The organism is Sporosarcina sp. P1, assembly GCF_002743155.1.
GTDB classification, from domain to species: domain Bacteria; phylum Bacillota; class Bacilli; order Bacillales_A; family Planococcaceae; genus Sporosarcina; species Sporosarcina ureae_B.
This window is the reverse complement of record NZ_PDYS01000001.1, coordinates 115,220-172,890: the sequence shown is the minus strand read 5'-3', so window position 1 is coordinate 172,890 and position 57,671 is coordinate 115,220. Positions and strand designations below refer to the sequence as shown.

The 57,671-nt window shown below is 40.4% G+C and carries 64 protein-coding genes and 1 pseudogene (2 of these 65 running past the window's edge); all 65 read right to left on the bottom strand.

What is annotated here, in order from left to right:
* Window positions 1-15, bottom strand: the 5' portion of a protein-coding gene (gene rpsB, locus CSV73_RS00895) for a 30S ribosomal protein S2 (RefSeq protein WP_029053181.1). It extends 723 nt beyond the left edge of the window; the window shows 15 of its 738 coding nt (coding positions 1-15); its start codon is at window positions 13-15; the stop codon falls past the left edge of the window.
* 154 nt (window positions 16-169) lie between these two features.
* A complete protein-coding gene (locus CSV73_RS00890) occupies window positions 170-682 on the bottom strand; it encodes a helix-turn-helix domain-containing protein (protein ID WP_099626375.1) in 513 nt (170 codons plus the stop codon).
* A gap of 4 nt (window positions 683-686) precedes the next feature.
* Window positions 687-980 carry an RNA polymerase subunit sigma gene (locus CSV73_RS00885; protein WP_099626374.1) on the bottom strand — a complete coding sequence of 98 codons (294 nt, stop codon included), beginning with the start codon at window positions 978-980 and terminating at the stop codon, window positions 687-689.
* Window positions 977-1,753 (bottom strand): FliA/WhiG family RNA polymerase sigma factor, encoded by a 777-nt coding sequence (locus tag CSV73_RS00880; protein WP_085133256.1) that lies wholly within the window; start codon window positions 1,751-1,753, stop codon window positions 977-979. Before CSV73_RS00880 ends, CSV73_RS00885 begins: the two co-directional genes overlap by 4 nt.
* A gap of 115 nt (window positions 1,754-1,868) precedes the next feature.
* Complete coding sequence (locus CSV73_RS00875) at window positions 1,869-2,363, bottom strand: chemotaxis protein CheD (protein WP_085133255.1); 495 nt, start codon at window positions 2,361-2,363, stop codon at window positions 1,869-1,871.
* The gene (locus CSV73_RS00870; protein WP_085133254.1) at window positions 2,364-2,996 is read right to left on the bottom strand and encodes a chemotaxis protein CheC; all 633 of its coding nucleotides are present in this window, start codon (window positions 2,994-2,996) and stop codon (window positions 2,364-2,366) included. It abuts the gene before it with no gap.
* On the bottom strand, window positions 2,986-3,453 hold the full coding sequence (locus CSV73_RS00865; protein WP_099626373.1) for a chemotaxis protein CheW: 468 nt from the start codon (window positions 3,451-3,453) through the stop codon (window positions 2,986-2,988). Before CSV73_RS00865 ends, CSV73_RS00870 begins: the two co-directional genes overlap by 11 nt.
* Before the next feature lie 13 nt (window positions 3,454-3,466).
* Window positions 3,467-5,534, bottom strand: a pseudogene (locus CSV73_RS00860) (chemotaxis protein CheW).
* A gap of 15 nt (window positions 5,535-5,549) precedes the next feature.
* Window positions 5,550-6,629 (bottom strand): protein-glutamate methylesterase/protein-glutamine glutaminase, encoded by a 1,080-nt coding sequence (locus tag CSV73_RS00855; protein ID WP_369802564.1) that lies wholly within the window; start codon window positions 6,627-6,629, stop codon window positions 5,550-5,552.
* Window positions 6,630-6,681: 52 nt separating this feature from the next.
* On the bottom strand, window positions 6,682-7,548 hold the full coding sequence (locus CSV73_RS00850; RefSeq protein ID WP_099626371.1) for a MinD/ParA family protein: 867 nt from the start codon (window positions 7,546-7,548) through the stop codon (window positions 6,682-6,684).
* Complete coding sequence (gene flhF / locus CSV73_RS00845) at window positions 7,541-8,653, bottom strand: flagellar biosynthesis GTPase FlhF (protein ID WP_099626370.1); 1,113 nt, start codon at window positions 8,651-8,653, stop codon at window positions 7,541-7,543. Before flhF ends, CSV73_RS00850 begins: the two co-directional genes overlap by 8 nt.
* Window positions 8,653-10,683: a flagellar biosynthesis protein FlhA gene (gene flhA, locus CSV73_RS00840; RefSeq protein ID WP_099626369.1), complete on the bottom strand. Its 2,031-nt coding sequence runs from the start codon at window positions 10,681-10,683 to the stop codon at window positions 8,653-8,655. Before flhA ends, flhF begins: the two co-directional genes overlap by 1 nt.
* Before the next feature lie 24 nt (window positions 10,684-10,707).
* Window positions 10,708-11,799 (bottom strand): flagellar biosynthesis protein FlhB, encoded by a 1,092-nt coding sequence (gene flhB / locus CSV73_RS00835; protein ID WP_099626575.1) that lies wholly within the window; start codon window positions 11,797-11,799, stop codon window positions 10,708-10,710.
* Window positions 11,792-12,568, bottom strand: a complete 777-nt coding sequence (gene fliR, locus CSV73_RS00830; protein ID WP_099626368.1) for a flagellar biosynthetic protein FliR — start codon at window positions 12,566-12,568, stop codon at window positions 11,792-11,794. Before fliR ends, flhB begins: the two co-directional genes overlap by 8 nt.
* Window positions 12,569-12,572: 4 nt before the next feature.
* Entirely contained in the window at window positions 12,573-12,842 is a 270-nt protein-coding gene (fliQ, locus tag CSV73_RS00825; RefSeq protein ID WP_085133246.1) for a flagellar biosynthesis protein FliQ, read from the bottom strand.
* A gap of 12 nt (window positions 12,843-12,854) precedes the next feature.
* Entirely contained in the window at window positions 12,855-13,520 is a 666-nt protein-coding gene (gene fliP, locus CSV73_RS00820; RefSeq protein WP_083035438.1) for a flagellar type III secretion system pore protein FliP, read from the bottom strand.
* Complete coding sequence (locus CSV73_RS00815) at window positions 13,513-14,178, bottom strand: flagellar biosynthetic protein FliO (RefSeq protein ID WP_099626367.1); 666 nt, start codon at window positions 14,176-14,178, stop codon at window positions 13,513-13,515. Before CSV73_RS00815 ends, fliP begins: the two co-directional genes overlap by 8 nt.
* 9 nt (window positions 14,179-14,187) lie before the next feature.
* Window positions 14,188-14,550, bottom strand: a complete 363-nt coding sequence (locus CSV73_RS00810) for a response regulator (RefSeq protein ID WP_085133244.1) — start codon at window positions 14,548-14,550, stop codon at window positions 14,188-14,190.
* Between the two features lie 22 nt (window positions 14,551-14,572).
* Window positions 14,573-15,751, bottom strand: coding sequence for a flagellar motor switch phosphatase FliY (fliY, locus tag CSV73_RS00805; RefSeq protein WP_085133684.1), 1,179 nt, complete (start codon window positions 15,749-15,751; stop codon window positions 14,573-14,575).
* The gene (fliM, locus tag CSV73_RS00800) at window positions 15,744-16,745 is read right to left on the bottom strand and encodes a flagellar motor switch protein FliM (RefSeq protein ID WP_085133243.1); all 1,002 of its coding nucleotides are present in this window, start codon (window positions 16,743-16,745) and stop codon (window positions 15,744-15,746) included. The genes fliY and fliM overlap by 8 nt, the downstream gene beginning before the upstream one ends.
* Window positions 16,746-16,793: 48 nt before the next feature.
* Entirely contained in the window at window positions 16,794-17,225 is a 432-nt protein-coding gene (gene fliL, locus CSV73_RS00795) for a flagellar basal body-associated protein FliL (RefSeq protein ID WP_085133242.1), read from the bottom strand.
* Window positions 17,215-17,439 carry a flagellar FlbD family protein gene (locus CSV73_RS00790; RefSeq protein ID WP_085133241.1) on the bottom strand — a complete coding sequence of 75 codons (225 nt, stop codon included), beginning with the start codon at window positions 17,437-17,439 and terminating at the stop codon, window positions 17,215-17,217. The genes fliL and CSV73_RS00790 overlap by 11 nt, the downstream gene beginning before the upstream one ends.
* 54 nt (window positions 17,440-17,493) lie before the next feature.
* On the bottom strand, window positions 17,494-18,276 hold the full coding sequence (gene flgG, locus CSV73_RS00785; RefSeq protein ID WP_099626366.1) for a flagellar basal body rod protein FlgG: 783 nt from the start codon (window positions 18,274-18,276) through the stop codon (window positions 17,494-17,496).
* 84 nt (window positions 18,277-18,360) lie between these two features.
* Window positions 18,361-18,732 (bottom strand): TIGR02530 family flagellar biosynthesis protein, encoded by a 372-nt coding sequence (locus tag CSV73_RS00780; protein WP_085133239.1) that lies wholly within the window; start codon window positions 18,730-18,732, stop codon window positions 18,361-18,363.
* Window positions 18,733-18,749: 17 nt separating this feature from the next.
* Window positions 18,750-19,439: a flagellar hook assembly protein FlgD gene (gene flgD / locus CSV73_RS00775; protein ID WP_233191755.1), complete on the bottom strand. Its 690-nt coding sequence runs from the start codon at window positions 19,437-19,439 to the stop codon at window positions 18,750-18,752.
* 3 nt (window positions 19,440-19,442) lie between these two features.
* Window positions 19,443-20,849, bottom strand: coding sequence for a flagellar hook-length control protein FliK (locus CSV73_RS00770; RefSeq protein ID WP_158232260.1), 1,407 nt, complete (start codon window positions 20,847-20,849; stop codon window positions 19,443-19,445).
* 28 nt (window positions 20,850-20,877) lie between these two features.
* Window positions 20,878-21,489: a MotE family protein gene (locus tag CSV73_RS00765; protein WP_099626364.1), complete on the bottom strand. Its 612-nt coding sequence runs from the start codon at window positions 21,487-21,489 to the stop codon at window positions 20,878-20,880.
* Window position 21,490: 1 nt separating this feature from the next.
* Window positions 21,491-21,943 carry a flagellar export protein FliJ gene (gene fliJ / locus CSV73_RS00760; protein ID WP_085133236.1) on the bottom strand — a complete coding sequence of 151 codons (453 nt, stop codon included), beginning with the start codon at window positions 21,941-21,943 and terminating at the stop codon, window positions 21,491-21,493.
* Window positions 21,940-23,274: a flagellar protein export ATPase FliI gene (fliI, locus tag CSV73_RS00755; protein ID WP_199092917.1), complete on the bottom strand. Its 1,335-nt coding sequence runs from the start codon at window positions 23,272-23,274 to the stop codon at window positions 21,940-21,942. Before fliI ends, fliJ begins: the two co-directional genes overlap by 4 nt.
* Before the next feature lie 2 nt (window positions 23,275-23,276).
* Window positions 23,277-24,050: a FliH/SctL family protein gene (locus tag CSV73_RS00750; protein ID WP_099628091.1), complete on the bottom strand. Its 774-nt coding sequence runs from the start codon at window positions 24,048-24,050 to the stop codon at window positions 23,277-23,279.
* Window positions 24,043-25,056: a flagellar motor switch protein FliG gene (gene fliG / locus CSV73_RS00745; RefSeq protein WP_085133234.1), complete on the bottom strand. Its 1,014-nt coding sequence runs from the start codon at window positions 25,054-25,056 to the stop codon at window positions 24,043-24,045. Before fliG ends, CSV73_RS00750 begins: the two co-directional genes overlap by 8 nt.
* 13 nt (window positions 25,057-25,069) lie before the next feature.
* Window positions 25,070-26,671, bottom strand: a complete 1,602-nt coding sequence (gene fliF / locus CSV73_RS00740) for a flagellar basal-body MS-ring/collar protein FliF (protein WP_085133233.1) — start codon at window positions 26,669-26,671, stop codon at window positions 25,070-25,072.
* A gap of 61 nt (window positions 26,672-26,732) precedes the next feature.
* Window positions 26,733-27,041 carry a flagellar hook-basal body complex protein FliE gene (gene fliE, locus CSV73_RS00735; RefSeq protein ID WP_085133232.1) on the bottom strand — a complete coding sequence of 103 codons (309 nt, stop codon included), beginning with the start codon at window positions 27,039-27,041 and terminating at the stop codon, window positions 26,733-26,735.
* Between the two features lie 30 nt (window positions 27,042-27,071).
* Window positions 27,072-27,533: a flagellar basal body rod protein FlgC gene (gene flgC, locus CSV73_RS00730; RefSeq protein WP_085133231.1), complete on the bottom strand. Its 462-nt coding sequence runs from the start codon at window positions 27,531-27,533 to the stop codon at window positions 27,072-27,074.
* A 2-nt stretch (window positions 27,534-27,535) separates the two neighbouring features.
* Complete coding sequence (flgB, locus tag CSV73_RS00725; RefSeq protein ID WP_085133230.1) at window positions 27,536-27,925, bottom strand: flagellar basal body rod protein FlgB; 390 nt, start codon at window positions 27,923-27,925, stop codon at window positions 27,536-27,538.
* Between the two features lie 534 nt (window positions 27,926-28,459).
* Window positions 28,460-29,236, bottom strand: coding sequence for a GTP-sensing pleiotropic transcriptional regulator CodY (gene codY / locus CSV73_RS00720; protein ID WP_085133229.1), 777 nt, complete (start codon window positions 29,234-29,236; stop codon window positions 28,460-28,462).
* 86 nt (window positions 29,237-29,322) lie between these two features.
* Complete coding sequence (hslU, locus tag CSV73_RS00715) at window positions 29,323-30,711, bottom strand: ATP-dependent protease ATPase subunit HslU (RefSeq protein WP_099626573.1); 1,389 nt, start codon at window positions 30,709-30,711, stop codon at window positions 29,323-29,325.
* Between the two features lie 3 nt (window positions 30,712-30,714).
* The gene (gene hslV / locus CSV73_RS00710) at window positions 30,715-31,254 is read right to left on the bottom strand and encodes an ATP-dependent protease subunit HslV (protein WP_099626362.1); all 540 of its coding nucleotides are present in this window, start codon (window positions 31,252-31,254) and stop codon (window positions 30,715-30,717) included.
* An 8-nt stretch (window positions 31,255-31,262) separates the two neighbouring features.
* The gene (gene xerC, locus CSV73_RS00705) at window positions 31,263-32,162 is read right to left on the bottom strand and encodes a tyrosine recombinase XerC (protein ID WP_085133676.1); all 900 of its coding nucleotides are present in this window, start codon (window positions 32,160-32,162) and stop codon (window positions 31,263-31,265) included.
* 387 nt (window positions 32,163-32,549) lie between these two features.
* Entirely contained in the window at window positions 32,550-33,860 is a 1,311-nt protein-coding gene (gene trmFO, locus CSV73_RS00700; RefSeq protein ID WP_085133227.1) for an FADH(2)-oxidizing methylenetetrahydrofolate--tRNA-(uracil(54)-C(5))-methyltransferase TrmFO, read from the bottom strand.
* A 43-nt stretch (window positions 33,861-33,903) separates the two neighbouring features.
* Window positions 33,904-35,979, bottom strand: a complete 2,076-nt coding sequence (gene topA / locus CSV73_RS00695) for a type I DNA topoisomerase (RefSeq protein ID WP_099626361.1) — start codon at window positions 35,977-35,979, stop codon at window positions 33,904-33,906.
* 125 nt (window positions 35,980-36,104) lie between these two features.
* Entirely contained in the window at window positions 36,105-36,983 is an 879-nt protein-coding gene (gene dprA / locus CSV73_RS00690) for a DNA-processing protein DprA (RefSeq protein ID WP_085133225.1), read from the bottom strand.
* Between the two features lie 73 nt (window positions 36,984-37,056).
* Window positions 37,057-37,959 (bottom strand): succinate--CoA ligase subunit alpha, encoded by a 903-nt coding sequence (gene sucD, locus CSV73_RS00685; protein ID WP_085133224.1) that lies wholly within the window; start codon window positions 37,957-37,959, stop codon window positions 37,057-37,059.
* Between the two features lie 18 nt (window positions 37,960-37,977).
* The gene (gene sucC, locus CSV73_RS00680) at window positions 37,978-39,138 is read right to left on the bottom strand and encodes an ADP-forming succinate--CoA ligase subunit beta (RefSeq protein ID WP_085133223.1); all 1,161 of its coding nucleotides are present in this window, start codon (window positions 39,136-39,138) and stop codon (window positions 37,978-37,980) included.
* A 133-nt stretch (window positions 39,139-39,271) separates the two neighbouring features.
* On the bottom strand, window positions 39,272-39,559 hold the full coding sequence (locus CSV73_RS00675) for an EscU/YscU/HrcU family type III secretion system export apparatus switch protein (protein WP_085133222.1): 288 nt from the start codon (window positions 39,557-39,559) through the stop codon (window positions 39,272-39,274).
* Window positions 39,556-41,724: a hypothetical protein gene (locus tag CSV73_RS00670; RefSeq protein WP_099626360.1), complete on the bottom strand. Its 2,169-nt coding sequence runs from the start codon at window positions 41,722-41,724 to the stop codon at window positions 39,556-39,558. Before CSV73_RS00670 ends, CSV73_RS00675 begins: the two co-directional genes overlap by 4 nt.
* Window positions 41,721-42,494, bottom strand: coding sequence for a ribonuclease HII (locus CSV73_RS00665; protein ID WP_099626359.1), 774 nt, complete (start codon window positions 42,492-42,494; stop codon window positions 41,721-41,723). Before CSV73_RS00665 ends, CSV73_RS00670 begins: the two co-directional genes overlap by 4 nt.
* Before the next feature lie 116 nt (window positions 42,495-42,610).
* A complete protein-coding gene (gene ylqF / locus CSV73_RS00660; protein ID WP_085133219.1) occupies window positions 42,611-43,465 on the bottom strand; it encodes a ribosome biogenesis GTPase YlqF in 855 nt (284 codons plus the stop codon).
* 18 nt (window positions 43,466-43,483) lie between these two features.
* Window positions 43,484-44,047 (bottom strand): signal peptidase I, encoded by a 564-nt coding sequence (lepB, locus tag CSV73_RS00655; RefSeq protein WP_099626358.1) that lies wholly within the window; start codon window positions 44,045-44,047, stop codon window positions 43,484-43,486.
* 106 nt (window positions 44,048-44,153) lie between these two features.
* On the bottom strand, window positions 44,154-44,498 hold the full coding sequence (gene rplS / locus CSV73_RS00650) for a 50S ribosomal protein L19 (protein ID WP_085133217.1): 345 nt from the start codon (window positions 44,496-44,498) through the stop codon (window positions 44,154-44,156).
* Between the two features lie 127 nt (window positions 44,499-44,625).
* A complete protein-coding gene (gene trmD / locus CSV73_RS00645) occupies window positions 44,626-45,363 on the bottom strand; it encodes a tRNA (guanosine(37)-N1)-methyltransferase TrmD (RefSeq protein ID WP_099626572.1) in 738 nt (245 codons plus the stop codon).
* The gene (rimM, locus tag CSV73_RS00640; RefSeq protein WP_085133216.1) at window positions 45,363-45,878 is read right to left on the bottom strand and encodes a ribosome maturation factor RimM; all 516 of its coding nucleotides are present in this window, start codon (window positions 45,876-45,878) and stop codon (window positions 45,363-45,365) included. Before rimM ends, trmD begins: the two co-directional genes overlap by 1 nt.
* A gap of 76 nt (window positions 45,879-45,954) precedes the next feature.
* The gene (locus CSV73_RS00635; protein WP_085133215.1) at window positions 45,955-46,188 is read right to left on the bottom strand and encodes a KH domain-containing protein; all 234 of its coding nucleotides are present in this window, start codon (window positions 46,186-46,188) and stop codon (window positions 45,955-45,957) included.
* 15 nt (window positions 46,189-46,203) lie between these two features.
* Window positions 46,204-46,476 (bottom strand): 30S ribosomal protein S16, encoded by a 273-nt coding sequence (gene rpsP, locus CSV73_RS00630; RefSeq protein WP_029052320.1) that lies wholly within the window; start codon window positions 46,474-46,476, stop codon window positions 46,204-46,206.
* 92 nt (window positions 46,477-46,568) lie between these two features.
* A complete protein-coding gene (gene ffh / locus CSV73_RS00625; RefSeq protein WP_085133214.1) occupies window positions 46,569-47,924 on the bottom strand; it encodes a signal recognition particle protein in 1,356 nt (451 codons plus the stop codon).
* A gap of 12 nt (window positions 47,925-47,936) precedes the next feature.
* Window positions 47,937-48,263 (bottom strand): putative DNA-binding protein, encoded by a 327-nt coding sequence (locus tag CSV73_RS00620; RefSeq protein WP_085133213.1) that lies wholly within the window; start codon window positions 48,261-48,263, stop codon window positions 47,937-47,939.
* Between the two features lie 63 nt (window positions 48,264-48,326).
* Entirely contained in the window at window positions 48,327-49,349 is a 1,023-nt protein-coding gene (gene ftsY, locus CSV73_RS00615) for a signal recognition particle-docking protein FtsY (RefSeq protein ID WP_085133212.1), read from the bottom strand.
* Between the two features lie 12 nt (window positions 49,350-49,361).
* The gene (gene smc / locus CSV73_RS00610) at window positions 49,362-52,919 is read right to left on the bottom strand and encodes a chromosome segregation protein SMC (protein ID WP_158232259.1); all 3,558 of its coding nucleotides are present in this window, start codon (window positions 52,917-52,919) and stop codon (window positions 49,362-49,364) included.
* A gap of 2 nt (window positions 52,920-52,921) precedes the next feature.
* On the bottom strand, window positions 52,922-53,689 hold the full coding sequence (gene rnc / locus CSV73_RS00605; protein ID WP_085133210.1) for a ribonuclease III: 768 nt from the start codon (window positions 53,687-53,689) through the stop codon (window positions 52,922-52,924).
* A 106-nt stretch (window positions 53,690-53,795) separates the two neighbouring features.
* Window positions 53,796-54,035, bottom strand: a complete 240-nt coding sequence (locus tag CSV73_RS00600) for an acyl carrier protein (protein WP_085133672.1) — start codon at window positions 54,033-54,035, stop codon at window positions 53,796-53,798.
* A gap of 111 nt (window positions 54,036-54,146) precedes the next feature.
* Entirely contained in the window at window positions 54,147-54,893 is a 747-nt protein-coding gene (gene fabG, locus CSV73_RS00595; RefSeq protein ID WP_085133670.1) for a 3-oxoacyl-[acyl-carrier-protein] reductase, read from the bottom strand.
* Window positions 54,893-55,837 carry an ACP S-malonyltransferase gene (fabD, locus tag CSV73_RS00590; protein WP_099626356.1) on the bottom strand — a complete coding sequence of 315 codons (945 nt, stop codon included), beginning with the start codon at window positions 55,835-55,837 and terminating at the stop codon, window positions 54,893-54,895. Before fabD ends, fabG begins: the two co-directional genes overlap by 1 nt.
* A complete protein-coding gene (gene plsX / locus CSV73_RS00585; RefSeq protein ID WP_099626355.1) occupies window positions 55,834-56,826 on the bottom strand; it encodes a phosphate acyltransferase PlsX in 993 nt (330 codons plus the stop codon). Before plsX ends, fabD begins: the two co-directional genes overlap by 4 nt.
* A 6-nt stretch (window positions 56,827-56,832) precedes the next feature.
* The gene (gene fapR / locus CSV73_RS00580) at window positions 56,833-57,405 is read right to left on the bottom strand and encodes a transcription factor FapR (RefSeq protein ID WP_085133207.1); all 573 of its coding nucleotides are present in this window, start codon (window positions 57,403-57,405) and stop codon (window positions 56,833-56,835) included.
* A gap of 100 nt (window positions 57,406-57,505) precedes the next feature.
* Window positions 57,506-57,671 carry the 3' end of an ATP-dependent DNA helicase RecG gene (recG, locus tag CSV73_RS00575; protein WP_099626354.1) on the bottom strand. The gene runs 1,874 nt beyond the window's last position, so only the last 166 of its 2,040 coding nucleotides appear in the window; its start codon lies beyond the right edge, outside the window — the gene reads right to left on this strand; it ends in the stop codon at window positions 57,506-57,508.

Sequence of the window (57,671 nt, the reverse complement as noted above, 5' to 3'; positions counted from 1 at the left end):
TGAGATTACTGACATGTTTAATTCCTCCTATTGGTTTTTTTATCCTCCGCGTACTTCCAGCGAATAAGTGACCATAATGGCACCCACTCATTCATCCGCACGCGTGTGTAGTAATACCATCTATTAAATTAACATAATTCTACGTTGTTTGCAACTACTGTGTGTAACTTCAGTCGAATTTTATTATCAATTCAATTTCCGTCTTCCCTTTTTTCAACTCTCTAGCGATATCCTCTATTGATTTACCTTCAGCATAAAGCTGTTTTGCTTTTTCTCTGTCGTCAAGGTCGTCAAATGATTCGGGTTGTGATTGTGGTTTTTTTTCTATCTCGTTCTTTTCGGTGTCCACCGTCTTCTGATAGGAACGTAAAGCAAAATGTAAGGGAACTGAGTGTTGCTTCGATCTTGGAACAGGCACTTCTGTAATTGACTGTTCTCTTGGCACTGAGTTTGTAGTAGGTTTCATTTGAGTATCCGTTCGTTGATTCAGTTGTTGAATCAAACGATCGTTTTCCTCTTTGATTTCACCTAGAAAAGCTAATACGGATTGGTCCATTTCTTTCATAAGTCGTTGTTGCTTTTTCTCCAGATTATTAAATTTTGATATTTTTAAGTACAGCAATATCATGACCATAAATCCAATGATTTGTAAGATGAATAAAAGAGCTAGTAGAATTCCCATGATATTATCCACTGTAATCAACGAACGAACCTTTAAACGGATGCTTGGCTTGCTGTTGTTCTTTCTCTGTTTTTTCTTGTTGCTGTGACTCTTCACTCGGCTGCTGATCATCTCCATCCAGTTTTGCATATGGAGAGGACTTCAAAACGGTTTCCTTGCTTTTTAACGCTTGTTTTTCTGTTTGCATATTGGCACTGTCTTGAGCAAGTTGAGCCTGTTGCTGCTTTTGCTCCGCTATTTTACCTGCCTCAAATGTTTTCGGGATAGCAATTTGAAGTTCAATAGCTTTCAAACTCATAAAATCCCTCCGTCGGTAATTTCTGCCGCCAACAGCGACCGTAACTTAAATAATGCTTTTGAATGTATTTGTGAGATTCTAGATGTAGATAAGCTTAAAATTTCTCCGATTTCTGTTAGCGTCATGTCTTCTTGATAGAACAAACTAAGTACCAATTGTTCATTTTCATTTAGTTCTTTGATTTTCGTTATCAAGTCTTCAATCAATTCGCCTTTGACTGCTTGTTGTTCAGGCGTTTTCGTTTGATCATCTTGCAATATGAAGGTTTGATCGTGATCCTCTTCATCGTTCATTTTTTCATCGATGGACAAAACATTAGCAAAATATTGTTCATGCACGGTTTGATAGACTTGATCTGTTGTAATGCCTAAATGATCCGCTACTTCTTCGGGAGTCACCGTTCGCAAGTAAGACTGTTCGAGCTTACTAATTTCTTCATCCATTTTCTTAGTTTTTTCTCTTGAAGAACGTGACAACCAATCTTCTTTTCTTAAACCGTCTATGATTGTACCCCGAATCCGGAATGAGGCGTATGTGTCAAATTTAAAATCACGCGAAGGGTCAAATTTTGTTAACGCGTCGAAAAGCCCTTGGTAACCAAGAGATTTGATATCATCACGTGAAACATTTTTCGGCAGTCCAGCACTGATTCGTTGAACGTGATAATTCACAAGAGGTGTATACATTCGTACTAGCGTATCACCTGCATCAGGATCACGGTTTTCGATCCATAACTTCCACTGATGCCGTTCAGTTACATCTTGATTTGTCATCGAATTCACGCCTTTCCCGTCAGGTTCCTTTTACCGATTTTATTTCTTATGTATAAGTATAACAAATCACAATAGATAAAGGCGACTAATGCATTAGCCGCCTTCGTTTGTACTGTTAAATTTCCTGCGTTCCAGCATTGACGGTACGAACGTAGAGGATACTCGTATCAGGATCAAATTCAATTGTACGTCCGCTCGATCCTCCTGTATCTTCTGCAACAATCGGAATCGAATATCTTTTCAATTCTTTTTTTACAGCCTCTACATTTCGAGGACCGATACGAATGGTATCATTTGAACCAAATTGAAACATTTGTGCTCCACCGGCAATTTTCGCTTTGATACTAAAAGGTCTGACTCCTTCTGATTTCAAAAGTTCCAACATAGCATAAATGCCCGTATCCGCGAATTTCGCCACATTTAGTTTTGTCGATTTACCCAACTCGCTATCAGGTAACATTACATGCACCATACCCGCTATTTTTTTCGAAGAATCATACAGTACTACACCAACACACGAACCCAGTCCTGATGTCCGAATCGTATGGGGGGATTTTGCGATATTCATATCTGCAATCCCTACACGCACTACTGTTTGAACGCTTGCCATCTATAAGACACCCAACGAACTGAATATCGTTCGATAAGACGGTGGATCGGGTAACAAAAAGAAATGCCCCGCCAAACTTGACACACCTTGTTCCCCTTCTTGTAATATTTCCGTCTCGATGACGATTACTTCATCACTGTACTGAGATACTTCGATCAGGCCGAAGCTAACAATTGCACCTACCATATCAATACTTAATGAAGGTACAGTTGGATAGATATTTAATGAAGTAAAATCAGAAAGCGCAGACAAATAGGAACCTGACAATATATTCCCCAATTCCTGAAGCGCAGAAGCACCCATTCCCAAACCTTCTACATCAGTAAAAGTGAATGCTATGTCCCCTGTCAATTTGCGAATAAATTGTGTAGCAGATTCAATAGTCAGTACGAAAAACATTGTGCCAGTCAAATCACCTTCTATACGTAAAAAAATACCCGCCACCACTTTTTCAGTACCACCTGCTAAATCAAACATTTCATCAAATGTAACGAGTTCAACTTTGGGTACCCGCATGTCAATTTTCTGACCTAACAGCTGAGATAATGAAGTTGCCGCATGTGCTGCCCCAATATTCCCTATTTCCTTTAGGACATCTAGATGCATCTCGGTGATGTCATTTTTAGAATTCATCCGTATTCCCCTTCTTTATCGGTTGCAATACTTTTTCCAAATTCAACATGACTAATAATCGTTTACCTACCTTTGCCACTCCCGAAATGAATTCGGATTCTACAGATCCCACTACTTCTGGTTGAGGGCCTATTGAGCTTGTCGGAACATCCATTACGTCATTCGCATCGTCTACAATTAATCCAACTTCTGCACCTGCATGCGAAACGATAATAATACAGCTTGTCTCATCGAACTCTTTATACTCCATATCAAAACGTTCACGCAAGTCCACTACTGGTGTCACAACACCACGTAAATTTAACACTCCTTTAACATAAGAAGGCATACGAGGAACACGTGTAATCGATAGCGATTTTTCAATAGATTCTACTACGTCTAGACCAATCGCATATTCCTTGTTCATTAATTGGAAGACAATCACTTTCATTTCGCTTACTTCCGTTACTTTTGTCATATCATCACCCCGATTATTTAATCAATGCATTACAGTCAACAATTAATGCCACTTGACCATTTCCTAGAATCGTAGCACCCGATATCGCAAAGACACTCTGCAAGTATTCACCAAGTGATTTCAAAACAATTTCTTGTTGGCCAATAAATGAATCTACGACTAATCCAGCTAAACTATCACCTTTACGAACGATCACGATAGATTGGAACTCCTCTTCTTCATTACTTCTATTCTTCATTTCAAATATATCTTTTAGGTCCACCAACGGTACAATAGTTCCACGGAAATCGATGACAGGCTGGTTATGAGCATTTAAAATATCTGACTTTTGAATAATGGCAGTTTCAATTATGGAAGACAACGGGATCGCATAAATTTCTTCATCCAACTCTACTAACATTACAGAAATGATAGAAAGAGTAAGAGGCAACTGCACCTGGAATAACGATCCTTTTCCTTCAGTGGAATCAATCGAAATATGTCCGCCAAGAGATTCAATAGTGTTTTTTACAACGTCCAACCCAACGCCGCGACCTGATACATCCGTAATGGAAGCTGCAGTGGAAAACCCTGAAGCTAATATCAATTCTGCTACTTGTTTATTTGTCAATGAATCGGCGCCTTCCGGACTGACAATTCCTCGTTCAATTGCTTTACCGACAACGCGTTGACGGTTTACACCCGCTCCATCATCTTCAAGCTCGATAAATACATGGTTGCCCGAATGATAGGCACGCAATGTTACCGTGCCAATTTCTGGCTTGCCATTCGCGATTCGCTCTTCAGGCATTTCAATACCGTGATCTAAAGCATTTCTAATCAAATGAACGAGAGGATCTCCTATTTCGTCGATTACAGTACGATCCAGCTCTGTTTCAGCGCCGACAATTTCCAAATCGACTTTCTTATTAAGGTCTCGAGCCAATTGTCGAACCATTTTGGGGAATCTATTGAAGACTGTTTCTACAGGTACCATTCGCATATTCAAAATGATGTTTTGCAAGTCACCTGATACCCGAGTCATTCTTTCTACGGATTCATTCAATTCGGGATTATGCAATTCACTGGCAATCGATTGAAGGCGTCCACGATCAATAACCAGTTCTTCAAATAAATTCATTAATATATCAAGTCGATCAATATTAACTCGAATGGTTTTATTGGAATTGGAAGAGGTAGCCTTTTTGGTTTTTATAGTTTCCTTAGGCGCTTCTGTGGTTGTCGTAGCTATAGCAACGGGCACGATTGTTGTTTCAATCACTTTCGAGTCTGCGTCACAATTATAATGAAGCTTGCTTATATTTCTGCACGTATTCATCAGTAATGTGTGTAATATGTACGTCTTCTATTTCAGAAACTTTCAGTACTTTTGCCTTTAAATCTTCAGCACCTTCTTGAGTCAATAGAACAATCGTAAATTTCTGATCAAAATCTTCATTTTCTAATTGTTCTACTGTAGGAACTGTTTTTATGACTTCTCCTGACTTTTCCAAAATTTCAAAAGTCATGAATACGCGAGCCACTTTCAACAAGCAATCATCACGTAATGTAACAGTGATCTCTAGTGCATTAAAGCCTTGCTCAGCAGATTGAGAAATTACCGTCAACTCAAACTCATCGTAAGGAATTCCTGTCGAAGTGACGACTTCAATAGAAGCTTCCTCTGTTGTCGCAACAGACTCAGTTGTTAAATCTACTGGTTGTCCCGCTTCAATGCGATTGAGAGTGTCTACTAACTTACTGACATCTTTTTTTCCATCCCCACCTGATTCGATGTCTTGTACCATTAGTTCAAGATCGTCCACTGCTTCAAATACCACATCTAGAATCTCTGTTGAAACGCTGATTTTTGAGTTTCGAATTGCATCAAGAACGTTCTCCATCTTATGTGTTAAATCTGCAATATCCTCATACCCCATTGTCGCTGACATTCCTTTAAGCGTATGTGCAGCTCTAAAGACTTCATTGACAATTGCTAGATCATCCGGATTATTCTCTAACGCTAGCAACTGTTCACTGCAAGCTTGCAAGTGTTCTTTACTTTCTTCTATGAACATATCCAAATACTGACTTACATCCATTGTAAAGCCCCCTAGTTACTTCAAATTTCCTATTATCGCATCGGCGATCTGTTGCACATCTTTAATCTCATCACTGAGACCCGCATCAATTATAGCTTTGGGCATGCCATATACAACGGACGTTTTTTTAGATTCCGCTATAGTAATCGTTTTACATGAAGCACGTAATAGTTCCATACCTTCTTTACCGTCATAACCCATTCCTGTCATAATAGCCGTTATATATTCCAGTTCTTTATGTGTCGCTGCTGATTCTAATAACACATTTACTGCCGGACGATGACCAGAACGCGGTGCTTCATCTCCGTCCAATACGATCTTGTAGCCTGTTTTTGATTTCACAAACTTCAGATGAAAGCCGCCTGGTGCAATATAGGCTGTCCCATTTTCGATCGGTTCATCATGTTTAGCTTCTTTAACAGCGATCTCACTCAGACCATTCAATCGTTCGGCCAATGATTTAGTGAAGCCAGGTGGCATATGCTGGACAATTAGAATTGGGTGTGGGAAGTCCGCTGGAAACCTTGTAATCACTTCCTGCAAGGCCCTTGGTCCTCCTGTCGATGTACCTATTATAACAAACTGTTTAGCAATAAGTGTATTTTTTTTAGGCTTGCTTACTGTTTTTATTGGAAATGTAGAAGTGCTACTATTTTCATTCGCAGTATTTTGTCTGCTTGTCGTGGGTGTATGAAGTTTTTTTGTGGATGTTATTTGACGCGTCAATGTTTGAATTACTACGTTTGAAGCAGCAAATACTTTCTCCACAATTTCTTTTTCGATTTCATGAAGATTTAACGAAATAGCACCACCAGGTTTAGCAATCACGTCAACAGCACCGTATTCTATCGCTAAAACTGCATTTTCTGTATTATGTTTTGTTGTACTTGATAATATCACTACAGGGATTGGCATTTGACCCATAATGAACTTTAAAGCTTCCAGTCCATTCATCACAGGCATTTCAATATCCATTGTAAGGACGTCTGGTCGAAGATCGCGAACTTTTTCCACTGCATCTTTGCCATTTCTAGCGATGCCGATGACTTCCATCATGGGGTGTTTATTCAACATATCAGAAATTAACTTGCGCATAAAAGCTGAGTCATCTACAACAAGAATGCGTTTTTTCTTTGCTGTAATCAAATTACACACGCCCCTTTAGAAAAACACCTTTGATTTTATCTATGAATCCAGAGGTTTCAATAGAAATGCTTGGTTTGTTGCTATGTAAAAATGTATCAGTTATCGCCAGCATGCGCTTGCTCACTTTTGCATTGGGATATAATTTGACGAAAGGGACCTGAGCGATTACTGCATTACGTACATGAATATCATCCGGCAAGAATCCTAAAATACTAGTTTCTATGAATAAAAACTTTCGCATAGCCAACTGAAGACGTGCGACCGAATCACGCCCGTCTTGCTCTTTCAGAACACGGTTACTCACTATATGAATAGATTTGTTCGCATCTTGTCGACTTATGAACTTAATCATCGAATACGCATCCGTAATAGAAGTAGGCTCCGGTGTCGCAATTAAAATAATTTCATCCATCGCCAAAATTAAATCAATTGAACTCTTCGTCGCTCCCGCACCCATATCGAATAAAATGACATCATATTCCATCTGTAAAATAGAGAATGCTTCAATCAATCGGTCAAACATTTCTCCTGACCACTCAACTACATTTTCCAGTCCAGAACCACCTGCTATAAATGAAAGATTGTCTTCAATCGGGGTCACAATGTCCTTTAATTGTTGCTTATCGGATAGATAATCTTTTAGATGAAATGTTGGTGTGGCTCCAAATAATATATGAATATTCCCCATCCCAATATCCATGTCCACAATTAATACTTTTTGTCCTTTAGCTACGAGTCCGCAAGAGAAATTAGCAGTGAAGTTCGACTTGCCTACCCCGCCTTTTCCACTAACGACGGCAATTGAGCGAGCTACTTGTCTTTGACTTTTCATCATTTTTAATCTTAGTGCTTCCGCCTGGTCATGCACGTAAATCACCTGCTAATAGAAGGTCCACCATCTTTTCCAAACTGGCTTCTGTCAAATCCTCAGGAACTTCTTGTCCATCTGTATAATAGGATACACCTATATCATATTTCAGTATTAAATTAATAATAGATCCAACAGAATCGGTTTCATCTGTCTTAGTAAATATGAATTTCTCAATTGGGAAATTAGTAAATTGTCTAATGATGGTATCCATATCTTGTTCCTTTGATGTGGTAGATAATACAAGAAATGTTTCCATATCTAATGAAAAGTCAATGAGTTTCGATAAATCATTGACAAATTTTGCTTCTTTATAATTTCGGCCCGCTGTATCAATAAATATGAGATCAAGATCTTTTAACTTTTCAATTGCGGTACGGAAGTCTTCTTCATTATAGGCAATCTCAACTGGCGCCTGAAGTAAATTAGCGTATGTGCGCAATTGTTCAATTGCCGCAATTCGATACGTATCGGTCGTTATGAAACCAACTTTCTTTTTTTCTTCCAACAAGGCACGTGCGGCAATTTTTGCAATGGTCGTGGTTTTACCCACACCGGTCGGCCCTAGAACATTAATAAACTTTTTCTGATAAGAGATGCCGCCAAAAGGTATGTCGTAAAGACGATCGCTAAACCATGTTCTAATCAATTCCATTTGCTGTTCTTTAGTAAAATCGATTTTGTCTTGCTTCATTCGATTGAAAACTAGATTGCCAATTTCCGTTATATATTTACCTTCCAGACCTTGCAGCTGTAACATATTCAGTATTGGTAATAGTTCATCAGGGAATTTTTCAAATGAATGATCTACTTGCTGTATATCTTTTAGCAGTTGCTTGATTTCTCGCATTTCTCGTTGCATATGTTCAACTGACTCTGGTTCCACCACCGGTTGTACAGAACGAACTTGTGATTCATATGGACGTTCTATATTCGTTTTATCATAGCTTGCAACTACTTCTACCGAACGTTTGCGAAATAGACCAAGAAAGCCATTTGTTTTCGTGACGTTTGAACTAAGGATGACCGCGTCGTCTCCAAAATCTTCACGGACTTTCGCCATAGCTTCAACCATAGTAGATGCTGTATACTTTTTCATTTTCATTAAATATCCACCACCCCTACACTTTGAACTTCCACTGATGCTTCCAATTCATTATAAGACAGTATAGGTATCTGTGGGAAATACCGTTCCGTAATTTGACGTAAATACATGCGAATGGCAGGTGAACATAAAATGACAGGAGATTGGTCCAGCATAGCTACCCGTTCGACTTCTTGCGCAATCCGCTCCAAAATCATTTGAGATTGTGATGGGTCAATTGAAAGAAAGTTCCCTTGTTCAGTCTGTTGAATACTATCGGCAATGAGTTTCTCTACTTTTCCAGAGACTGTTAATACTTTTAACGCTCCATTACCTACAACAAATTGCCCAGTGATCTGACGTGCCAGTGATTGTCTCGCGTATTCTGTTAGTACATCCACATCAGACGTGTACTTTGAATAATCTGCCAGTGTCTCAAAAATGATCGGTAAATTACGAACGGAAACTTGTTCGTTCAATAATTTAGCAAGTACTTTTTGAATCTCACCAATTGATAACGGAGTCGGTGTTAGTTCATCAACCAAAATCGGATATGTCTCATGTACATGATCTACTAGTTGCTTGGTTTCCTGACGTCCAAGTAAGTCGGATGCATTGGCACGAATAACTTCAGTCAAATGCGTAGATACCACACTTGGCGGATCCACGACTGTGTAACCCATGATTTCTGCTTCTTCTTTCGCTTCTTCAGTAACCCATTTCGCTGGCAATCCAAACGAAGGCTCTACGGTATCAATTCCCTCTATTAAATCTTCGCCGCCAGGACTCATAGCTAGATAATGATCTAACAATAGTTCTCCCCTAGCCATTTCATTCCCTTTTATTTTAATTCGGTATTCGTTTGGTTGTAATTGTATATTATCTCGGATACGAACAACTGGAATAACAAGTCCAAGTTCTATGGCTAACTGACGACGTATCATAACGACTCGATCCAGCAAATCGCCACCTTGAGTGGCATCTACAAGTGGAATGAGACCATAACCGAATTCAAATTCAATCGGATCGACATTCAAAAGGTCAACGACATTTTCAGGACGTTTTAACCCTTCAGTCTCTACATTTTCTTCCATCTCTAATAATTCGTCTGGATCTTCATCTTCTTTACGTGACATCATAAATGCACTCATTGCCAGTGCACCTGCAATTGGAATAGTTAAGACGTCATTAATCGGTGTAGCAAGACCCAGTAAAAAAATTGTAATGGCTGCTACGTAAAGCAATTTGGGTTGTCCTAATAATTGATTCGTAATGTCCGTCCCTAAGTTTCCTTCTGATGCAGCACGTGTGACTACAATGCCTGTTGCCGTAGAAATCAACAGCGCTGGTATTTGTGAAACAATACCATCCCCGACAGTAAGTGTAGAGAATTGAACTGCTGCTTCCGCAAACGGCAATCCCATTTGCACAACACCAATAATCATACCGACCATTAAGTTGATCATAACGATGATGATTCCGGCAATGGCATCCCCTTTTACAAATTTTGTTGCACCGTCCATCGCACCATAGAAATCCGCTTCGTTACTCACTTTTTCACGACGGGTGCGGGCTTCTATATCTGAAATCATTCCTGCGTTTAAATCGGCATCAATACTCATTTGCTTACCCGGCATGGCATCAAGAGTAAAACGTGCAGCAACTTCGGATACACGCTCCGAACCTTTCGTTATAACAATAAACTGAATGATGATTAAAATAACAAAAACTACGAGTCCCACAATAATATTTCCACCCGTAACGAATGTACCAAATGTATCAACTACTCCACCTGCATTACCTTCCGAAAGAATCGCACGTGTTGTAGAAACGTTAAGACCTAAACGGAATAATGTGAGTAATAATAATAACGATGGAAAGATAGAGAATTGTAGTGCTTCCTGCATATTCATCGCAGTTAGTAAAACCATCAACCCAAGGGTAATATTGATAATAATCAAGAAACTTAATAACCAAGGTGGTAATGGGATGACAAGCATCGCAATGATCATAATAACCGCTGCGAGTACTCCTATATCTTTAAACTGCATGCCATCCCTACTTTCTTCTTTAACTTATATTTTCTTTTGAATACGATATACATAGGCTAGAATTTCTGCGATCGCCTTAAAGAATTGCTCAGGTATTCGATCTCCAATCTCTACCTCGTCATACATAGCACGTGCAAGAGGTCGATTTTCTACCATCACAATATCGTGCTCCGCCGCAATCATTTTAATTTTTTGTGCGACAAAATCCGCACCTTTTCCAATGACGATTGGTGAATCCATCTGATCTTCATCATACTTCAGCGCGATGGCAAAGTGAGTAGGATTGGTGATCACTACGTCAGCTTCAGGGATTTCCTGCATCATACGACGCATGGCCATTTCACGCTGACGCTGTCTAATACGGGATTTGATGAGCGGGTCTCCGTCCATATTTTTACTTTCATCTTTAATATCTTGTTTAGACATTTTAAGATTTTTTTCATAGTCGAATTTTTGGTAAAGAAAATCCAATATGGAAATGAGTAACAATACTAATGAGGCAATAATCCCCATCATTCCGACTAATTTTGCTACAGTGACTAGAGTTATTTGCGGTGTCTTAAATGCCAAGTCGAGTACTTGTCCCAAATTACTCCATACAATAAGGGTGGTGACTGTTCCAATAAAAGAAATTTTTAATATAGATTTCAATAACTCTACAATTGCACGAATCGAAAAAATCCGCTTTAATCCTTTAATTGGATCTATTTTCTTTAAATCAAACTTCAATGTCTCTGCAGTAAATAAAAGACCAAATTGCAACATGTTCGCTGCAATACTTGCAATAACTGCAATTAACATAATCGGCAATAAAATGATTGCCATTTGTTTTATAACGCTTATGTATACTAACATGACTTGTTCTTCATCTAGCAATTTAATCGGGATAAAGTGTGTAAAAGATTCTCGGAAAAACACAAAGAAATTATCACGCATAAAACCTGCGGAAAAGTACATGAATGTAAAAATAGAGAAAAGTACAATCGCAGCCGTCACGTCTTGACTTTTTAATACTTGTCCTTTCTTCCTGGAGTCTTCCCGCTTTTTCGGGGTAGCCTTTTCCGTCTTCTCACCGGCAAAAAATTGTAAATCTAGCCTTAGTAACAAGTTAGCCACCTCCAAGCAGTATCATCAGATTCCTCATCGTCACAATCATAATTTCAAACATTTTCTTCATTACGATTATGAAGACACTAGACATCGTCACGATCACTAAGAAACTGACACCAATTTTAATTGGGAACCCAACTACAAAAATATTCAGCTGTGGCACAGCACGTGCGGTTATACCGAGTGCCAAATCTACAAGGAATAATGTAGCTACGACTGGAATTGCCATTTGAAACGCAATCGCAAAGGATTTTGCAAATGTTAACACAATAAATTCTGCCATGTTAGGACTACCAAAAGGTGGCCACATAGCTGTGATGGGGACAAACTCATAACTGTAAAATATCCCATCTAAAAGCAAATGATGACCATTCACTACTAGTAGCAATAGCATCGCAAGTGAATTAAGAAATTGTCCAAGCAATGGGGACTGTGCGCCCGTTTGCGGATCAATGACATTCGCAATGGCAAATCCCATCTGAAAGTCAATAAATCCACCAGCTACTTGAATAGCCGACATAATAATAAAAGCGGCAATGCCGATTGATAAGCCGACTACCGCTTCTTTCAGTACAAGTAATATGTATTGTCCATCGATCTCCAGTTCAGGCATTGTGATAGAGTAAGACATCATCCAGGCTAATAGTACCCCAAATAGTAACCGTTGTGTAGCTGGAATGGTCTTGTAAGAAAACAATGGTAGTGTTACAAAGAAAGAAGTAACACGAGTTAGGATAAGTAAAAATGCGGGTAACGACGGAATAAGTTCATTCATTTAATCACCCAACATACCTGGAGAGATTGGAAAATATTTCGCTAGCATAGCCGGTGACATATGATAACATCCAAGGTCCAAAAAATATGATAGCAACCAAAACCGCTACGATTTTCGGTACGAATGCCAATGTTTGTTCTTGAATTTGTGTAGTTGCCTGAAAAATACTCACGGCAAGCCCCGTCATTAACGCTACGATTAAGAGAGGTCCTGAAGCAAGAAGAATAACCCAAACGGACCGTTCTGCGATGGATATTACAAATTCACTCGTCATTCAAATTCCTCCCTAAAAGCTCTGTAGCAATGACTGGATAATGAGATACCAACCGTCAACTAAAACAAATAATAATATCTTGAATGGTAATGAAATCATTACGGGTGGAAGCATCATCATACCCATAGACATAAGCACACTGGCTACGATCATATCGATAACGAGAAAGGGAATGAAAATCATAAAGCCCATTTGAAATGCTGTCTTAATTTCACTGAGGGCAAAGGCTGGTACCATCATAGTTAGCGGAATATCTTCAATAGTATCCGGTCGCTCCATCTGGTTATAGCGCATGAATAATTCTAAATCTTTCTGCCTTGTATGTTGACTCATGAATTCTTTGAATGGCACACTGGCCCGTTCGTATGCTTCGTCCAAACTGATTTCCTCATCAAACAAAGGTGTTAATGCTTCTTCATTCACTTGAGATAACACAGGTGACATGATGAAGAACGTTAGAAATAATGCTAATCCAACTAACACTTGGTTAGGAGGCATTTGCTGTGTAGCAAGCGCCGTCCGAACAAATGACAGGACTATAATAATCCTAGCAAACGAAGTCATCAAGATTAAAATGGCTGGTGCAAGTGACAATACCGTGAGTAATAGCAACATCTTAATGGAAGTAGAGACATTGGTGGGATCACTATCTGAAAATGTGCCCAGAAAATCAACCATCGCGGTCGCTCTCCTTCCGATTTAAACGTCTTAATTGCTCTTTTCGATCAGATTTGATTTCGTTCATTTTAGTTGAAAATAATTGACTAAATGTAGCTTCTTCAGAAGGAGTTTGTTCTGTTTTCGAGTAAAACCGAGTATAGAGTTTTGAAAATAGTCCCTTCTGGACTTCATCGCTTTGGTCATAACGTGCAAGTAATTCAGTAATTTCATCTGGATCTTCTATTTCCTTTAGCAACTGTACATTTTCTCCAACACCGACCACAAAATAATGATTACCCATTTTTACTAGTTGAATAGATTTATTTTGACCTAACGGAACGCCGCCCATATTCGTCATAAGTCGATTCGAGTCGAAATTTCTATTGCGTTTATTCATGAAGCGCAGTAACCACACGAGCAAACCAATTACAAATACAAAAGCAAAAAGAGTGCGAATGTAATCTTTTGCTGTGGGCCCTTTAGGCTCGTCCAATTCATCATTTATCACTAATTTTTTATCATTTTCTACAACTGGGACTTTCTCTTCGCAATCTTTATCTTTTCCAATACAGTCTGATACGCTGACGTTAGGATCGGTTTCTGCATGTGCAAATGGTGGAATAGTAAAGCACAAAATGAATAGTATTAAACAATGGATGACTGATTTCACATTCATATGTTTCTCTTAGCTCAACGCTTTGTCAATCGCTTCAATCACACGGTCCGCCTGAAATGGTTTAACGATAAAGTCTTTTGCTCCAGCTTGGATTGCATCGATTACCATTGCTTGTTGCCCCATTGCAGAACACATGATGATTGTTGCAGATGGATGCGTACTTTTAATTGCTTTTAATGCCGCAATACCATCCATTTCAGGCATCGTGATATCCATTGTAACCAAGTCTGGCTTCAATTCATTATATTTTTCGATAGCTTGAGCACCGTCTGCTGCCTCACCTACTACTTCATAATTATTCTTCGTTAAAATATCCTTGATCATCATACGCATAAATGCCGCGTCGTCTACTACCAAAATTCGTTTTCCCATTCATATTCCCTCCAAGTATCTTCTATCGTAAATTATTTAATCGATCCATTTGACTTAAAATGTCCGTAATGCGAACTCCGAAGTTTTCGTCAATGACTACTACTTCTCCTTTTGCAATATAGCGATTATTGACTAATATATCGACTGGCTCCCCTGCCAATTTATCCAGTTCAATAATTGAACCACCTGACATTTCTAGAATTTCTTTAACAGAACGCTTCGTACGTCCTAATTCTACTGTTACTTGAAGCGGTATATCAAGTAGCAAATTTAAATTATTTGATTCTTCCTTATTTAAAGAAGGTGCTTGGAAACTTGCAAATTCTGCTTGCTGGACATGCACTGGAGCTTGAGTCTGACGTGGTGCTGCTGTTTGTTGAATTGGTGGTGCTTGGGATGCAGGTTGCTGTTGTTGCATTGACGTAGGCTCTGGTTTATATGCCGGTTCTGGTTCCGAATATTGGGATGCTTGCGGACTAGGTGGTGCTTCCATCACGGTAGCCGCTTCCTCTTCCCCCATTAGTGATGAAACTAGTTTTTTACCGAACTCCAGTGGGAACAATTGCATAATATCAGAATCGATCAACTCACCAACTTTCAAATTGAAGGACACACGAATCAATAAATTATGCGCAGGAATATTTTCGGTTCCCTGATCTATTTGAATATTCATCAAATCAATAGTGGGTGGTGAAATATCTACTTTTTTATTAAAAATGGTAGACATTGAAGTTGCGGAAGATCCCATCATTTGATTCATCGCTTCTTGTACTGCACTCAAATGAATTTCACTTAATTCTTGATTTGGAGTCATGCCGTCTCCTCCAAGCATTAAATCCGCAATGATCGCCGCATCACTTTGTTTGATCACCAATAGGTTGACACCGCTTAACCCTTCTGTATATTCGACCTTAATCGCTACATACGGATGAACGAAATCGTCTTCCAAATTATCACGTTGGATTAGCGCCAGCTGTGGTGTTGTGATTTCTACCTTTTGTCCCAGTAAAGCTGAAAGTGCTGTAGCGGAACTACCAAATGAGATATTACCAATTTCACCTAATGCATCTTGCTCCATTTCGGTCAAGTAATCCTTAATATCGATAGTTTCCGATTCACGTTCGTCCGCTTGGGCAGGTTCTAACGTTTCACCCCGTAACAACGCTTCAATCTCTTCCTGTGAGAGAATATTATCACTCATCATCGTCATCCTCTCCCGTATTCAATATTTCCAGTATTTGAACAGCCATTCGATTACGTAATTTTCCTGGCTGTGCTGTGAATTTAGGCTTTTCCCCTATTCGTATTGTTAAAGGTTCTTCAATGCTTGTATCCAATGAAATCACATCACCAAGCTGCAGGTGCAGGAAATCCTCGATAGATATCTGTCCCTTTCCGAGATCAGCAACTATAGGGAGCGTTGCATTTTTAATACGTCTTTCCAATTCCACACTTTGCTCAGCAGTGGGTTCTTTTTTATTCGTCTGCATCCAGTACTGCACAGAGAGATTTGGAATAATTGGTTCCAATACTATATGCGGGATGCACATGTTGATCATACCGCTAGATTCACCAATCATAATATTAAATGAAATAACGACCACGGTTTCGTTCGGTGAAATCATTTGAAGAAATTGGGGATTGACTTCCATCTCTGTTAGATAAGGATCAATATCAATTAACCCAGACCAAGCTTCACGTAAGCTATCAAACGAACGTTCAAATAAATTCGTCAAGATCTTCGTTTCAATTTCTGTCATATTGTCCGTTTTTCCTGAACTCGCCCCAAAACCACCCATCAATCGTTCCAACATTGAATAGGCAACATTTGGATTGACCTCCATTAAAATATTCCCTTCAAGCGGAGATACATCGAATATATTAATCAATGTCATATTGGGTATCGAGCTGATAAATTCTTCAAACGGAATCTGATCTACCGACATCACATTAATTTGCACATACGTACGGAGTTGCGCAGAGAAATACGTAGTCAATAGTCTAGCGAAGTTTTCATGGATCCTAGTCAAACTCCGAATCTGGTCTTTGGAGAAACGAAGTGCACGCTTAAAGTCATAGACACGTACTTTTCTTGTTTCTTCTTCTTTCTTCATTTCTTCTGCTGACATTTCACCCGTCGATAAAGCAGACAGCAGCGCATCTATTTCATTTTGGGACAGTACATCTCCCGACATAGACCCACCTCCCATTGCGCATATATCTCTTGTAGATCATTCCTGCCGTCACTGGATGATATATGAGACAATATACACCTTCTGTATTTCACCATCTTGCATCAGCTCGTTTAACTTTGCTTTTATATTATCTTCAAATTGCTGTTTTCCCGCTTTTCCTTCAAGGTCTTTCGCGGTCATTTCAGACAGTTCTTGAATAGCTAGGTTCTTTACTTGGAAATCCCGTTTCGTTAATTCTTCTGCTGCCTTTTTACTGTCTGTCTGGATTTTCAGCGATATACGGACGAAATTACGTCCAGACAAGTTTGTCGTAATTTCTTCCATATCCACAGACGATTCAATAATTTCATCAATTGACGGTGCTTTTTCTTCTCCGTCGCTATCTTTATTGAAATTCAATATCAATACGACCGCCACGACACCAATCAACGTAATACTCACTAAAATAATCAATGAAATCGTCAATAATTTATTCTTCATCTTCTTCATCCCCCCGGATATGCGGATTGGATAGCAGCTGGACCGCTTGATAAAATTCAATGATTCGGTTATTTACTTCGTCAGCTGAATCAAGAACGACATATTTTGACCCAGTCGTCAACGTGATTGTCGTATCTGGAAACGACTCGACTCTCTCTATGTACAATGCGTTTAACGTAAAAGTCGTTCGATTCAATCTCGTCACTTTAATCATATGTAAGGGGCCAGGCCAAGGCCGGCCCGACCCTCCTTCTCAAACTATACTATGTTATCGTTTCAAGTTTACTAGTTCTTGTAAGATTTCGTCTGAAGTTGTGATAATCCGTGTGTTGGCTTGGAAACCACGTTGTGCAACAATCATATCTGTGAATTCTTCGGAAAGGTCTACGTTGGACATTTCAAGAGAGCCCGATTTGATAACACCGTGGCCATCTGCTCCTCCAGGTTCACCAGCAAGAGGAACACCTGAGTTCGGAGATTCTCTAAATAAGTTCCCACCAACTTTTTCTAATCCGCCTGGGTTATTGAATTTAAATAACTCAATAACAGGACCCTCTGTTAAAGATCCAGCTACAACATATGACACTTGTCCATTCTGACCAATTGATAAACTTGTAGCATCTTCAGGTATGTTAATGGCTGTTCCGCTTAAGAATCGACCATCTCCATCAACAATCGCTCCGTCTTGATCTAAGTAAAAATTTCCTGCCCTCGTATAGAATTTCTCAGTATCATTTCCTACTAAGAAAAATCCATCACCTTCAATTGCTAAATCTAAAGTATTACCGGTAAATTGAGTTGACCCTGGACTATGGATGGTATCAATAGCAGCTAGTTGTGAACCTAACCCCACTTGTTTTGGATTCACACCACCTCTATTACCTCCAGGTCCAGTTGCCCCCGCCACAGTCTGAGAATACAAATCTTTAAAAACCGTACGTCCCTTCTTAAAGCCATACGTATTCACGTTGGCAATATTGTTACCAATTACATCCAACTTAGTTTGGAAATTTTTTAGTCCAGAAATTCCTGAGTACATTGAGCGAATCATAAATAGTTTCCCCTCTCGGTTTTAGAGTGCACCGCGTCATTCAGTCGGCGGTGCGGTTGGCATCCTGTTAAGGTCCTGCCGTATTTAGCTGAGTAGTATCGTGCCATCAATATTTGTAAATAGTTGGTCCTTCGCTTCCATGCGGTTCATCGCGGTGATGACGGTTGAATTCTTTGCACTGACAATGAGTGCGACTTGATCAGTCAACACGAGTGATTCTCGAATGCCCTTCCTCTTCGCCTCGTCTACTTTCTCTGAGATGTGCGCCCATTCTGCATCGGTCATTTGAATGCCTCGTTCTTGCAGCCGATCATTAGCATGTTTACTAATTTTTAGTTTTTCAGGCCGTGTCGCTTGCTGTAAATGTTCGAGAAATGACTGCTTTGACTGTGCTTGTATTTGTCCTTGACGTATGGGTGGTGGTGATGGAATGCGATGGATATCGATCTTGTTCATAACATCGCCCCATTCAATTATTCACTAATAGTAGTAAATTGACTTCCTTCAATTTTCGTGCCGTCTTGCAACACATAATGCAGGCTACCTTCTTTATTCGTAACCGATACGACTTTCCCTGTACGTTCTTCTTCGCCTTCCATATAGCCTACTGTCTTACCAATTAACATACTGGCTTGTACTAGGCTGTTCGGTTGACCGACTGCTCCAGAGCTTGAACCCGATCCATTTCCCATTACTTCCGAGATATTTCCAGGTGAAAGTTCCTTGCCATCCGCCATCGTAAAGATTACTGAACCATTTATATACTTGATAGACTGTATGACGCCAGTACCTTCATTAATAATCGGCTTGCCCGTTTCATCATTTTTATCAGAAACTTCATGCCAGCGTATTTCTTTGCCTACAAAACTATTGTATTGGATTAACTGACTTTGATTTTGTGAAGCAGCGAACTTCTCAAATGCGTTAGCTAAATTCATCGTTTGTTCCAATGAAGAAAATTGAGCCATCTGTGCGATGAATTCTGTATCTTTCATAGGATTGGTTGGATCTTGGTTAGCCATTTGTGCAATCAAAATTTTCATGAATGCGTCTTTCCCCATTGTGTCGGGTCCAGTTTTCCGCTGATCACGCTGCTTATTGACTAAATACATCGAATCTGTAATCTCATTTTGTATCGTTGATGAATTTATGCCTTCTGGCAATTTTTACGCCTCCAGTTCAATCATGAATTCTTGGAATGTTTGTTCTTGTTCATCCGGATTATTATTTTGTTCGGTAGTCTGTTCTTTTTGTTGTTGATTCTGCTTATTGAACGCCTGTTCTCGATCACTTTTCGCTGGATCTTGCAAGGTTTGTGATAGGTCAATTCGGTCTACTTGCAAATTTTGTTGATTGAAAGCTTGACGCAACTGATGCATCTGGCTATCGAGCATTTCACGTGCCATCGCAGTAGATGCCAAGATTCTCGCAGTCATTACACCGTTTACTTCCAATAATTCAATACGAATTTGTCCAAGATGTTCCGGGTACAGTTTGATTGAAATACGATTCATTCCATTTGTCTGGCCAAAGTTTGCACGGTTTAAAACGGCTTGGAATTCTCTCATCAATGCCTCGCTTCGGCTTTCCGGTACTTTCTCTGTAGCGTTCACTTGGAATACTGGCCTAGATTCAGTAGGAGTGACAGCAGATAATGGCGCCACTATTTCACTTGGCTTGGACTGTTGATGTTGTTGCTCCGTGTCTGCGCTAGTTTGTTCTGTCGAAATTCGAATGACATGCTGCAAAGGCAGTGGAATTTGCACAGTAGGTTTCACTTCAGGCTGTATGGCCTTCGATTCTAACTGATTTGCGAATTGCGATAAAATCGGCTGAATCGTTTTCACGAGATCCACTTGCTTTGTAAACAAATCCAGCTTAGGTGCGGCCAGTTCAATTGCTTTAAGCAATGCTATCCATTCTACAGCTGCCTTTGGCGATAATTGCCCCATCGCCGCTTGCACCTTTTCAGTAGGTAATTGCTGTAATACATCGAGCATGAACCATATGTCTCCTGTTGCTGCCATCTGATCTAGTTGTACCTTGCTCATACCCGCATCTTCTAGTACGTTTGTAATAGTTTCTATTAGTTTATCAGGATTTCCACTAATAAGAGTGGCTAATTGTTGCAGATCCAGAAACGTATGAAGATTCGGTAGATCTGACAAACTCCATTCTGTATTTCCAGTAAACTTTAGGGTGGCATTCTGAAGCTGATCTTCTCCCCTTATTTCAGATAGATCATTTTTAACATCTGCTTCATTTATAGAATTTTTTTGACGCAATCCTGTCTCTTTCAATAACTGTGCTACAACGGGCGACTTATCAGACTGCTTCAACTCATCAAGAATTCCTTCTAGCATTTTCAATGATTCGACGTTGAGAACATCACCTAATAATTTAGTTAACTTTTGATCACCATTTATTATCTGTTGTTTAGTAGATATAGATGTAGTGGACATGAGACTCTGAAACACACTACCGAATCTCTCGCCTTCAATATTTGCTGTAGAAGCAGATAAATTAAAAGGAGTGCCTGAAGAACCTAACTTCATAACTAGTCCTAAACTCACTTTTTCACCTCCCTTAAATACTATTATACTACTTTGTAAGCATAGAAGTATATTTAGCCGCATCTTCAGGAGACATTTTCTCTAGAATAGCTGCTAAAGTAGCAGGCTTTAGGCTAGACAATATTTGGACAGCTTCCGCATCTCCCATTTTTGTAATGACAGGAGCTGAGGATTTGGCCGACATTTGCTCATAAGTCGTTACTATTTCTTTGAAATCACGCTTAGATTCACTTTGCGCAAGTTTTAATTTCTCGATTTCTTCATTCAACTTTTCTTTCTCTATTTCTAGCGTTTCATTCGAATCTTTTACTTGCGTAAGTTCATCTTGGACTTCAAATAATTGCGCTTCTTTTTCTTGAATCTCTGCTTGAAGAGAAATGACCCGTTCTTCCAATATTAGATCTCCCTCGACCTTTTCATCAGGTGCTTTTTGTTCAAGGAATGGAACTTTTGATGTCCACTCTTTCGCCTGATCGAAGACGTTTACATCAGCTACTTTAGCTATGATTAAAACGACAGCCATTGTGAACATAAGAGGTATGATGATCCATGCAAGCAATATTTGGAAAAAACCAATCGACTTTTTGCTTTGCCTATCAGCTGATTCTCCCGCCCCTTTTTTCTTTTTCAAATTAGCCACTTTACCACCCGTCTTCTCTTGAACGAAACTTCATCGTTGATAGTTCGTCTATTCGATTTGTCTCTACGTGTTCCATTTCAGCATTATATTGTTCTTTCCCAATCTCTTTCATTTTCTCAAACTTCTTCACTTCGATATTTTTCTCCAGCAATTGGGATTCATACCAATTCATTTTCGATCGGGATTTCATCACTTCTTGCTGAATATGATCAATGGTTAAGTCAAGTGTGTTAATGAATCGAGAATAACTGTGTAAATCATCAATGGAAAAACCTGTAGTCATTCGTTGTTGCTGTTCTTCCAAGACATTTTCTTTCTTTTTCATCTGGTCATACAGTTGGGTTGCGATTTTTTCAAACTCTTCAATCGCCTCTTTATATGCCATTTCTGTTTCATCACGTTCTTGTTCACGTAAATTCAGTACTTTATCAAAACGATAACGGAAAGAAGTCATCTACGTTCTCCTCCTCCAGAAGCTAACGCAATCATTTCATTTACCGTATCTTCCAATTGAATATTCTCATTAAATTTCTGTTTCAGAAAGTCGGTAATGATTGGCTCATACTCAATCGCTTCATCGATTTCTCGTGACGTCCCTTTTTTATATGCACCAATATTAATTAAGTCCTCAGATTTATCGTAGGCATAATACAGTTCGCGTAATTTCGCAGCTGCTGTCAAATGGTCAGGATCTGCAATATGGTTCATTAGACGACTGACACTTTTCAAAATATTGATCGCAGGATACTGACCTTTATTGGCAAGCGTACGGTCTAAGACTATATGACCGTCAAGAATGCCTCGTACGGCATCCGCTATCGGCTCATTCATATCATCGCCGTCAACCAGCACTGTATAGAATGCGGTGATAGCCCCCTTTTCATTCGTTCCACTACGTTCCAAAAGTTTAGGTAAAATAGCGAAAACGGAGGGAGTATATCCCCGTGTTGCAGGCGGTTCACCTACCGCAAGACCAATCTCACGCTGTGCCATGGCTACACGTGTGACGGAGTCCATCATCAACATGACGTTCAAGCCTTTATCTCGAAAGTACTCTGCAATAGCTGTTGCTGTCATGGCACCTTTAATTCGCATAAGAGCGGGCTGATCAGAAGTCGCCGCGACTACAATTGTTTTCTTTAAACCCTCCGGCCCGAGGTCTCTGTCGATAAACTCACGGACTTCACGACCACGTTCGCCTATGAGAGCGATCACGTTAATATCCGCTTCCGTATTGCGTGCAATCATACCTAGCAAAGTACTTTTGCCGACACCGGAACCTGCGAAAATCCCTACACGTTGACCACTACCTACAGTCAGCATACCGTCAATGGCTTTCACTCCTACAGCTAACTTGTCATTAATAGTAGGACGTGTCAAAACGTTTGGTGGACTGTTTTCTGTACGAACAGTTGCCAAGCCTTTAGGTAACGGGCTTGAATCAATAGGCTTCCCTAAAGAATCGAGGACTTTCCCTAGTAGATTCATCCCTACCTTTACTTCAAGAGGCTTACCTAGCGTTTCGACTAGACAGCCACTTGAAATATTGCGTATATCCGTGTAAGGCATCAGCATGACGATTTCTGCCCTAAATCCTACAACTTCTGCTTGTATTAGAGAACGTCCCCCTTCAGGAACGTTCAAATGAATGAAACATACGTCTCCGATTGACGATTCTGGACCTTTAGATTCTATTAGTAATCCCACAACTCGTATTACCCGACCATATTTTTTCAAGGTGTTGATATTTGGAATGATCGGAATCAAATCTTCGGCTCTTTTCAAATTCACACACCATCTTCCATGATTTTCACCAATTGCTCTTTCAGTTCATTCAGTTGCTCATCTACACTCACTACGATTCGACCATGGTTCGTTTCGATAAAACAATCTGTTGCATTGAAATCTTCATTGACAAAAATAAGGAATGGTGTTTCGGGTGGAAAGATTGAAGCAAGTTCAGTGCGATGTGTCGTTACCATATTAAACTGTTCAGTCGGTACGAATAATTTTATCTCTTCGCTTTCTTGTGCTTCTTTAATCCCTTTACGCACGATTGATAAATAGGTCTCATCGTCCTCTTCTATCACTTTATCAATGATTCGTTCCGCCGAATGCATCCCGATATTCAAAATTACTCGTTCTTGATTGAGTAAATATTGCGTTGCATTCTCGTATGCTAATGTAGTAGTTTCGTTCGCTGCCTCTACCATTTCACGCATCTCCGCTATTGCTTTATTGCGTCCATCATCGAATCCGACTTGAAACCCTTCGTCATATGCTCGTTGTTGCAGTTCTTCTTTTTCATTTGCCCAAGCGGCATACATCGATTCGATATCCGCTGCCGCTTGTTCCAATCGCTGTTTGATTTCGGTATCCACAATGCTTTTCCGTTGTTCCATTTCCTGTAATAAGCGGTTGCGTTCCATGAACATCATGCCTGTACTTACTGGCTCTTCCACTACTTCGGCAGGTTCCATCGATTGCAAATTGCGTATTGATATTGCTTTCGTAGGACTTTGATTCATAACAGTTCGCTCAGAACGAAACAGATTAGACAATGATGTCATCTCCTCCACCACGCGCTATGATGATTTCTCCTGCATCTTCGAGTCTGCGGATGATTCCTACGATTCGAGACTGCGCCTCTTCCACGTCACGAAGTCGCACGGGACCCATTACATCCATTTCTTCTTTGAAAGATTCTGCCATACGTTGTGACATGTTCTTGAATAGTATATCTTTCACTTCTTCACTAGATACTTTCATCGCTAATATTAAATCTTCATTTTCACAGTCACGGATAACACGTTGAATTGAACGGTTATCCAACGTAATAATATCTTCGAAAACAAACATTCTCTTGCGTATTTCTTCGGCCAGCTCAGGATCTTGTATTTCAAGAGCATCGAGAATCGTTTTCTCCGTTGAACGATCTACGCCGTTTAACACTTCAACGACTGCGTCTACTCCACCTGTTTCGGTGAAGTCTTGAGTTACAGTAGATGATAATTTTCGTTCAAGAACTGCTTCTATCTCACTGATTACTTCAGGAGAAGTTGATTCCATTGTAGCTATACGTTTGGCTATATCCGCTTGCATTTCTTGCGGAAGCTGCGACAAGATTAATCCTGCCTGCTCGGCTTCCAAATAAGATAAAATCAATGCAATTGTCTGCGGATGTTCATTTTGGATAAAGTTTAGTATTTGTGATGGTTCCGCGCGTCTCGCAAAATCAAACGGTCGCACTTGGAGTGAAGATGTCAGACGGTTAATGATTGCTTGGGCATGTTCTTTTCCGAGTGCTTTTTCAAGTACTGTCTTGGCATAGCCAATCCCCCCCTGAGAAATATAATCCTGTGCAAGAGCGATGTTATGAAATTCTTCAATAATCTCTTCTTTTACAGAGGATTCTACTTTTTTCACACCCGAAATCTCCAACGTCAGTTGCTCAATCTCTTCTTCATTCAAATGCTTATAAACTGAAGCCGAAACCTCAGGCCCCAATGAGATAAGCAAAAGAGCAGCTTTTTGTTTTCCAGACATGTCTTTATCTTTCTTAACCAACTAAACCCCTCCGTTACTCCTTGGCAATCCACGTTCGCAATAATTTCGCAAACTCTTCTGGTTTATCTTTAGCCATTTTTTCTAGTTGTTTTCTTCGTGCTGTCGCTTCTGTTTCTTGTTCCATGTTGATATCATTGACTTGCACCGAATCAAATTGAGCCTGCGCTTGTTCTATAGCCAACTCTTCTTCCATTTCCGCTTCATTGCGTCTCTTGCGCAAGAACAACACAACTAGAACAATAACTGCTAGTAGTAATACTCCGCCAATCAAATATACCCACCAAGGGATGACCGTCTTCGTATCTTCAAACGCGATATTTTTCCCTTTAAGTGGTTGAACCGAAACTGCTATTTTCTCAGCTAGTATTTCTTCCGTCAATTCTCCAGCTACTTCTGTATCCAATGAAGTACGTACTATTGTCTCTAAAATCCGTTCAACATCTTGTCTAACTTCAGGTGCCAATGAGGTTGGATCATCAGCAGTAGGAGGTTCAATCATAACTTGAATACCGATATTACTTATCTTATATGGACTCTCTACTATATCTTTTCTGATTCTATTTACTTCATTATTAATCGTTTCTTCTAGACGTTCGTAATCTCCGTCTCCACCTTCACCTTCAACATAGGTAGTACGATTATCTGTCGGATCTTCCGCTTCTGGTGTACCACCTACTGCCGGATTCGTACCCGAGAATGATTCAGTTATCCGTTGCACACTTAATGCAATACCTTCCATGTTTTCTGGATCTACAGGTGTCACAAGATTCTCTTCACGTTGTTCTTTCTTAAAGTCGATATCTGTCGTAACGGACACCACTACTTTATCTTGTCCCATCAACGTACCAAGCATCATTTGAACCTGTCGTTGTAAGTCGCGCTCGATCGTTTTTTTCACGCCCATTTGATCCGTCACACTAGCTCCGTAAGAATCTCCTGAATCTTTCAGATCAAAGTACTCAAAATATTGGTTCTGGATGACGATATTCTCATTAGATAGATTTGGCAAGCTCTTTGAGACTAAATTATATAGTGATGTAATTTGTTGTTCTGAAAAATTTTGTCCGGGATTCGTCTTCAACATAATCGCTGCACTAGCCTCTGACGTCGTGTCATTTACGAAGATTCCCTCTGTCGGTAAAGTAAGCATTACTTTCGCATCCTTAATACCTTCTATACCCTTTATTAGATTAGCTAATTCTGTTTGCATCGCAGCAAGCTTAATCATATTAAATTCATTATCCGTAGTACCGAAACCAGCATTATCCGAGAAAAACGAATAATCGATTAGACCGGAATCTGGGAATCCTTCTGCCGCTAGTGATACACGTAGATTATCTAGTTGTTTTTCAGGTACTGAGATTGCGGTCCCACCCGGTTCTACTAGATAAGGTACTCCCTGTCCATCTAGGACTTCTTTTATACGTCCAATTTCAGATGGCGACACTTCTGAATAAAGCGTTACATATGTAGTACGGGACATAATGATTGTTAAAAAAATTGCCAGCGCAATAATGCCGGCGGCTATCGTTATATATATAATTTTTTGGTTTTTCGTTCGACTTTCCCAGAAGGTCTTGAGATCCATTCTGAGCTTTGTCAATCTTTCATTCATTCTAATCCCCCGGTCAGCCTCACTAGGCCTGATTCCATTTATGCCTAGTGCTTTCTATCAATTAGACAGGCATTCTAATGATTTCTTGGTATGCTTCTACCACTTTATTACGCATTTCCATTGTTGCATTTAAGGCAATACTGGCTTTTTGTGCCGAGATCATCACATTATGTAAGTCAACATCTTCACCTTTAACAAGTTTTGTCGTCATAGCATCTGAGACTTGTTGTGTTTGGTTTACTTGGTGAATCGCGTCGTTTAACATTGCAGAGAAATTCTGTTGAGCTTCGAAAGGTGTTTTTTGTGCTTTCACTTCCGGTTGCTGGATTGACATCGCAGGCATAGCACCTGTAATTGATTGTATCGCCATCTAGTTCACTCCTAATATAATACTAGTCTATTATTTTCCGATCTCCAGTGCTTTCATTAGCATTGATTTATTTGCATTCAACGCTGTTACATTCGCTTCATATGATCTCGTTGCAGACATTAAATCAATCATTTCGCGCAAAGGGTCGATATTTGGCATTTCCACATAACCTTCTTCATTCGCATCTGGATGAGAAGGATCGAATACTAATTTGAATGGAGTCTCCCGATCTTCTTTCACACGTGTTACGGCCACACCATTCCCTGCATTCCCATGTGAGTGAACACCCTTCGCTGCTTGCAAAAATGAAGAGAACTGTCCTTCCTTCGGTTGTAATGTGACTGTTTTCCTTCTATACGGCTGCCATTCGCCATTTACTTGCTTGGCCCGAGTTGAATCGACATTCGCCATATTGGAAGATATGACATCCATACGTAAACGTTGAGCAGTTAATGCAGAAGTCGACGTGTTCAGACTATGAAATATACTCATGATCAACGTCCTCCTTTAATAACACTTTGTAATGAATTAAATTTCCCATTTAATCGCTCTATTAAAGCGGAGTTATATATTTGATTGGCCGCTAAATCTGCCTGTTGTTTGTCCATATCCACACCATTGCGATCTTGTCGGTATCGTAAGTTCGATATATCGAATGTCTTACTTGTCGTGGAATGTGTAAAATCTAAATGCTTCGAGTCAGTCTTATATGCCTCTAAGCCTTTACTATTCGCGTTGGAAAACACTTCTTTAAAATTAACACTTTTAGTTTTATAGTTGGGTGTGTCTACATTCGCTATATTTTGCGAAATTGCTTTACCTTTTGCTGATGAGTAATTCAATCCTTTTTCAAGCAGGTTGATGGCACCACCATAAATCTCCATCATTTCCCCACCTTTCTCTCATTTAGGTCATTTTTCGCGGTTTTTCTAAAATTCTACTCACTTCATACTATTCTTTAATACTATCTTTAATAAAAATTGATTCCTTAATTTTCTACTTCTCTATTGTAGCGGAGACTAATGATTTTTGTCCAATGTTTTCTAAAACTTTTAATAGTATAAAGTAACTACTGTCGAAATTTCAGAGTAGTCAATAGATTACTACTAATTACTTAGTAGTATATAAATTTGTTTTCCCTTTAATTAGGAATTGGTGTTTCACTGTTGATGTGGCACATTGTGTCGTATTGTGTAATTTAAAATGCTCTCTCAGATAATGTAAGACTTCCACACTCTCCCACTTTCTACTCATTATTACTAATCAAATTAATACTTCTTAGTGAGTATCTATTAAGCAACATGAATCCCAATTAGTAGAAGAGATCATTTATTGATCAAAATAAAAAACCGAAGAAAATCCGTAAGCACGGAAATTCCTTCAGTTTCTAAACACTTTTCTCTAAAGTGTTACTATTATTATGAATTATGTTTTTCAAGCTCTTCTAGGAATTTATCGTTCAATACTTTAATATACGTACCTTTCATTCCTAAAGAACGCGATTCAATAACACCAGCACTTTCAAGTTTACGAAGTGCATTGACAATTACTGAACGTGTAATTCCTACACGGTCGGCAATCTTAGATGCTACAAGCAATCCTTCATTTCCGTCTAGCTCTTTGAAGATATGTTCAATCGCTTCATGCTCACTGTAAGACAATGAGTTGATCGCCATTTGTACAACCGCTTTGCTACGCGCTTCATGTTCAATTTCCTCAGACTTTTCACGCAAGATTTCCATACCCACTACTGTTGCACCATATTCAGCAAGGATTAGATCGTCTTCTGTAAAACCATCTCTTAATCGCGCAAGAATCAAAGTACCCAAGCGCTCGCCGCCACCAATGATAGGTACAATTGTAGTTAAACCTTCTTGGAATAACTCTTTGTTTTCGATAGGGAACACAGTATGTTCGCTCTCAATATCGATATTTGGAGACGTTTCATTAATCTGGAACAAACGAGTTGTATACTCTTCAGGGAATTTACGATCTTCGAACATTTTTTTCATACGATCATTATCAATTTGCTGATGAATTTCTAAACCAAGTAATTTACCTTTTCTACTCACGATAAACGCATTACAATTAATTACATCGCTCAGCTCTTCTGCCATCTCTTTAAAGTTAACAGGACCGCCTGCACCTTTTTGTAACATTGCATTGATTTTTCTTGTTTTGACTAATAAGCTCATTTCTATTGTTCCTCCTCAAGGATTTCTTCTGACTTTAATGAATATTCTAAAGGTTTTCAATCGTTAAATAAACTATTACGACTTCCTTATAGAATAAAATGTGACAAATTTTTGTTTTTTACAATTCCATCCAGCTTTTCATCTACGTATGCTGGTGTAATCTTGATAGATGCAGGCCCGATTTCTGCTGCTTCGAATGATAAATCCTCTAACAACTTCTCCAAAATCGTATGCAATCTTCTTGCACCAATATTTTCTGTTTCATTATTTACTTCAAATGCAATTTCAGCCAACTTACTGATCGCTTCATCCGTAAATTCAATTTCAACTTCTTCTGTCGCAAGAAGGCGTTCATATTGCTTTAATAAAGAAAAATCCGGTTCTCGCAGTATGCGCTCAAAATCATTTTTTGTCAATTTGTCTAATTCTACACGAATTGGAAATCTACCTTGTAACTCGGGAATAATATCAGACGGCTTCGACATATGGAATGCTCCAGCAGCAATGAACAATATATAATCTGTCTTAACAGCGCCATACTTCGTTGTGACTGTAGAACCTTCCACAATCGGCAAAATATCACGTTGTACACCTTCACGAGACACTTCTCCAGAAGACTTTTGGTTGCTACTCGCTATTTTGTCCATTTCGTCAAGGAAAATAATTCCCGCCTGTTCCGTTAATTCAATTCCTTTACGTGACACTTCATCTTGATCAATCAACTTATCCGCTTCTTCCGCTTCCAGTACAATTCTTGCATCCTTTACTTTCATGCGACGCTGAACTTTCTTCTTCGGCATAAGTGATGATAAAGCGTCTTGCATACCTGACATTTGATCCATACCAGACCCTTGCAACGCATCGAATAAAGAGGGTTGTTGCGCTTGTACTTCTACCGTCACCATTTTTTCTTCAATTTGACCCTTCGCAAGTTGCTCAGCGATGTCTGAACGCTTTCGTCTAATCTCGGATTGATCTTCTGTTTTTTCGGGTTCAGGCTGTGTTTTTTGACCGAAAAACATTTCGAAAGGATTTTGACCTTCAGTATTCTTTTTCGCCTCAGGTACTAGTAGCTTGACTAAACGTTCTTCCGCTAACTTTTGGGACTGCTCTTTTACGGCTTCGCGCATATCTTCTTTTACCATTCTTACTCCGACTTCAGTTAAATCGCGAATCATTGACTCCACATCTCGTCCTACATATCCCACTTCCGTAAACTTTGTTGCTTCGACCTTTACGAAAGGCGCGTGAATTAACTTTGCAATTCTTCTTGCAATTTCTGTTTTCCCGACACCGGTAGGTCCAATCATCAAAATGTTTTTCGGAATGACCTCTTCTTGTTCTTCAGCAGTCAATTGCATACGACGATAACGATTTCGCATAGCAACCGCAACAGCTTTTTTTGCTTTTTCCTGTCCTATAATATAACGATTTAAATACGCTGTTAGCGCTTTAGGAGTCATTTCTTGCTTCATCACTTAAAGCACCTCCACGATAATATTATGATTGGTGAACACACAAATATCAGCAGCTGTTTCAAGTGAAATTTCAGCAATTTTTTCTGCTGTTAATTCACTGCTATACTTCTTCAGTGCACGTCCGGCCGCTAGTGCATAATTACCTCCGGAACCGATTGCCAATACCCCATCATCCGGCTCGATTACTTCACCAGTACCTGAAACAAGTAATAGCGTATTTTCATCCATAACAAGTAACAACGCTTCTAACTTACGTAAGATTCGATCTCCACGCCATTCTTTAGCCAGTTCAACTGACGCGCGTTGAAGATTTCCATCGTATTCATTAAGTTTAGCTTCAAATAAGTCAAATAGCGTAAAAGCATCCGCTACGGAACCAGCAAAACCAGCTAAGACTTTGCCGTTGAATAATCTACGAACTTTCTTCGCTGTATGTTTCATGACGACCGACTCGCCCATCGTCACTTGCCCATCACCTGACATGGCACATTGCCCATCATGATGAATAGCAAATATCGTTGTTGCATGAAATTTCATTATAGTTCCTCCTAAGCACGAGGGTGCGTTTGTAAATAAGTCTGGCGTAAGTGTTCATTTGTGATATGGGTATAGACCTGAGTTGACGATAAATGGCTATGTCCTAGTAGCTCTTGTACTGACCGAAGATCTGCTCCAGCGCCAAGCAAATGTGTCGCAAACGTATGGCGAATCATATGCGGCGTAATATTGGTATGCAACGATGCTCTCTTCATTAAGTCATCTAATACATAGCGCACGCCACGAGCCGTCAAAGGATCTCCACGCAAATTAACAAACAATTTTGTATGTTTCTTTTGCTTTATCAATCGTGGTCGACTACTGTCTATGTAGTTTCGCAATGCTTCCTCTGCAAAACTCCCGAATGGCACAAAACGTTCTTTTCGTCCTTTACCCATTACTTTTACAATTCCTAAATAATGATCCACATCTTGCACTTCGATTTCTACTAGTTCCCCGACACGGATCCCCGTCGCATAAAGCAACTCGAGTAAAGCACGATCTCGTAAAGAGCGAAAATCCTCACCCATCGTAACTTCAAAAAGCTTTTCTAACTCTTGCTGATAGAAAAAAGCAGGAAGGTGTTCTTCTTGCTTCGGATGATACAATAATCGAAATGCTTGATCTTCTATTCCGTAACGGGCATTAATGAATTTAAAAAATGATCGGATGGCTGATATTTTCCTAGAAATGCTTGTTCTTGCATAAGATTGATCATATAGACGAGTAACATATAATCTAGCTACGGGATAGTCGACATCCTCCAACTTCCCGATTCCCTCTTCTTGCAGGAACAATAAAAAATCCCGAAGATCTTTTTCATACTCCGCGACCGTATAGGATGAGTAGTTTTTCTCTAGTCGAATATAAGATACATATTCTTCTGCCAATTGATTTATTTCAGGAATCATTTTATCACCTCGATACGAATTTATCATCGTACAATGTGCACCTGAAGACTTGAAAGATTGTTGATTATATATAGTACGAAATAAACTATCAAAGCCGAATGTAGTCCATTAAACACTATACATTAGCAAGGAATTTTGGGCAACTTTGAAAAACTGCTTCTTTAGCATTTTTAGATTAAAGAACTATTTCCGTCACATAACAGTCAAATTACTTTACTAGCTAAGTAATCATATATCTTATTGTTCATCATTTCCCTAAATGTAAGACGTTATACCATCTAGGAAGTTGCACAATGTCACTACAACTAAAAAAACTGAAGATAGAACTCCTATTAGATGGAGTTCTATCTTCAGTCCGACCTTAAGTCGTTAAAGTAAAGATGTTAGTTATATGTTCGTCGTTGATTTAAATTCTTGTAATGCATCTAATGCGCGTGTCGCATGTTTGTTTGCTCGTTCGGCTTTCGTTCTATATCGCCTATTCAGCTCAGGGAATAATCCGAAATTGATGTTGATCGGCTGGAAGTTATGTGGATCAGCTTCCGTGATATAACGCGCCATACTCCCGAGTGCCGTCTCTCTCGGAAACCGAACCGGCTTTTCACCTTTTGCTAATTGTGCCGCATTAATACCTGCAATCAATCCTGATCCTGCTGATTCAACATAGCCTTCTACACCTGTTACCTGACCTGCAAACAGGATGGTTGGTTGTGATTTCAGCTGATACGTGCAGTTTAATACTCTAGGAGAGTTGATGAATGTATTACGATGCATCACACCGTAGCGTACGATATCGACATTTTCTAATCCAGGTATCAGTTTCAATACTTCTTTCTGAGCGCCCCATTTGAGATGCGTCTGAAATCCTACCAGGTTATATAGTGTTCCCGCCGCGTTATCCTGTCGTAACTGAATAACAGCTTTTGGTTCTTTCCCTGTTTTAGGATCTTCAAGTCCAACCGGTTTTAAAGGACCAAATAACATAGTTTTCACACCGCGCTTTGCCATCTCTTCAATCGGCATACATCCTTCAAAGTAAAGTTCTTTCTCAAACTCCTTTAAAGGAGCCACTTCAGCTGAGATTAAAGCTTCATAGAAACGCTCAAATTCCTCCGCATTCATAGGGCAGTTTAAATAAGCTGCTTCCCCTTTATCATAGCGTGATTTCAAATAAACTTTATCCATATTGATGGAATCAGCTTCTACGATGGGAGCCGCAGCATCATAGAAATATAAATAATCCTCACCAGTTAGCTGTCTAATTTCTTCAGCTAAAGTCGGAGACGTCAGTGGACCGGATGCGATGACCGTAATTCCTTCCGGTACTTTTATCACTTCCTCATTGATCACTTCTATGTTCGGATGATTCCGGACCTTTTCAGTGACGTTGCCAGCAAATTCATGGCGATCTACTGCAAGCGCACCGCCAGCAGGTACCGCACAATCATCCGCAGCTTGGATAATCAATGAATTCAATTGACGCATTTCTTCTTTGATGACACCTACCGCATTCGTCAGGTTATTGGCACGTAACGAGTTACTACACACTAACTCCGCAAATTTATCTGTATGATGGGCAGGGGTTTGCTTTACAGGACGCATTTCGAATAGTTTCACTTGGACTCCCCTATTAGCTAATTGCCAAGCAGCCTCACTTCCAGCTAATCCTGCACCAATCACATTTACAATTTGCGTCATTACAACTACCTCTTTCTCATTATGTTGAATTATTTCTATCTTATTAGCTTTGTGGTTCTTCTTTATAATCACATTCAATACATTGGATTTGAACGCCTTTTTTCAGACGCTTTTCAACCATTGTATGCTGACATTTTGGACACGGCCTCGAAATCGGTTTATCCCATGAAACATAGTCGCATTCAGGATATTGATCACAACCAAAGAATATCCTTTTCGTCTTACTTTTACGCTCGACAACTTCGCCTTTCTTACACTTTGGACATTTTACACCAATTGGTTTGATAATAGCTTTCGTATTACGACAATCCGGGAAATTAGAGCATGCCATGAATTTTCCGTAACGGCCCATCTTATAGACCATCGGAGATTCACATTTTTCACAATCTTCACCTGCCGGCTCATCTTTAATTTCAATCTTTTCCATTTCGGCATCGGCTACTTCTACGTGTTTTTCAAAATCACGATAGAAATCATCAATCACTGTTCGCCATTCGATTGTGCCTTCTTCTACATGGTCAAGGCGTTGTTCCATCTGTCTCGTAAATTCGATGTCGATGATATCAGGGAAGTATTGATTTACTGCCTGATGGACGATTCCTCCAAGTTCTGTCGGAATAAACCTCTTGGCATCTAGTGTGACATAGCCACGCTTTTGAATGGTGTCGAGTGTGGGTGCATACGTAGAAGGTCTACCTATACCTAGCTCTTCAAGCGTCTTCACTAAACGTGCTTCCGAATATCTAGGTGGCGGCTGTGTGAAATGCTGTTTCGGATCCACATCTGCATATTTAATACGCTCACCTTCTTCAAGCGGTGGTAATATATTTTCTTTTTCTTCTTGTTGGTCATCATTGCCTTCGATATAAACTTTCATGAAGCCTGGGAATTTCACTTGAGATCCCGACGCTCTAAAACGAATATCTCCATTTAAGAAATCTGCAGTCACTGTATCCAAAACAGCCGGTGCCATTTGACTTGCGATGAGACGTTCCCAAATTAGTTTATAAAGACGATGTTGGTCTCTTGTTAAAAACGCTTTCATGGCATCTGGTGGCCGCATAGCTGAAGTAGGTCTTACGGCTTCGTGCGCATCCTGCGTCTTCGCTTTAGCTTTCGTTTTTTTCGTACTAGTTGAAATAAACTCTTCACCGTACATCGTATGGATGAAGGATTTCACTTCTTCTTTTGCGGTATCAGAGATTCTTGTCGAGTCAGTCCGCATATAAGTAATCAAACCAACTGTGCCTTCTTTTCCAATTGCAATTCCTTCATATAATTGTTGCGCTAGCATCATCGTCTTCCTCGCGCGGAAGTTCAGCTTACGTGCTGCCTCTTGCTGAAGAGATGAGGTAGTGAACGGCAACGCTGGATTACGTTTACGTTCTTTCTTCACTACTTTGGATACATCGAATTCGTCCGGCTTTATTGAACTGACGATATTTTCTACTTGTTCTTGATTCGTCAGTTTCACTTTCTCTACTGTATCGCCGTAAAATTGCGCTTCAAAAGTTTTATCACCTTTAGCGAATTGTGAAGTGATGGACCAATACTCTTCCGGTTCGAATGCATTGATTTCATTTTCCCGGTCGATGATCAAACGCAAAGCAACTGATTGCACACGCCCCGCGGATAACCCTTTCTTCACTTTCTTCCAAAGGATTGGACTGATGTTATAGCCTACTAACCTATCCAAAATCCTTCTTGCTTGCTGCGCATCCACTAAATCCATGTTAATAGGACGAGGGTGTTTAAAAGATTCTTTGATTGCTTCTTTTGTAATTTCATTGAAGACTACGCGGCAATCTGACTCGATATCTACACCTAACTGATGTGATAAATGCCAAGCTATCGCTTCCCCTTCACGATCCGGGTCAGCTGCGAGGAAAATTTTCTTCGCTTTTTTTGCTTCTTTTTTTAAATCTTGAAGTATCGGTCCTTTTCCTCGGATGGTAATATACTTCGGTTCATAATTATTTTCGGTATCTACACCCATTTGACTGCGGGGTAAATCACGTAAATGACCAAGTGATGCACTAACTTTATACTTCTTTCCTAAGTAACGTTCAATCGTTTTCGCTTTAGCAGGCGATTCCACTATTACTAAGTAATCTGCCATATCGTTCCCTCCTCAGAGAGATTTCTTTATATTTATTCAGCAAAAGAATATCTGTTGCAAAATGTATAACAGTTTCTCAAATAAAGCAACCTTTTAAACATTTTACAAAAAGAGGATATGCCGATTTATAGTAAAGAATCTACAATTTGATAACCACTCCACAACGGCTTGGCTCCTTCATCCAACAGCTTATTGGGGCCCGCTGAAAGAGGGGAATCTATAGCACCAGGAACTGCAAATATTTCTTTTCCATGATCAAGAGCATGCTCGACTGTACTCATCGTTCCGCTTCTTTCGACAGATTCTGTAATGACTAGTGCGCTAGACAAACCACTGATAATCCGATTTCTCATCGGAAATGTCCATTTTGCTGGCGGAAAGTACGGTGGATACTCTGTCACAAGTAAATGATTTTCGGCCATTTCTTCAGCTATTTTTTGATTCCTTTTCGGATACATGTGAGAAAACCCATGACCCAATACACCAATTGTTTCCCCGCCAAAGTCGATAGCAGCTTGATGAGCCATCGTGTCAGCTCCAGCGGCTAAGCCTGAAACAATTGGGATCTGACGATCAACAAGCGGTGGCACAATAAATTCCAGCGCCTTTTGAGAATAACCCGTAGCTGTACGGGAGCCGATTATGCCAACACGAGGATGTTTTTTCAATAAAAGCTTATTCCCTTTAGTATAAAGAACCGATGGCGGATCGCATAATTGCTTTAATTCTTCGGGATAATCCGAATGAAAATATGTGATCGGGATCACATTGTTTTTCTTCAGTATTTCTACTATAGGAAGACGGGAAATTTCTTCATATCTCTCTGGGAATTGCTTCACTTTTTCTACAGGCAAATTAAAAATATGCGACCATTGAAGAGCCGAGTATGAATGTAAATTTTCTAGTAAAGGGTTCTCGTGCAAAATCTTCGAAAAACGATTAAAGGGTACCGGATGGATATAATGGACATACAGTAAATGTAGGTGCTGATTGGTATAGAGCATCGAATTCTCCTCTGTTCGACACTACAAGCACGAGCACGAAAAAAGGAGTAGCAATTAAGCTACTCCTTTCAGTTTACTTCGTTTTACATTTCTCGTATAGTCCTTTTTCTTTCAAGACTTTAATTAACGTTTCACCTATGACTGAAGGTGTATCTGCGACTTGAACGTCAGCTTCTTCTAGAGCTTTGATTTTATCAGCAGCTGTACCTTTACCCCCGGAAATTATAGCACCTGCGTGTCCCATACGCTTACCTTCAGGTGCAGTTTGACCGCCGATAAAGCCTACTACAGGCTTCGTCATATTTTCTTTAATCCAAGCAGCCGCTTCTTCTTCCGCAGTACCACCAATTTCACCGATCATGACCACTGCATATGTTTCTGGATCTTCATTGAATGCTTTCAAGACATCGATAAAGTTCGTACCATTTACCGGGTCTCCACCAATTCCGACAGCTGTAGTTTGACCAATGCCTTCTTGTGTTAACTGGTGAACCGCTTCATAAGTTAGTGTACCTGAACGGGAAACTACGCCTACATGCCCTTTAGTATGAATATAGCCTGGCATAATACCGATTTTCGTCTCGTCTGCCGTAATAACACCTGGACAGTTCGGGCCAATCAATCGTGTCTTTTTGCCTTCCATATAACGTTTCACTTTGATCATATCTAAGACCGGAATATGCTCTGTAATACAGATAGTCATTTCTAGTCCCGCATCAACGCCTTCCATAATTGCGTCCGCCGCATATGGTGCAGGTACGTAAATAATGGAAACTGTTGCACCTGTTTCTTTTACTGCTTCATCCACAGTGTCAAATACTGGAACTCCTTCCACCGTCTGACCGCCTTTGCCAGGCGTTACGCCAGCGACAATTTTCGTACCATATTCCAACATTTGCTGTGTGTGGAACAGGGCAGTGGAACCTGTTATTCCTTGTACAATTACTTTTGTATCTTTATTTACATAAATACTCATGATTTGTACCTGCCTTTCTTATCCTATCAACTCAACGATTTTTTTCGCGCCTTCTGCCATGGAATCCGCTGCAACGATATTGATGCCGGATTCTTGCAACAAGGCTTTCCCGCGTTCTACATTCGTTCCTTCAAGACGTACGACAAGAGGTACTTGAAGACCAACTTCTTTAGCTGCTTCAATAACACCTTCAGCAATTACGTCACATTTCATGATTCCACCAAAGATATTAACAAAAATACCTTTAACTTTTGGATCGGATAAGATGATTTTGAAAGCGGCTGCTACTTTTTCTTTCTTTGCACCGCCCCCAACATCCAAGAAGTTAGCGGGTTCTCCGCCATAGAAATGGATCGTATCCATTGTAGCCATCGCTAAACCGGCTCCATTTACCATGCAGCCGATATTGCCGTCAAGAGAAATATAGCTCAAGTCATACTTGGATGCTTCGATTTCTTTAGGATCTTCTTCATCAAAATCGCGTAATTCCATAATATCTTTATGACGGAATGTAGCATTGTCATCAAAGTTGAATTTCGCATCCAAAGCAAGTACACGCTGGTCTTTTGTAACAACAAGTGGATTAATTTCAACGATAGATGCATCTTTTTCGCTGAACACTTTATATAAACCTAAGAAAAAGCTGACTGCTTTATTGATTAGGTTGCTAGGAATTTCCATATTGAACGCCATACGACGCGCTTGGAAAGGAACCAATCCAACTACTGGGTCGATTACCTCATAGAAAATCTTTTCAGGGCTATGTTCTGCCACTTCTTCGATTTCTACGCCGCCTTCTGCAGATCCCATCAATGTTACACGATCTGTTGCTCGGTCAACGACAAGACCAATATAAAATTCTTTTTCGATATCAATTCCTTCTTCAACGAGAAGACGCTTTATTTCTTGTCCTTTAGGACCTGTTTGGTGTGTTACGAGTTGCTTACCAATTAAATCGGCTGCTACTGAACGCACTTCGTCAAGAGTTTTTACAATTTTGACTCCGCCTGCTTTACCTCGTCCACCTGCATGGATTTGGGCTTTTACCACAATAGGTACTGTACCAATCTCTTTTGCCACTGCCATTGCTTCTTTTGGAGAAAACGCGACACGGCCTTTTGAAACAGCTACTCCGTAATCTCTCAATAACTGCTTCCCTTGATATTCATGGATGTTCATACGTACTGCCTCCATTCATTTTACAATTGCTTGAAGTTCAACTACTGTTTTATTGTAATCAAACTGTCACACGTTGTCCAAGAATCGCTATTGCAAATCAAAATTCTTTAATTTCCAACAACTTAGCCTACTTTTAATTCATACCACCTTTCTCACGATCTAAACGATAGACATAAGCAAATACCTCCGATACGGCTAAATATAGTTCTTCAGGTATCATTTCGTTGACATTTAATTGTCCAAGTAATTCCAGCAGACTCGGATCTTGTTGTATGGGAATTGAATGTTCTTGCGCACGTTGAAGAATATTCTCGGCAATTTTTCCTTTTCCTTTGGCTATTACTTTTGGAGCATCTGAAACTTCAGGGTCATAGGACAGCGCAACAGCTTCTTTTCTAGTAAAACGTTGTTCTTCTCTCATATCCTAAAATCTACTCCTCCCTCATCCAACGGGAATGCGCCAGCTGTTATTTTGACATCTAGCTGTTTTTCCATGAACGGCTTGAAAGTAATGCCCGACAGTTTATAGCCAACTCCTTCAAGGCCGTCTTTTAATTGATCTTGAAAAGCGGGTCCCACCGTTTTTAAAGAAGGCAAATCATTAAAAATCGTCAAGTTTACAACTTTGTCTTGCACATGCATATCAACCAAGGTTGTCGACAGTGATTCCAATTCCAAATAAAATAATATCCTCGCAAAAGCTGGGTCAATTTTCCCATTTTCTTTCATTCGGCTATTCCACTGCAACGTAGCATCGATCTTTTTGCCAAACATTTCTAGTGGTAGTTGCATGATCAGCTGTTGTTGCGCGCCTGTATCCCCTGATTGTAGTAATGTTCCATTCAGGCGAAGTACCATTGTTTCCGCTGCATCACGCAGTGGCGGTGAAAGCGACGGATCCTGTAGCATAGCCAGTAATTGTGGTTTTAATGCGCTTGCCAAATTCGCTATATCAGGTTCTTTCCCTCCGAGCATCGCCTCGTAATTCACACCTAATGTACTGAATACGTTTTGTATAGCCTCTTTCATGACAACTCCATTCATCGTCTGTGATACTTGAGCTTCGGCTGTCTGAAGCAATCGTTTCACTTGACTATTCTCCGACTTTTCAGCCATTTGCATTAATGCACGCATGGCTTCATCCACTTTATCAAGCGACACTATGAGCGATGGAACTGACTGTTGTACTTCTTTCATCACAGTTTGTTGCTGTAATGGCACATCTTGTCTACTCGCTTGTTGGACCAATGTCTGACTGAGTTGTTCGACTAGTGCTGTTTTTGCCCCCTCTGTCATTGGTTGCTGCACAAATTGACCCAATACATTTTGTAATGCTTTTTTCATCGAGTCGGGTAAAGCTGAAGTACTACTTAGCTGTTGTGTCAGGTTTTGCACGTTCCCTTTAATTGATTCTTGGTCAGTTACCGCTGATTGGCTAATTTGACTAATTGTACTTTGAACTGTTTGCATCGTAGCCGGAGTAATTGCAGCTTGAGCTTGGGTAAATAATTTACTGAATTGCTCAACGACTGCAACTTTAGAGCTATCTGTCATCGGTTGTTGAGTTAACTGATTAATCACAGTCTGCAACGCGTTTTTTACAGATTCCGGTAGTACTTGGTTGGGTAATTGCTGCGTGACATTTTGTACGAGCGCTTTTATTGTTTGTTGATTTGTAACAGGCGTTTGACCCAGTTGACTGATTATAGACTGTATCGCTTTACCCTGGTCTGCTTGATTCATCATGTTGCTAGTAGCATTGGTAGGTCCCGTACTCACTTTCGTGACCAAATCAACTAACACTTGAGGCAAGTTGGCCAACGATGTTTGTGCGGGTAGTATAGCAGAACTTTTCAATAACTGCAGAGCTACAAATCGATCTGCTTGAGTAGCTTGTGGATTTAGCAATTGGGATAAACTTTGATTAAGCAGTTCTTTCCCTATCACTTGACTTAAAGGAGAAGAAAGAGATTGAATGATCGATAGGAGTTGCTCACGCATCGCTGAAGGAAGATTAGCGTCGCTTTGTATAGAAGCTAGCAATGTTGTCAGTTGCTGCGTAATCGTGCTCGTCTGCGCTTGTAGGAGCGACTGAAATACAGCTGGTGTAAATGGTAGTTTTGCTTCAGCAATTTTACCGAGTGTCGCTAGTGCCTCTGCTTTCATTCCATCCGGTAATGATTTCAGAAGATTGACAGCTTCTAGTATATTTTCTTTTGTCATAGGAATTTTTTGCTTAATAATCGTCGCGAGAATATCTTTCATTTCCTGTGTTTTGGGTACATTTAACGACTCCATTAACTGGTTCAGTTGTGCCGACTGGCCTTCACCGCGCATCGGACCAGAAATGATCTGCAGCTGTAACTCAGGTTCAGTGCCGTTGACCTTGAAGTAATAATTATCTCCTGCTTGCATGGACACTTCCAATTTAGCATATAACTGCTGATTTCCAACTTGTACTTGCGCCATTTGACCAGGAAATAATTGTGTAATCTTTCCGTGAATCATTTGTCCTTCTTTCAGGGATAGCGGTTGAGTTTCCATGGTAGTCCTTGTAGATGAAGCAGCTAATGAATGTAAATTCATTGTTGATCCCTCCACATCGTTTTAATCGGTTCGAACGATTTGCGATGATGTTCACAAAGTCCATGCGTTTCAAGTCCTTGTAGATGTTTCGCAGTTCCATATCCCGCATTTTCATTAAATGCATACCAAGGAAACTCGTCATGTAATTCATTCATCAGTGCGTCACGAGTTGTTTTAGCTAATATAGAAGCAGCCGCGATAGTTAAGCTTTTTTCATCTCCTTTTATGACGGAGTAGCATAGGCACGATGTATGTAGATTCATAGCGTCTGCTATAACTACGTGTGGCGCTATTTCAAGTTCACTTATAGCTATCTCCATCGATTGCTTTGTTGCTTGATATATATTCAATTCATCAATTACTTGAACAGGCTGCACGTGTATAGCGTACGCCACAGCTTGTTCTTTAATCAGTCGGGCAAATTCCTGCCTTTTCTCCTTAGAAACTTTTTTCGAGTCGTCCAATCCAATAAGGGCGGAACAATCCTCAGGTAGTATAACCGCAGCTGTAACTACTGGCCCCGCTAAAGGTCCTCTTCCCGCTTCGTCAATTCCCGCAACAAATAAAACGCGTGAGGATCTATATGAGTCATCAAATGCGATTTTCTTTTGAAATTCTTGAATAAGCGCTTGTTTTTTTTCGTAGCGGGCGCGCCATTGAATAATCGCTTGCTGGACGCCTTTTCTCGTGTCGGCTTCAAGTTCTATAAGCCAATCATTCGGTTCTTGTAACTCCATTAATTGATGCTTTATTTGCTGTATCGTTGTCAATTTCTTCACCTGTCCATCTGAATTATGATTATCTAAGTATTATATCGGTTTCTAAATGATTTTTTCGACAAAAAAGCAACGTTTTGGAAACACAGTTCCAAATCGTTGCTTCTGGTTTATTCGAATTCTTCAGGGAAATCGAATGTTAACTTACCTACTTGCTGGTCACGGATGTCTTGTACGATCATTTCTGCTACTTTGTCATAATCAATTTCTCCACCAACAGTATATACTTTTCGACGTTCACCGATTTTATCGAACAATGATTGAACATTATCCCCCACTGTTATCATTTCATAGCGCTGTGCCAGTCTTTCAGGATAATGGGACTCCAAAAATCGTAATCCATATACTGCTAATTCCTCCATATTCAATACAGAGTCTTTAATTGCACCTGTTAACGCCAGCTTATAACCTACTTGCTGGTCTTCAAACTTCGGCCACAGCACTCCTGGTGTATCAAGGAGCTCTAATTCTTTCTCAAATTTAATCCATTGTTGCGCTTTAGTTACACCTGGTTTGTTTCCTGTTTTAGCGATGTTCTTCTTCGCTAATCGGTTAATCAAAGTAGATTTTCCGACATTGGGAATGCCGACAATCATTGCGCGGATTGCTCCAGGACGTATACCTCGCTGCTTCATGCGGTCAAATTTCGGTTGCAAAATCTCTTTGGCAGCTTTGGTGACTGTTTGGAGACCTTTACCTTCGAATGAATTGATCGCAACTGTGCGTAAGCCTTGCTTTTCAAAATAGGCAATCCATCGTTTAGTTTGTACTTCATCCGCCAAGTCCATTTTATTCAAAATAAGCAATCTTGGTTTCTGATGCGTTACTTCATCTATCATGGGATTACGTGATGAAAGCGGCAGTCTAGCATCAATTAATTCAAATACTATATCAACTAACTTGAGTTTTTCTGAGACTTCTCGTCTCGCTTTCGCCATATGGCCCGGAAACCATTGAATAGTCATTCGAATCGTCTCCTTTCATTATTTCACAAGACCAATATCTTTAATTGGCCAGAATACCACACTGGTACTGCCGATGACTTCATCGATTGCTACAACACCTATATGTCTAGAATCTTTACTTTTCCGACGGTTATCACCCATTACAAATATGTGATCTTCAGGCACTGTTTTTGCATCGATTTGCGGTACATCCTGCAGTGTAAAATCTTCCGTCAACGTACCATCTTGTACTTCCGACTTATATTGATCAAGGTACGGCTCTTCATACGGCTCATCATTTATATATAGTACATCGTCTTTATACTCCACTGTATCCCCTGGCAGTCCAATTACACGTTTAATATAATCTTTCTGTTCAGGTGCATGGAATACTACTATATCGAAACGATGCGGTTCACCAATTGTATAGCCGATTTTATTAACGATCATGCGGTCACCATGTTCCAATGTTGGCATCATAGAAATACCGTCAACGACGATTGGTGTGAATAAAAAGATACGAATAATGGCGGCCAATCCAAACGCGATTAACAATGCTTTGATCCATTCCAGTCCTTCACTTCTCGTTTTTTTCTCTTCCATCAATCCAGCCTCCTGCCCTGTCTGTTATTATTGTACAGCCAATTGTCTTTCTGAGCAAAAAGAAAGGAGGCCAAGTGCAAGGCCCCCTTCGTTTCTGTTTATCTTATTAACGGAGTTCTTTAATACGTGCTGCTTTACCACGTAGTTTACGTAGGTAGTACAACTTCGCACGACGAACTTTACCGCGACGAGTTACTTCAATTTGAGCTAGTTTAGGCGTGTGTAATGGGAATGTACGTTCCACTCCAACACCATTTGAAATTTTACGTACAGTGAAAGTTTCGCTGATTCCGCCACCGCGACGTTTGATAACAATACCTTCGAATAACTGGATACGCTCACGAGTTCCCTCGATGATCTTCACGTGCAAGCGAAGTGTATCGCCAGGACGGAATGAAGGGTGTTCAGTGCGTAACTGATCTTTTGTAATATCTGCAATTAGTTTTTGCATGTTTTTTCTCTCCTTCTTTTCTGATGCTCTTGCACGTTTTGCTTTGCAGCGGAACAACAGTAAAATAGGCGCTCTTAAAAAGCGCTTAATAAATCATAGCACACGCCTGTTAACGAATCAAGCAAATTTAGTCTCTTTTTTGTAACCATTGCTCGTAAAGTTTTTTTTGATATTCAGTTAACGGTGCTTCTCGCAATAGTTCAGGACGGCGTTGTGCGGTGCGAAGAAATGCCTGCTCTTCTCTCCACTTATCAATCTCTGCATGATTGCCCGACAACAGCACAGGAGGCACTTCAAGGCCGTTGAATGTAGCGGGTCGAGTGTATTGTGGATGTTCCAGCATACCCGTTGAAAATGAATCGTGGACAGCTGACTGATTATTACCTAGAACGTCAGGGAGTAACCGTACTACACTATCAATGATGGCCATAGAAGCCACTTCTCCGCCCGTTAATACAAAGTCGCCAAGTGAGATTTCATCCGTAACCAAATATTCACGAATTCTCTCATCGTATCCTTCATAGTGACCACAAATGAAAACAAGATGTTGCTCTTTCGCAAGTTCTTCCGCTTTCTTCTGCGTGAACCGTTCACCTTGCGGACACATTAAGATAACACGTGGCTTGCTAGTGCTTTGTTTAGTGACAGCATCTACAGCCGCAAAGAGAGGTTCGGGTTTTAGTACCATTCCCGCACCACCACCGTACGGATAATCATCGACTTTTCTATGTTTGTTTGTTGCATAATCACGAAAATCTGTAACCTTAAACGATGCGGCTTGTTGTTCTTGCGCTTTTTTCATGATTGAAGAATGGAGTACACCCTCAAACATCCCTGGGAACAGAGAGAGCACATCGATTTTCATCATGAAAGCAAACCATCCATCAATTCAATTGTGATAATCTGCTTATCTATATCGATATCTTTTACAACATCTTCGATATACGGGATATAATGTGGTTTGCCTTCAGCAGGCGTTACTTCCCATACGTCATTAGCACCTGTTTCGATAATTTCTGAAACCGTACCGATCTCGTCTCCAGTTTCTGTAATCACACGGCAGCCAATAATTTCATGATAATAAAATTCATTTTCTTCTAGTTCCGTCAATTCTTTCTCCGAGACCTTGATCACGCCATTTCGGAACTTCTCGACGTCATTAATATTCGGATAGCCTTCAAACATCAGTAAATCAAAGTTTTTATGTTTACGATGACTGATCACTTTCACAAACGTAGGTGCTTTGCTTTTCGGCATGAAGATCGCGAGCTCACTTCCCACTTCATATCGCTCATCCGGGAAATCTGTTTTGGACATCACACGAACCTCACCTTTAATACCATGCGTATTAACAATCGTGCCTACATTAAACCATTCCATTATTTCGCCTCCATTATATGAATAAAAGTATTTATACGTGCAAAAAAGGAAGGAACCGGGGCTCCTTCCTTTTGGATCAATCCAAGATATCCAAATACACTTTTTTGCCGTGGTGGCTGCCTGCTGCTGAGTAAACAATCGTACGGATCGCTTTTGCCACACGACCTTGCTTCCCGATCACTTTACCCATATCCTCCGCATTCACTGATAACCGATAAACGACTCGTTGAGACTGTTCTTCAGATACCACTTTCACGTCGTCCGGGTAATCGACTAACGGTTTTACAATTGTTTCAATCAGCTGCTTCATGTCCACCCCTCCAAATTACTTGCTGTATTTAGCGTTATGGAATTTTTCCATGATACCTTGTTCTGAGAACAAGTTACGAACTGTATCAGATGGTTTTGCTCCATCTTGAAGCCATTTCAAAGCCAATTCTTCGTTGATTTCAACTGTTGCTGGCTTTGTAAGCGGGTTGTATGTACCAACCTGATCGATTTGACGGCCGTCACGTGGTGCACGTGCATCAGCTACTACAATACGATAAAAAGGAGATCTCTTAGCTCCCATACGTTTTAGACGAATTTTAACTGCCATTATTATCTACACCTCCGAATAGTTTCACACAAGATAGTATATTACCAAGGTTTTATTTGTTTGTAAAGGTTTTTTTCTTAACACCCTCTATTTTATTTAAAAAACGCATCAAAACCAGGCATTTTACCTTTCTTCTTACCTTTTTGTTGCATATTGGTCATTTGCTTAACCATTTTCTTCATTTCCTCAAACTGCTTTAGCAAACGGTTGACTTCCTGTGTAGAAGTTCCAGATCCTGCAGCAATTCTTTTTTTGCGGCTCGCATTAATAATTTCTGGGTTCTCGCGTTCAGCAAGCGTCATGGAATAAATAACTGCTTCTACACGACCCATTTGACTCTCATCCACTTTGGCATTGTCGAGTCCTTTGATCTTATTCGCGCCCGGCATCATTTTTAAGATTTCGTCGAGTGGTCCCATCTTCTTTACCTGTTGCATTTGATCAAGAAAGTCGTCAAGTGTAAAGCTTTGAGTGCGCAATTTCTGCTCTAACTCTTTCGCTTTATCCTCGTCCACGTTTTCTTGTGCTTTTTCAATCAAAGACATGACATCGCCCATACCAAGTATCCGTGACGCCATACGCTCTGGATGGAATGGTTCAAGTGCATCCATTTTCTCGCCCATACCGACAAATTTGATAGGTTTTTCTGTAACGGTACGAATCGATAACGCCGCACCACCACGTGTGTCCCCATCAAGTTTTGTCAAAATGACGCCAGTGATTCCGATTGTATCATCGAAACTTTTTGCCACGTTGACTGCATCTTGACCTGTCATGGCATCTACTACGAGAAATACCTCATCGGGATTAGTTAACTCACGAATATCTTTCAATTCTTGCATGAGCGCTTCATCCACATGGAGTCTACCTGCAGTATCAATGATTACCACGTCATTATGCTCACGTTCCGCCTCTTCCATTGCTTTGCGGGCAATTTCAACAGGTGACTGATCGGTGCCCATAGAAAATACAGGTACGGTAATCTGTTTTCCCAAAGTTTCGAGTTGCTGGATCGCTGCTGGGCGATAAATATCTGCTGCCACAAGCAAAGGTTTCTTATTATGTTTTTTACGTAAAACTGTGGCCAATTTACCGGTAGTTGTTGTTTTACCAGCACCTTGCAAACCTACCATCATGATGACTGTAGGTGATTTACGTGCGAATTGAATGGGGTTTTGTTCTCCACCCATTAGATTCGTTAATTCGTCTTTTACGATTTTCACTACTTGCTGACCAGGTGTCAAACTTTTCATTACGTCCTGACCTACTGAGCGCTCGCTGACCGTCTTGACGAATTGTTTAACGACTTTCAAGTTAACGTCTGCTTCAATTAGCGCAAAACGCACTTCACGCATCATTTCTTTTACGTCAGCTTCGTTAATTTTACCTTTGCCTGTAATTTTATTCATTGTTCCTTGCAGGCGTTCGGCTAAACCTTCAAATGCCATAGACAATCCCCCCTATTCAAAGTCTTTTAAGGTATGTAGCAATTTCATGAAGCGATTTGAATTTTCAGTAGGTACCATTTCTTCTAGCAACTCTACAATTTCAAGTCGACCTTCATGCTTTTCAAACAAATTGAGTTTCTTCTCGTAATCTTCGAGCATAGCCTCAGTCCGTTTCACATTGTCATACACAGCCTGTCTCGATACGCCATATTGCTCAGCGATTTCACCGAGAGAAAGATCATCTAAATAATATAATTGCATATATAAACGTTGTTTGTCAGTTAATAATGATTGATAAAAATCAAAGAGGAAGTTCACTCTTGTCGTTTTTTCAAGCAAGATCACGACCTCCTTCAGTCACTATTATATAGTATCGCGCACACGTATTGCTGTCAAGTGATTTTACTTGTCTTCTTCAATTTCGTTTCCATGTTCTTCAGTTTCTTCCATTTCTAATCCGTTCGCAAATAATCCATAGACATATTTCTCCGGATCGAACGGTTGTAAATCATCGATACCTTCACCAAGACCGACAAACTTCACCGGAATATCGAGCTTATTGCGAATTGCGAGCACGATACCGCCTTTTGCTGTACCGTCTAGTTTCGTCAATACAATACCCGTAACATTTGTTACTTCGTTAAATGTCTGCGCTTGGATTAATGCGTTCTGTCCAGTCGTCGCATCCAACGCTAACAATACTTCATGTGGCGCGCCTTCAATTTCGCGGCCAATAATGCGGTGTACTTTTTCCAGCTCATTCATCAAGTTCACTTTATTTTGTAAGCGACCAGCTGTATCACAGATTAAAACATCAACGTTACGCTTCTTAGCTGCTTTCACCGCATCAAAAATAACGGCAGCTGGATCTGAACCTTCCGCCTGACGAACGACTTCTACACCCGTGCGCTCTCCCCAGACAACAAGCTGTTCAATCGCACCTGCGCGGAATGTATCTCCAGCAGCCAACATAACGGTTTTGCCTTCTTTTTTGAGGCGGGCAGCCATTTTACCGATCGTTGTCGTTTTACCTACGCCGTTTACGCCAACCATCAAAATTACGTTCAATCTACCTTCTTCGATATTCAATTCGCTGGAAACTGTTTCACCTGAATTATAAATTTCTACAAGCTTCTCAGAAATCAATGACTGCATACCTGTCGTGTTTTTAATATTTTTACGTTGCACTTCTTCTTTTAGCAAATCAATCAATTCCATAACTGTTTCAAAACCAACATCCGCTTGAAGTAACACTTCTTCCAGTTCTTCAAAAAATTCTTCATCGACGACACGGAATCTAAACACTAAATCGTTAACTTTCGATGTAAATGAATCGCGCGTCTTCGTCAATCCATCTTTAAACTTCTCTGCTACCACTTCGTTCGTTCCTGATATTTTATCTTTTATCTTCTTAAAGAAAGACATTCATTTCACTCCTTAGCTACTGATTTCTTCTGCCATTTCAGATAGTTTAACAGAAAGCAATTTCGAAACACCCGATTCTTGCATCGTAATGCCGTACAGGACGTCTGCACCTTCCATCGTACCTTTTCGATGCGTGATCACGATGAATTGCGTCTGGTCCGAAACTTTCTTTAAATAATTACTATATCGTACCACGTTCGCTTCATCCAGTGCCGCTTCCACTTCATCTAAAATGCAAAAAGGCACGGGGCGAACTTCTAGAATAGAGAACAGCAAGGAAATAACAGTTAATGCACGTTCTCCCCCAGATAACAAACGTAAATTCTGCAACTTTTTTCCTGGAGGTCGTGCCATGATATCAATTCCCGTAGTCAGTAAGTTGGTTGGATCCGTTAATACAAGATCTGCTTCTCCTCCACCGAACATGTCCTTAAACACGCGACGAAAATGACTGCGGATTGCTTCAAACGTTGTCTCGAAGCGACTCTTCATTTCCTGATCCATTTCTGCCATTGCTTCTTGCAACGTGTTTTTAGCTTCAACCAAGTCATTACGTTGTGATTGTAAAAACTCATGACGTTCTGAAACTTCTTCAAATTCCTGAATTGCATTCGGGTTGACAGGTCCTATCCTAGCTAGTTGTTGCTTACAATCCTCTACCGTTTTGCGAAGTAGCGGAATATCCAATGCTTCAAGATGCAATTCATTCGGCCGTAAGCCATACTCTTCATCCAATCGATCTCTGACCGTTTCATATTGTGTTTCGAGTCTGGATAACTGGATCCTTAGTGTATTCAAACGCTCAGAAATAGTACCTACTTGTTGTCTGATCGTTTTAATACGCTGTTCATGATCACGAACACGTTTAGCTTGTTTAACACGCTCAGCTTTTTCCAGCTCGATCGTTTGTTGTAAGTATTTTTTTGTGTCATTCGCTTGCTGACATTGCTTCTCTATTTCTTCAGGTGTTAATTCCTTGCCAATGACAAACTCCTGCACATAATGCTGTTCTTCTTGCAAGCGATTAATTATCAAGTCTAATTCATCTATTTGAGTGATTGTTTCTAATATACTGCTTGAATGATAGGCGTTCTGCTCTTTCAATACTGCACTTTTTTGCTGTAAGTCATGTAATCTCTTCTGCAAGGACTGCTGTTCTTCGCGTCTATTCTCTACTAGTCTCTCTAAACCTTCTAACTTTTCCAACGTCTCTTGAAGTTCACTTTTCAATGCTTCATGTCGGATTTGTAAATCTTGTTTTTTAGTCGACAACTGCTTTTCTGCAGAGACAGTATCTGTACGTCCGATTTCAATTGTGGATATTTCCATTTCGACGGAACGCAATTCCATTTCAGTTTCTTGTAATGACGCATGGATTAGGGACTTTTTCTGTTGGGTTTCTTCTAACTTTACGCGCAATTGATCACGAAGATGTAAACTCGCACCAACTAAATTGCGAGTTTCTGAAGTTAGTGCGGTAGCCTGTTGAATAGATTGATCCATTTTTTTCAGTTGATTGGAAAGAGTCTCCAGTTCAGCCTTGCGGGAAAACAGCGTGGACTGACCTTTCGCACCGCCACCTGTCAATGAACCGCCAGCGTTTATAATATCCCCATCAAGTGTCACTATACGATAGCGGTGTCCTATTGTTTTAGCTAAACCTGATGCAGTTTCTAAATCATTAGCAATAATCGTCTGACCCAATAAGTTTTTGGCAACTGACTCATATGCTGCGGACGTTTGAATGAGTTCAAATGCTGTACCGATGAAGCCGTGCTGTTGAGAAAGTACTTGCCGGCTATTCATAGGAAGTTCACGCGGCTTTAAGATATCCATAGGAAGAAACGTAGCGCGACCGAAATTTTTCGTTTTTAAATAACCGATGGCCCGTCTTGCATCATGCTCAGTCGTGGTAATGATATGTTGCATAGCACCACCAAGAGCTGTTTCGATTGCCTTTGTATAAGCCGGTTCCGTCGTAATGAGTTCCACTACAGCTCCTTCGATCCCTTGTATACGTTGCTGTTTCTTCGCATGAAGTACTTCTTTGACACCTGAATAGAACCCTGAAAAATCCTTTTCAAGACTTTCCAGGGCACGAAGTCTTCCTTGCATTTCGGATTGTTTACGCAATGCTTTCTGTAGAACTTGCTGTTGCGTAGATAAACGTTGTTCTTCTTCTGTTAATTGTTGTTGACAAGCTTTAGCTGAATTTTCTAGCTCATCTAGCTGTTTTTGAACAGTCATTTTTTGCTGGATTTTCTCCTGCTGTTCTTTAGCTAGTTGTTGTTTTCGTTCGGAAAGTAAAGTAGTCTGAACGGTAATCTTTTCTGTAGAAGACTTTTCTCCCTGAAGCCGCTCTTCTACATGCTTGATTTCACTGCGCACAGTAGCCTCTTCATTGAGCCGCTCAATATAAACAGATTTCAACTGTTCAATTTGCTGTTCCGTTTCTTTTAATGAACTATTCAACATAGCCGTGACTTGCTTACTTTCTTTCGTAACTTCTTCAAGCTCACGCTGAGCAGTTTTCTGCTTCATCTGCATAGCACGATGTTTGTCTTTAGCCATTCGTTGAGTTTCTTCTGCTGTTTGCAACTCTTGTCTAATACGCTCCACTTGTTGCTTCGTATTACGAGTCTTTTCAACGGACAGCAATCTTCTACCTTCCCACTTTTCAACTTCTGCAGTCTGTTTGATCAATTCGTTTTGGTACTCATCCAGTTGAAGCTCTACTTTCACAAGGCCTTTCTTATCAATATCCAGATCTTTTTCATATTGTGTGAGAGTATCCGAAATCTTTCGCTGTTCGGCTTCATCATTTTTCACAACTGCTGCTATTTCAGAAATCTGCTGTTGCAAAGAAGAAGCGTCGTGATGGAGTAAACGAACATCCGCTTCGCGAAGTTCAGAACGCAATGTAGACGCTTTACGAGCCAGACCTGCTTCTTTTTCTAGGGGAACAAGTCGATCATCGATTTCTTTTAGTATATCCAGTACGCGATCTAAATTATCCGTCGTCTCAAATAATTTATGTTCCGCTTGTAGTTTATGTGTTTTATACTTTAATACACCCGCCGCCTCGTCAAAGACATTGCGTCTTTCATCAGCACGGCTATTTAAAATCTCATCTACACGACCTTGCGAAATAATAGAAAATGCTTCTTTACCCAATCCCGAATCCATAAATAGCGTGGTGATGTCTTTTAACCTGCAAGTCTGACCGTTCAGTAGATACGCACTGTCTCCAGATCGAAAAACCCTTCTAGTTACACTGATTTCAGTGTAATCAAGCGGAAATAAATTTTGTGTATTATCCAAAATGAGTGTGACTTCTGCAAAATTAACTGCTTTCCGAGAATCACTGCCTGCGAAAATGACGTCTTCCATTTTACTACCACGCAATGATTTTGCAGATTGTTCACCGAGCACCCAACGAATCGCATCGATAATATTACTTTTTCCACTTCCGTTAGGTCCTACGATCGCCGTGACTCCCGGTACGAAATCTATATGGATTTTTTCCGCGAAAGATTTAAAGCCTGCGATTTCCAGCCTCTTCAAAAACACGATTAGTTCTCCCCTTCGGTTGTCTGCATCAATAAATGTTCTATCGCACGACGGGCAGCTTCCTGTTCGGCTTCTTTCTTGGATTTGCCGATTCCTTTTCCAAGTCGTTGTTCATTAAGATTAACGACTGTAACAAACTTTTTCGCATGTGCAGGACCTTTTTCTTCAATGACTTCATATTGAAGGGGTCCGTTATTTTTTTGCTGCACCAATTCTTGCAGGCGACTCTTATAATCTGTCACATGCGAAAAAGCTCCGATACTAATTTTCGGAAAAACGATTCGCTTTAGGAACTCTTCAACTACTTCCATGCCTTGATCCAAGTAAAGCGCACCAATATACGCTTCAAATACATCCGCTAATAATGCAGGACGCATCCTTCCACCAGTTAGTTCTTCACCCTTGCCAAGAAGAATATAGTCTCCAAAGTTCAATTCATTTGAAAACTTAACGAGTGATGGCTCACAAACAATCGCTGCACGAAGTTTCGTCAGTTCTCCTTCGCTTTTTGCTGGTTCTGTACGGAAAAGAAATTTAGATACCCCAAGTTCTAATACAGCATCTCCAAGGAATTCTAATCGTTCATTATCAGAAAACTTCTTGCGGCGATGTTCATTGACATAGGATGAATGGGTAAATGCATTATACAATAGATTCTCATCCCGAAATTGAACGCCTAGTTTCTGCTGGAGTGTGCTGAATTTCTCGCGTACAGCTTGTGGCAATGTAGGGTGTGATACCGTTTCTTTAGAAGTTCTTTTATTTTTCATAAACTACTCTGCCTCTCATCTATTAATAGTCTGTACACACTTGTAAAGCGAAAAGAGACGCTTTCTCCTTTTCAGATGAAAGGAAGAAAGTGTCTCACCAAAAAGGTCATTCGCCTACTTTTGCTGTAATGTACGTTACTGCATCTCCGACAGTTGCAATTTTCTCTGCATCATCGTCAGAAATTTCCGTTTCAAACTCATCTTCAAATTCCATAACAAGTTCTACTACATCTAGTGAATCAGCTCCAAGATCCTCACGGAAAGAAGCCTCAGGTTTTACTTCGCTTTCATCGACGCCTAGACGGTCGACAACTACTTTTGTTACGCGCTCAAGTACTGTTGACAACATAGTCACCTCCTCTCAAGGCCAAAGTCAGCTCATTAGCTACTATTGAATTATAGAGGTTAGCCCCCCCGTTACGCAACCATAAATAGCGCTTTCAAAGAAGTAGTTCTTTTACATCACCATACCGCCGTCGACATTGATAGTTTGACCGGTAATATATTGCGCTTCGTCAGATAGTAAGAATGCCACAGTTCCCGCTACATCTTCAGCACTTCCAAGTTTCCCTAAAGGAATCGTTGACAATAATTGCTCTTTCATATCATCACCCAATTCGTCTGTCATATCAGTTGTGATGAATCCTGGAGCAACGGCATTTACTAAAATATTACGTGCCGCCAATTCTTTTGCAGTTGTTTTCGTCAAACCAATAACTCCTGCTTTAGCCGCCACGTAATTTGCTTGCCCTGCATTTCCTACAACCCCTACAACAGAAGCCATATTGACGATCCTTCCTGCGCGCTGACGCATCATTTGACGCGTGACGGCCTTAGTGCAAAGGAAAACACCCTTTAAATTAATTGACAATACATCATCCCACTCGTCTTCTTTCATGCGCATCAATAAATTATCTCGGGTGATGCCAGCGTTATTGACGAGAATATCAATGCTTCCGAATTGTTTAATCGTCTCATCCATCATTGCTTTCACTTGTTCAGCATCGGAGACATTCGCTTGGAATACGAGCGCTTCTCCGCCCGCTGAACGAATTTCAGCTGCTACAGTTTCTGCACGATCTTGGCTACCGCTATAATTGACGACTACCTTTGCACCTTCTGAAGCTAAGCGTAAAGCGACCGTGCGACCAATCCCTCTAGAAGCTCCTGTGACTACTGCCGTTTTTCCATCGAATCTTCCCATCATGACCATCCCTTCGCTTCTTCAAGCAACTTTTCAAGCGTTTCTTCATCATATACTGGATATACTTTAGCAGTACGGTCTATTTTACGGATCAACCCACTCAATACTTTTCCAGGTCCGCACTCTATAAAACGAGTAACACCCAATTCAAGCAATTTTTCAATAGACTCTTCCCAACGGACCGGGGAGTACAGTTGTTCAACCAGTAATTTTTTTATTTCATTCTGCTTTGTTACTTCATCTGCCGTAACGTTCGCGATGATAGGAATTACTGCATCCTTCATTTCAATACCTTCGAGCGTCTTTTGCAACTCTCCAGCTGCTGGTTGCATTAGAACGGAGTGGAAAGGTCCACTAACATTCAATGGCAATGCACGTTTCGCACCCGCTTCCTTCAAGGCTGTACATGCTTTATCCACACCCTCTTTGGCACCGGAAATAACAATTTGGCCAGGGCAGTTTAAGTTGGCTGGTTGCACAGGATGTCCCGACTCTGTGATGTTCGATGTGATCGACTCCAATACATCACGATCCATTCCAAGTATGGCCGCCATGGCACCCTTACCTGCTGGTACCGCTTCATTCATATACAGACCTCTTTTATGAACAGCAACTACCGCATCTTCAAATGAAAGAACTTTGGATTCAACAAGGGCGGTATACTCACCCAGGCTATGTCCCGCTGTATAGTCTGGCGTAATGCCTTCTTCTTCCAAACGCGCTGCAATCATCGCACCCACCGTGAGTAGAGCTGGTTGAGCGTTATAAGTCAACGTCAATTCATCTTGAGGACCTTCTAGCATCAATGAGCTCAGTTCAAAACCAAGAGCTTCATCAGCTTTTTGCAAGAATACCTTACATGCTTCATTCTTCTCTGTGAATACTTTCCCCATCCCTACAGCTTGTGAGCCTTGTCCCGGGAAAACAAATGCCAGTTTACTCAAGATTCCTCTTCCTCTCCGATTGTTTTTTTAATTGTTTCGCATACTTGGTATTGTACCATGGTTCTTGCTTGGCGAACCGCATTAAAAAGTGCGTTGGCATTCGACGAACCATGTGCTTTGATGACAGGATGGTTCAAACCAAATAAGCCCGCTCCACCATACTCCGCGTAATCCATCTTATTCTTCAAATCTTTTAGATCATCTTTGACTAATCCAGCCGCAAGCTTGGTTTTCAACGAAGACATGAACACTTCTTTGATCATGGAAAATACATTCATTGCCGTACCTTCAATAGTTTTCAACACCATATTCCCCGTAAAGCCGTCTGTGACAACGACATCTGCCACACCATTTAACAAGTCACGCGACTCCACGTTACCGATGAAGTGTATAGGTGCAGCTTGCAACTCTTCAAAGGCAAGTTTTGTCAGCTCATTACCTTTTCCAGCCTCTGTACCGATATTTAATAGGCCCACACGTGGTTTGTCAATGCCGCGAACTTTCTCGGCGTAAACACTGCCCATGACGGCAAACTGAGCCAACTGCGAAGGTTTACTATCTGAATTCGCCCCAGCATCCAATAACACGAATCCGCTGCCGTCAATCGTCGGTAAAGTCGGTGCCAGTGCTGGTCTTTGAATACCTTCCAAGCGACCAACGATAAAGAGTCCTGCCGCCATGAGAGCACCTGTATTACCAGCCGACACACATGCCTGTGCCTCGCCATCTTTTACCGCTTGCGCCATACGGACCATGGATGCATCTTTTTTCTTTCGAATTGCACGCACTGGCTCATCATCAGGTTCAATGATTTCGGAGCAGTGTACTACTTGAAGGCGCGGATGTGTTTCGAGAAATGGTGCCATTTTTTGCTCATCACCAAATATATGTATTCTAATGTCATCAAATGCATGAAGGCTCTGTAATACCCCTTTCACAATTTCCTCTGGTGCATTATCTCCACCCATTGCGTCTACTGCAATAATCATATGTAATTACCCGCCTTTTTTTGTTGTACGATACATTTGAAACTCCCCCGAGAAAACAGGTTCACTTTCCACTGTCGACAGGACATCGACTACCGTACTTTTATTTTTCAAGGTTTCCTTGCGTACAGTAGCACGAGACACTACCCGATCACCAGCTCTAACTGGCTTTTGGAAGTGCAGTGAGGAACGAACCGTCAATGCTAAGTCATCATCCAAGACGGCTACGGCTAATGAATTCGCCTGTGCAAATAAATGATGACCTCTGGCAATACCATTTCGTTTAAATACATGCACTTCTTTTACATCAAAAATTGAAATCGCTTTATTATCCAATTCCACATCAACAATTTCTCCAAAGATTTCTTCAGCTTGCATAGACTTCACTGTACCTAACATTTGTTGAGATGCTACGGATTTTAACCGCTCTCGCAATTCCGGAATACGACATTCTAACCGATCCAGCCGCACGGTTTGGATGCTCACGGAAAAATGCCTGGCAATGTCTTCATCTGTTAGAAATGGATCTTTTTCAAGCAGCGTTACGAGTAATTGTTGCCTCTCCTGTTTCGGAACTCTCAATTACTACACCCCTCTAGATTAGCACTTGGTATTAACACTAAGTATATAAAGAGGTAAATCAGATTGCAAGAGGTTATCGAATTTACTACGTTCACGTCTATTAGTCTATCCGCTTATCAGTGAGTGCGCCCGACTGCTCAAGACGTCCGCGTAACGTTGCATACTCGTCATTTGTCCAAAATGCATCTGAATTTAACAAACGTTCCGCATCATCACGCGCTATAGAGAGTGCTTTGAAATCATGGACCAAGTCAGCCATTTTAAAT

Coding starts and splice junctions, on each gene's coding strand:
- CSV73_RS00635 (WP_085133215.1), bottom strand. CDS start 46,188: ATGAAGCAGCTGATTGAAACAATTGTAAAACCGTTAGTCGATTACCCG.
- fliR (WP_099626368.1), bottom strand. CDS start 12,568: ATGAATGAACTTATTCCGTCGTTACCCGCATTTTTACTTATCCTAACT.
- flgB (WP_085133230.1), bottom strand. CDS start 27,925: ATGGAGATTTATGGTGGTGCCATCAACCTGCTTGAAAAAGGATTGAAT.
- topA (WP_099626361.1), bottom strand. CDS start 35,979: ATGGCAGATTACTTAGTAATAGTGGAATCGCCTGCTAAAGCGAAAACG.
- sucD (WP_085133224.1), bottom strand. CDS start 37,959: ATGAGTATTTATGTAAATAAAGATACAAAAGTAATTGTACAAGGAATA.
- CSV73_RS00810 (WP_085133244.1), bottom strand. CDS start 14,550: ATGGGAAAACGAATTTTGGTAGTAGACGACGCGGCATTTATGCGTATG.
- flhF (WP_099626370.1), bottom strand. CDS start 8,653: ATGAAAATGAAAAAGTATACAGCATCTACTATGGTTGAAGCTATGGCG.
- CSV73_RS00855 (WP_369802564.1), bottom strand. CDS start 6,629: ATGCGCAAGTTAATTTCTGATATGTTGAATAAACACCCCATGATGGAA.
- trmFO (WP_085133227.1), bottom strand. CDS start 33,860: ATGACGCAAATTGTAAATGTGATTGGTGCAGGATTAGCTGGAAGTGAG.
- codY (WP_085133229.1), bottom strand. CDS start 29,236: ATGAGCTTATTAGTCAAAACAAGAAAAATCAATGCAATGTTACAAAAA.
- CSV73_RS00865 (WP_099626373.1), bottom strand. CDS start 3,453: ATGACAAAAGTAACGGAAGTAAGCGAAATGAAAGTGATTGTCTTCCAA.
- fliJ (WP_085133236.1), bottom strand. CDS start 21,943: ATGACTTCTTTCCGTTATCGTTTTGATAAAGTACTGAATTTACGTGAA.
- dprA (WP_085133225.1), bottom strand. CDS start 36,983: ATGCTCTATACCAATCAGCACCTACATTTACTGTATGTCCATTATATC.
- plsX (WP_099626355.1), bottom strand. CDS start 56,826: ATGATTATTGCAGTAGACGCAATGGGTGGAGATAATGCACCAGAGGAA.
- rpsP (WP_029052320.1), bottom strand. CDS start 46,476: ATGGCAGTTAAAATTCGTCTAAAACGTATGGGAGCTAAGAGATCTCCT.
- CSV73_RS00670 (WP_099626360.1), bottom strand. CDS start 41,724: ATGAATTTACATTCATTAGCTGCTTCATCTACAAGGACTACCATGGAA.
- ylqF (WP_085133219.1), bottom strand. CDS start 43,465: ATGACTATTCAATGGTTTCCGGGCCATATGGCGAAAGCGAGACGAGAA.
- CSV73_RS00885 (WP_099626374.1), bottom strand. CDS start 980: ATGAGTTTGAAAGCTATTGAACTTCAAATTGCTATCCCGAAAACATTT.
- flgG (WP_099626366.1), bottom strand. CDS start 18,276: ATGATTCGCTCAATGTACTCAGGAATTTCTGGACTAAAAAATTTCCAA.
- fabG (WP_085133670.1), bottom strand. CDS start 54,893: ATGGGAAGATTCGATGGAAAAACGGCAGTAGTCACAGGAGCTTCTAGA.
- CSV73_RS00880 (WP_085133256.1), bottom strand. CDS start 1,753: ATGACAAATCAAGATGTAACTGAACGGCATCAGTGGAAGTTATGGATC.
- CSV73_RS00870 (WP_085133254.1), bottom strand. CDS start 2,996: ATGAATTCTAAAAATGACATCACCGAGATGCATCTAGATGTCCTAAAG.
- fliY (WP_085133684.1), bottom strand. CDS start 15,751: ATGAGTGATAATATTCTCTCACAGGAAGAGATTGAAGCGTTGTTACGG.
- CSV73_RS00890 (WP_099626375.1), bottom strand. CDS start 682: ATGGGAATTCTACTAGCTCTTTTATTCATCTTACAAATCATTGGATTT.
- fliL (WP_085133242.1), bottom strand. CDS start 17,225: ATGAAGAATAAATTATTGACGATTTCATTGATTATTTTAGTGAGTATT.
- rnc (WP_085133210.1), bottom strand. CDS start 53,689: ATGAAAAATAAAAGAACTTCTAAAGAAACGGTATCACACCCTACATTG.
- sucC (WP_085133223.1), bottom strand. CDS start 39,138: ATGAACATCCATGAATATCAAGGGAAGCAGTTATTGAGAGATTACGGA.
- hslU (WP_099626573.1), bottom strand. CDS start 30,711: ATGAAGCAAGAAATGACTCCTAAAGCGCTAACAGCGTATTTAAATCGT.
- rplS (WP_085133217.1), bottom strand. CDS start 44,498: ATGCAAAAACTAATTGCAGATATTACAAAAGATCAGTTACGCACTGAA.
- flhA (WP_099626369.1), bottom strand. CDS start 10,683: ATGCAGTTTAAAGATATAGGAGTACTCGCAGCGGTTATTATGATCATT.
- fliE (WP_085133232.1), bottom strand. CDS start 27,041: ATGGCGATACAATCAATTACAGGTGCTATGCCTGCGATGTCAATCCAG.
- fliQ (WP_085133246.1), bottom strand. CDS start 12,842: ATGACGAGTGAATTTGTAATATCCATCGCAGAACGGTCCGTTTGGGTT.
- CSV73_RS00790 (WP_085133241.1), bottom strand. CDS start 17,439: ATGATTAAAGTGACGAGATTGAATCGAACGACTTTTACGTTAAACGCA.
- CSV73_RS00815 (WP_099626367.1), bottom strand. CDS start 14,178: ATGAATGTGAAATCAGTCATCCATTGTTTAATACTATTCATTTTGTGC.
- fliP (WP_083035438.1), bottom strand. CDS start 13,520: ATGGTTGATTTTCTGGGCACATTTTCAGATAGTGATCCCACCAATGTC.
- trmD (WP_099626572.1), bottom strand. CDS start 45,363: ATGAAAATCGATGTGCTCTCTCTGTTCCCAGGGATGTTTGAGGGTGTA.
- fliF (WP_085133233.1), bottom strand. CDS start 26,671: ATGAATGAAAGATTGACAAAGCTCAGAATGGATCTCAAGACCTTCTGG.
- flgC (WP_085133231.1), bottom strand. CDS start 27,533: ATGAGTATATTTCATAGTCTGAACACGTCGACTTCTGCATTAACTGCT.
- lepB (WP_099626358.1), bottom strand. CDS start 44,047: ATGGAAGAGAAAAAAACGAGAAGTGAAGGACTGGAATGGATCAAAGCA.
- CSV73_RS00675 (WP_085133222.1), bottom strand. CDS start 39,559: ATGAGAGAAGAACAACGTTTTACTAGAAAAGAAGCTGTTGCGCTGTCC.
- ffh (WP_085133214.1), bottom strand. CDS start 47,924: ATGGCATTTGAAGGTTTAGCCGAACGCCTGCAAGGAACAATGAATAAA.
- CSV73_RS00875 (WP_085133255.1), bottom strand. CDS start 2,363: ATGGCAAGCGTTCAAACAGTAGTGCGTGTAGGGATTGCAGATATGAAT.
- CSV73_RS00780 (WP_085133239.1), bottom strand. CDS start 18,732: ATGAACAAGATCGATATCCATCGCATTCCATCACCACCACCCATACGT.
- fliM (WP_085133243.1), bottom strand. CDS start 16,745: ATGTCGGGAGATGTACTGTCCCAAAATGAAATAGATGCGCTGCTGTCT.
- xerC (WP_085133676.1), bottom strand. CDS start 32,162: ATGATTCCTGAAATAAATCAATTGGCAGAAGAATATGTATCTTATATT.
- ftsY (WP_085133212.1), bottom strand. CDS start 49,349: ATGTCTTTCTTTAAGAAGATAAAAGATAAAATATCAGGAACGAACGAA.
- rimM (WP_085133216.1), bottom strand. CDS start 45,878: ATGGAATGGTTTAATGTAGGCACGATTGTTAATACGCATGGTATTAAA.